Raw genomic sequence first — 53992 nt, forward strand, 5'->3', positions numbered from 1 at the left:
ATCCGTTTTGCGAGTTCCTTCCGGAAGTCGTCGTCCAACAGTTTCATCTCATCTTCCGGATTGGAAATGAATGCCGTCTCGACAAGTGTCGACGGTAATTCAGTCGGCCCGAGCAACGCAAAGTTGAAATTTCCGACGCTGCCGATTGTATCAAGGCCGGTCTTGAGCAACTCCGTCAAGATGAACTCTGACAGAAATCTGTGTGATGCATGTTTGTAGAACGTGCCTGCCCCTTTAGTATCTGCCGGATTGCCCGTAAGACCGATGGAATTTGCGTGAATACTCACGAGCATATCCGCCCCTCCGCGATATGCCCTTAGAAACCGTTCCGTCATTCCCGGGTTCGAATCATCCGATCGGGTGAAGATGACGGTGGCTCCCTTGTCCTCCAGCACCCGCCGGACGTGAGAGGCAATGGCAAGCGTGACATCTTTCTCAAAAGCTCCTGTTGAGCCTAACGCGCCTTTATTGTCTCCACCGTGTCCGGCATCTATTGCAAAGGATAACGACTTCAGTTTCAGACTTTCGGGTTGACGGCGGACTTTTATTTTGAGTGATGTGCCTTCATATCCGATTTCATAGCCCCACATCTGCTTGCTTTTCAGTTCAATTGTTATCCGGGCTACGCCCTTCTCAGCCTGATTGACGTAAACGTTTGCAATTTCCTTCGCCGTCATCTGATGCGTGATAGCGTTTGTATTCAATGCGGCGCCGTACACATTCACGACAATACGGTTTGGATTCGATAGTTGGGATGTCGAGTAAGGAAGTCTGTCGCTCAGGAACATTGATACAACATCCTGTTTTCCTTCGGCCCCGACGGTAATGTTCCCTGTGAGAGATGAGGGGAAGAATGTGCCTGCGGGCTGCAACTCAACGTATGCGTCTTCAATCCACGCTTCCTGGTTCTCAGTCAAGCCCACGCGAAACATGTTGCCGACTTTTCCCGTGATCCGAAGCCTGATATCCTGATTGATGATCGAGAATTTGTATGCGCCGAGCCGATCATCTCCCAATCCTGCATTCAGATACGGTCGTTCCCCTTTTGTTACACCGACTACAGGAAGCGCATTTGATTTGAATGAAACCCGGGCATACGTGGAACGCGTGACTGCGTTTCCTAAACTATCCTCAAGACGAAACGTAATGCGCTGACTCGCTAACGTATCAGAAGCCTTTACTTTGTACGTCCCGCGATAAATGCCCGCAAGACCGCGTGTTTGTGAAACGGGCCTTTCCCTCATCGGTATGCCGTTGAGGAACGTAACTTTTCCTCCGGGCGTTCCCTTCACCTGAACCTGAAGAATATCGCCTTCCGCAAGCCACAAATCCTGCGTCGGCATCATCATCGCGTCTTCAAGCATCAACGTGTCGCGCCGCGTCGTTTCCATCGGTTTCGGACGAAGAATGACGAACGTCTTTGACATTGATGTGCCCGCGGGAGTGGAAGCAGTAATTGTAAAAACATTCTCGCCAACGGCAACATCAAGCTTTCCACAAAATGCGCCCGACGGGTACACGTTGTACTGCTTGCCGTTGACAGTGACGGCATTACCCGGATTTGTACTTGCTGATAACCTGTACGTTGTTGTCGTTGTGGTGACAGTATCGGATTCGGGAACGACGAGCAGGATGAAAAGACGTGACTTGTCGACTGCCGGCTGGGCTGTAAGAATGCCGATGACACACATCTGAAGAAGAACTGTCCGGCGTAAGCGATGCATCGTGAATTACCCCTGATACAATTGGATACGTTCTGTTTTCGGAAAATAATGGGAAAGAATGCTGTCGCTTGTGTAGCCTGCATCACCCATCACAGCAGCACCGATCTGGCACATTCCCACACCGTGCCCCCATCCGGCGCCGTGAAGAATGAAACGCGATGGCACACCCGCCTTTACATTCAACCGCTGAATCGACAATGCTGAACTGTAGAGATGGGAATTCGACAGCGTGCGCCGTATTTCCAGTTCCTTACCGATCGTCAGTGTCCGCTTCGAGCCTACGATTTTCAGCTTGGTCAGCCGTCCCGACTTGCCCCGTTCGACCGGAACGAGATCACGTATCAATCCAAAATCAATGCCGCTCCGGCGCGCAACAATGGCGGCCAATTCGTCCTGCTCATACTCTACTGTCCACCGGAAGAAGTCGCTTGTCTCCTGATCATATTTCATCAGGATTTGGGTGATAATTCGCTTGTCGGATGTATTGCAGAACACATCCGGTCTGGAGCAAATCCATCGTTCGGCATCCGGTTCGGCTGACACGTCTGCTTGCTCGTGGGACAAATGTGTGTCACGCCGTGAAGTCAAATACGGTTTCTGTTCCGGCTGCCATACGTTTTCGAACAATTCGGTGATTCCGCCGCAACATTTCGAAAACCGGGCATCGCACACCGTGCCGTTGTGCATCAGAACCATTCCGAATGTCGCCTGTACTGCATCGCTGACGGTTGATGTATGGGCCTTGGTGATTCCCTGATATCGCTGGCAGTGATCGTCGGCGCACACGTCGAACAAATCGTGTGCCTCCCGATCGTACCAGCGGATGCGCTCGGCTTCTGTTTCGACAACTGTTGCGTATGTGTTATGCTCTGACTTGAGCTCACGTGATCTCCCCAGTTGCGCGAGCAGCCAGCTGCGTGATGCGATGGCATGCGCTTGCAGAAGATTCGCCGAGGCGTCGGCGCTCATCTCCGAAGAAATCACGCTCGCAAGATAGTCTTCGATACTGACGCGGTTGATTGCGAGAATGCCTTCATCGGTTAGCTGAAGTTTCAAGGTTCCCCTGAACTGTTGATCTTCTTTTCGTTGCCAATGAAAGCCGATGCCGATGGTGACATCTTTGATCGTGAACGTGCATTCATCCTGTTCAGGTGAGAACGTGATTCGGGGGGTTGTTCGGAACATCCCTTCACGTTCAATTTCAATCAGGTTGCCGGAACGTCGCGCAATATACTCGCCGTTGAACATTCCTGCATCGCCGGAAGCAATGAAATCCCCGTGCAGCGCAAAACGGAGTTCAGGCTGCGTACTGATGCCCACCGCGATAACGGGGATATTCGTGCTTGAATTCAAAACGGGAAATGGTTGTTTACCGTGTGGAAGACGTCCGCCCTTTGGCACAACATAAAGAAGTTCATCTACAAAAGAAATGAAAAACCCGTGCAGATGCGGCTACACGGGTTTCTCGTCACCTGACTATCGTTGTCAGTTGGTTCCGGCTTCAGGCTCGAACTTCAACACCTCTTCCACGATCACATCAACGATTTCCGATTCCTTCACTTTCCTGATGACTTCACCTTTCCGGTAGAGGATTCCGACACCCTTCCCCGCGGCAATCCCGATGTCGGCTTCACTCGCTTCGCCGGGTCCGTTTACAACACAGCCGAGCACGGCAACCTTTACGGGCTTCTTCACGCCTTCGAGCCGCTCTTCCAATTGTGCCATGATGCCAAAGAGATCGACTTCGAGTCTGCCGCATGTCGGGCACGCGATCAATTCGACATTGCGGGATGCCAGCCCGAGTGAGCGGAGAATTTCCTTGCCGACCTCAACTTCCTTTACCGGCTCGTCCGTCAACGATACGCGGATCGTATCCCCGATTCCTTCGGCCAGCAGCGTTCCGATACCGACGGCTGATTTGATGGTTCCGATTCTCGTTGTTCCGGCCTCGGTGACACCCAGATGCAGCGGAATATCGGTTCGCTCGGCAACAAGCCTGTAGGCTTCAATCATCAAACGAACGTCGGTGGATTTGACGGAGATAATCACATCACGAAATCCAAATTCGTCGCATATCCCGACATGTCGCATTGCGCTCTCGTACAACGCCTCGGCAGTCGGGTAACCGTGCTTTTCCAGAATATCCTCCTCCAACGAACCCGAATTGACGCCGATGCGAATCGGAATCCCCTTGTCCTTTGCCGCAGTCAACACCTCATAGATGCGATCCTTGCTGCCAATGTTGCCGGGATTGATTCTGACTTTCGCAACATTGGCCTGGATTGCCTTCAGGGCAAAGATATGATTGAAATGAATATCCGCAACAACAGGAATGGGTGACTGACGGACAATCTCAGCCATTGCATCCGCGGCTTCCTTGTCATTCACCGTCACTCGAACGATGTCGCACCCGGCGTCGGCCGCATCGACAATTTGCTTGACAGTGCCTTCAATGTCGCTCGTCTTCGTCTTCGTCATTGTCTGCACGCTGATGGGCGCACCGCCGCCGACTTTGATGCCGCGGATCGTGACCGACCGTGTGTGTCTTCGTACCCCGACTTTGTATGTCGGATGCGGCACAGCCGGGGGTTGATCAGTCATATTCAGAACAGGAATTTCCATACACTCCTTAGTTGATTTTCTTGCTCGCTTCGTTCAAGATGCGTTTCTCTTCATCCGTAAGACTTTGATATCCGCTTGTATTGATTTTGTCGAGGATGGCGTCAACGACCTCCTGATTCAATTCGTTCTCCCCCTCCATCGGACGTCCCGTGTGAATGTCGAAAAATTTGGCGTCCTGGATTTCATCCCGGACGGTTTTCCGGGTTCGTGGTGGTTGATGCGGCATCTTCGGGCTTCCGATAATAACCCTCCACACATCTTCAAGAGAAAATCCTTGCGCTTCGAATTTCATGTACAAAAATCCGACTGCGGCCCCGCCGAGATGCGCAAAGTGTGCAATGCCCGACGACGTTCCCGTAACTCCGAAGAACAACTCGAGAACAATAAAGCCTGTGACGAAATACTTTGCCCTGATGGGAAGGAGGAAATAAAGATAGATGGGACGATCAGGAAACAGCATTCCGAACGCAACCAAAATGCCGAACACGGCACCCGACGCACCGACAGTTGGAACGGTAAGTCCGATCAGCGGAGCAACGAGAAGATTTGCAATTCCCGCACCGAGACCGCACGTCACGTAGTAGATGATGAACCGCTTGGAACCCCAGAGATTCTCCAACTCCATTCCAAACATCCAGAGCGCCAGCATGTTAAAGAACAGATGCCCCAGCCCTCCGTGGAGAAACATATACGTGAACAGCTGCCACGGCCAGAAGTTCGTTCCCAGGGGCCACAACGCAAGCCATTGCGTAATGAGCCCGAAATCACCTCCGATGGAACTGCCACCGATCTTGAACGGCGCAAGAAAGAACGCCGTCAACAACCAGATTGCGGCATTGCTGATGAGCAGCATTTTTATGACAGGCGGAAAGAACGAAAATCCGCCGAAGAAACTCGGACGGTAGTAGTTCCCGCCTGTACCTGTTGAGCGATAGAAGGACATTAGTTCAGAAAAATCTTCCTTGAAATGGCGCTACACGATAGAACATCTGTGTACGGCAATTGGTTCATACGTATTTCGTGTCGAGCGCGGCCAATCCGGGCAATTGTTTGCCTTCGAGAAACTCAAGCGACGCTCCGCCGCCGGTTGATACGTGAGAAATGGACGACTCAAAACCCATTTGTACAACCGCTGCCGCTGAATCACCTCCACCCACGATTGTGGTTGCCCCGCTTGTTGTCGCCTCCGCAAGCAATTTGGCAATTTCCAGCGTGCCGTTGGCGAAGTTCGGCATCTCGAAGACACCCATCGGGCCGTTCCAGATTATGGTCTTTGCGCCCTTCATTTGAAGTCTGATGAGTTTGATTGTCTCGGGTCCAATATCAAGCCCCCGCCAACCGGACGGGATTTTGGTGATCGGGACGGTTTTGCGTTGTGCATTGTTATCGAACTTGTCGGCAATAATGCAGTCAATCGGAAGTATCACCCTCCGGTTCTTTTCTTTGATGTGTTCAAGAATTTCCTTGGCAAGTTGGACCTTCTCCTGTTCTACCAAAGAATCGCCCACCTCCAATTCCTGAGCACGGAAGAACGTGAACGCCATTCCGCCGCCAATCACCAGCACATCGACCTTGGGAAGCAGATTCTGAATGACGTCGATCTTGCCTGAGATTTTTGCACCACCGAGAATCGCCACGTACGGTCGTTTCGGATTTGCCACGGCTTGCGTAAGATACTCAATCTCCTTTTTCATCAGGTATCCGGCAACACACGGTTTCAGGAACTTTGTCACGCCCTCAGTTGAAGCATGCGCCCGATGTGCCGTACCGAATGCATCGTTCACGTACACATCACCCCAACCGGCCAGCTCCTTTGCAAAATCCGGATTGTTTTTTTCTTCCTCGGGATGAAAGCGGAGGTTTTCGAGCAGCAGTATATCTCCCGGCTTCAATCCATCAACAATCTTTTTTGTTTCCTTTCCGATACAGTCTGCTACGAACTGCACGTTGGTACTGAGCAATGTTGCGAGATGATTGGCAACGGGTTTCAATGAAAACTCGGGATTGGGGCCGCCCTTCGGCCTGCCGAGATGGCTCATGAGAATAGGAATGCCGCCTGAGTCAAGAATCTTTCTGATTGTGGGAAGCGATTCTACAATTCTCTTATCATCAGAGATTTTCAAGTCGTCCGTCATCGGAACGTTGAAGTCGACCCGTACGAGTACGCGTTTGCCTTTCAGATCTACATCATCAATTGTCTTCGTCATCATTTGTCATTTCTCCATTCGGGATCTGTAGAGACACAAAAGCCTGCCTCACAACACCGTGGGGCAGGCCTGCCCGCCATGAGGCAGGCGGGAAAATCATCACAAAAACACTATCAGGCTATTTTCTTCAGCAAATCCACCACCCGGCACGAGAAGCCCCATTCATTGTCATACCAGCCAAACACTTTAACGGTGTTGCCGTACGCCATAGTCAATTTCGAATCAACAATGCATGAGTGTTCGTTGCCGATGATATCGGCGGAGACAATTTCGTCTTCTGTGTACTGCAAAATGCCCTTCATGCTTGTTTCTGCAGCCTTCTTCAGAGCGGCGTTCACTTCATCCTTCGAGGCAGGTTTCTTCAGCACTGCGACAAAATCCGTGATGGATGCATCAGGCGTCGGAACACGAAGCGAGAAGCCATCCAGTTTTCCCTTCAGTTCGGGGATGACTTTGCCGACCGTTCTGGCGGCCCCGGTAGTTGTCGGGATAATGGAGAGAGCTGCAGCACGGGCCCGGCGCAAATCCTTGTGCGGCAAATCGAGCAATCGCTGATCGTTGGTGTACGAATGAATAGTCGTCATGAACCCGCTTTCCATTCCGAACGTTTCGTGCAAGACTTTCACCATTGGTGCAAGGCAGTTGGTCGTGCATGATGCATTCGAGACGAACTGTTCTTTTCCCGTCAACACACTATCGTTCACGCCGAGAACAACTGTCGCGTCGATTTCATCTTTCGCCGGGGCGGTAAGCAGAACTTTCTTTGCGCCCGCTTGAATGTGCAGATTCAGCTTCTCGCGGCTCGTGAAAATGCCGGTCCCTTCAATCACGAGCTCGACACCCAATTCTTTCCACGGAAGCTTCGCGGGATCCTTCTCCGCAGTGATTTTGAATTTCTTTCCGTCAACTACTAGAGTATCGCCATCAGCCCGAACATCGCCGCCGTACTTGCCGTGAACGGAATCGTACTTCAACAAGTACGCAAGTGTTTGTGCATCGGTAATGTCGTTGATAGCAACAACATCGAAGCCGCCAGTTTTCATCAACCTGCGAAACACGAGCCTGCCGATTCGGCCAAACCCGTTGATGCCAATTTTTACCGCCATGAACTACCTCCGAATGTCAGACAATAAGGGGAACCAAAAATCTTGAAAATCGTGCAAAAAGAAGGCGTTTTGCAAAGAAACACACGTCAATCTACCAAGAAAAGCCCTGAATGTCAAACAAGGTTTCCGAGGCGGTCTTCAGACTTTGGGCAAGAAGTAACCGGTTGATCAAACTGTATCTTTCAACGTTCCGTGATCAGCGAGCGCCACTGATGTTGCGAACACCGACTTGGCCCCATGCTCCTTGAGTACCCGGGCACACTCCTGAATCGTCGCGCCTGTAGTGATGACATCATCGACAAGAAGGAAGGAAGAACCTGCAATCATTGCAGCATAGCGGGAGTTCACTCCGAATGCAGAACGGACATTGTTCCGGCGTTCTTCAATGTTCAGCGTCGTCTGGGTTCTCGTGTTTCTTTTTCTTTGCAACAGATTCCGGTACACAACCGACTCCGCAACGGAGCGAATTCCCATTGCAACATACACGCTCTGGTTATAGCCCCGTTCCCTTCTCTTTGAAGGATGAAGAGGAACAGGGACGAGGCCCGCTGATGAGATATCCCCGCAAGAAGCAGTGACCCTCTCGCCGATCTTCTTCCCAAGCTCGAAGCCTGCTCGAGTCATCTCTTCATACTTCAGTTGATGGATTAATGACTGAAGCATGCCATCCTTCTCAAAGTGAAACGCAGAAATCAGGCCGTCAACATATCCGCCGGAAACAAGTCGTTCACGCATTTCCGTGAAAAGCGGGTCATCCTGCGTGATCGGCTTGATGCTTTGAAAGCAGGCCGCGCAAATTCGATCAACAGTTTCGCCCAAATATTCTTCGCATCCAAGACACGCAGGGGGATAGATGAATTCGTAGAATGCGCGGAGTGTTGTGGAAAGTGGCGACGAACGGACCTCAAGCATGTCGATCCCGTGAGACGTTGAGGGATTAATTTCGTTTCGATTTTTTTTCCGGCTGCCTCATCGCTTCGAGCTTGGCAATCTCATCGCGGAGCTGGGCTGCACGCTCGAACTCCAAGTCCTTCGAGGCACTCAGCATTTCGGCGCGCAATTCTTCAATCAGATCTTTGCGTTGATCGGCGGTGAGGTAACGGATAACGCTTTCTGCAACAACGGGCATTTTTTGCCGCTCGCGTCGTGCATCCCTCTCGGCCTTGACGTCTGCGACGGCAGTGGCAGCAAGAACTTCATTCACGGTTTTGTACACAGTTTTCGCCGTAATGCCGTGATCCTGGTTATACTGCAATTGCTTTTCGCGACGACGTCGCGTTTCGTCCAGCATTCTCTGCATCGAGCCTGTGACAGTATCAGCGTACAAAATGACTCTGCCGTTCAGATTGCGGGCTGTCCTCCCGGCGGTTTGAATGAGAGATTTTTCGGAACGCAAGAAGCCTTCTTTATCGGCATCGAGAATGGCAACGAGTGATACTTCCGGCAAATCCAATCCTTCACGCAAAAGGTTGACGCCGACAAGTACATCAAAATCGCCGAGGCGCAAATCACGTAGGATCTCGACACGTTCCAGTGCATCAACCTCGGAGTGAATGTACCGGACTTTTACCTTGATCTCTGTGAGATAGTCTGTTAGATCTTCAGCCATCCGCTTCGTCAACGTCGTAACCAGAACCCGCTCTTGCCGTGCAGACCGTGTTCGAATTTCCGCGATCAGATCATCGATCTGATTTTTCACCGGGCGGATTTCGACCTCGGGATCGACCAGTCCTGTTGGGCGTATAACTTGTTCTACGACAACACCTTGCGACTTCTGCAGTTCATAATCGCCCGGCGTGGCGCTGACGAAAATCACCTGTTTCACCATCTGCTCCCATTCGTCGAAGGTAAGCGGACGATTATCGAGGGCAGAAGGAAGACGGAAACCGTATTCAACAAGTGTCAGCTTTCGTGAACGGTCGCCGTGATACATTCCGCCGATTTGCGGAACGGTAACATGCGATTCATCGATCACGAGAAGAAAATCATCGGGGAAGTAGTCGAACAAACACGCCGGGCGGGAACCCGGCGGGCGGCCTGCTATGTGCCGCGAGTAATTCTCGATGCCGGAACAATAGCCTACTTCGCGCATCATCTCCAAATCGAATCGAGTGCGTTGCTCGAGGCGTTGTGCTTCCACCAACTTCCCCAGTCTGCGCAGTTCTTCAAGCCGTTCTTCAAGTTCCTGCTCGATTCCCTTGTATGCTTTTTCGAGAGATTCTTTCGAGGTGACGAACTGTTTGGCCGGATAGATAACTTCATAGTCGGTTTCGGCGAGAACTTTGCCGTCTGTCTTGTTGATGTAGGAAATCCGCTCAATCACATCGCCGAAAAATTCGACGCGAATCGCCTCTTCGCTTTCGTAAGCGGGAATTACTTCAACAACATCTCCCCGTACCCGCATCGTGCCCCGTACAAACTCGAAATCATTTCGCATATAGAAGATATTCAGAAGTTTGCGGAGAAAATCATTCCGCTCCATCCGTTCGCCTTTGCGGATCACGACAATCTGGCTCGCCCATTCCTCAGGGGCGCCAATGCCGTAGATGCAACTGACGGACGCAACCACGATAACATTCCTGTCGCCGCTGAGCAATGCGCTTGTTGCCCGCAGACGCAGCCGGTCAATTTCATCATTGATCGAGGCATCCTTGGCAATGTACGTGTCGGAGGTCGGGACGTAGGCTTCGGGCTGGTAGTAGTCGTAATAGCTGATGAAGAACTCCACCCTGTCCTTCGGAAAGAAGCTTTTAAACTCGCCGTAGAGTTGTGCCGCCAGCGTTTTGTTGTGCGACATGACCAGCACCGGCTTGTTGACCGACGCAATGACGTTGGAGATCGTGAAGGTTTTTCCGCTGCCTGTTACGCCGAGCAGGGTCTGATACTTGTCGTTTCGTAACACGCCTTCTGTAAGCTGGCGGATGGCTTCGGGTTGATCGCCGCTGGGTTGGTAGTCTGAAACAAGAGTGAAGGGACTCACTCATACCTCAACGCATCAATCGGGCTCAGTTGAGCGGCTTTACGAGCCGGATAGTAGCCGAAGAAGATCCCGACAAATGCCGAGAAGAGAAATGCGAGGCCGACTGCATCAGGCGAGACAAAGATCGGCCAGCCGGCAAATTTCGAAATCAGATTCGAGCTTGCAAGACCGAGCCCGATACCGACAAGCCCGCCGGCAATACTCAACATCATTGCTTCGGTAAGAAATTGCTGGAGAATATCGCGTCGCCGGGCTCCGATGGACATGCGAATGCCGATTTCCCGCGTCCGTTCTGTTACGGAGACAAGCATGATATTCATGATGCCGATTCCGCCGACAATAAGAGATACCGACGCAATACTTCCCAACAACATCGTCATAATGCTCGAGGTGGCGGTTGCCGCATTTGCAATTTCGGATTGATTGCGTATAGTGAAGTCGTCCTCGTCCCACGGTTGGATTTTGTGACGGGCCCGCAGAAGGGTCGTAACCTCCTGTTGCGCCGTTGGAATCATTTCTTTTGACACAGCCGAGACGAGGATGCTGCTCACATGATCGATTCCCTGAATCTTCTTCTGCACGGTGGAGAATGGGGCAATCACAATATCATCCTGATCCTGCCCCCACGTGTTCTGGCCCTTCGGCATCAGCGTACCGGTGACAATGAAAGGCATGTTGCCTATCCGGATAATCTGCCCGACCGCATCCTGGCCGGGGAACAGGTTCTGCACAACGGTTTGCCCCAACACACAGACCTTCGTTGCCCCGCGTTCGTCCTGCTCGGTAAAAAACTCACCGCTGGCAAGCTGCCAGTCACGAATTTGAAAGAATGCGGGCGAGCCTCCCTGAATGGATGAGCCCCAGTTCAGGTTGCCGGCAACCAACTGCCTGCCTGTTCTCGTATTCGGGCTGACAAGTGCGACTGACGGACATTGTTCGCGAATCGCCTCAACATCTCCCAGCGTAAGAGACGAACGCGTACCGGCACCGCCGCGAACTCCACCTTGCATTGAAGAGCCCGGAAAGATGATCAGCACGTTCGTTCCGAGACTGGCAATCTGCGACTCAACAGCCGATTGTGCTCCTTGCCCTACCGCAACCATGGAAATCACCGCGCCCACGCCAATGATGATCCCTAACATTGTCAGCAATGCGCGTGTTTTTTGCCGCAACAATGAATCGAGCGCGATGCGCAGTGTTTCAAGAAAATTCATATCACATCCCTCTCCTGCGGCCACCGCCGGGCATGCTCGGCGCAAAGGGATTCTGTACGGATTGCGAAACTTCAGCAGAGGGATTGAACATTCCGATAATAATCTCATCCCCTTCGTTCAGTTCTGTGCGTGCAAGCTCGACGAAACGTCCGTCTTGAAGCCCGGCACCGATCATGCGAGGTTGGGGGCTCCCTCCTTCCAACACCCAGACGACTGACCTTCCTGCCCCTCTGCTGCCGGGACCGCGCCTTCCCTCACGGCCGCCACTGCCTTCCTGCTGCCATCGTCCGGGCCGGGCCGTATCAGATTGGGCGTTCATTTGCGCCATTCGTCGTGCCCTCATGCTATCCAACAGTTCTTCAGCGTTCGGGGGAGAAAACCGTGTTGCCTGAATCGGAGCACGCAACACGCTCTCCCGTGTCGCGACGACAATAGTCAGCGTTGCCGTCATGCCGGGCATAAGCTTGAGATCGGGGTTCTCGACATCTATAATCACGTTATAGGTGACAACATTCTGAGAGATGACAGGGGCGAGCCTGATTTCCCTGACCGTGCCGTGAAATTCATCCCTCGGATATGCATCTACACGAAACGTGACATCCAGTCCTTTCTTCACGTTGCCGATATCCGCTTCGTCTATGCTTGCCCGGACTTGCATTTTGCGGAGATCGTTTGCAATCTCAAACAATGTCGGTGCAGAAAGACTTGCTGCGACTGTTTGACCGACATCGACATTGCGGGAAATAACAATGCCGCTGATCGGAGACCGGATTGTGGCGTACTTCAGATTGACGTCGGCGCCCTCGAGACCTGCATTGGCCTGTTCAAGGTTGGCGCGGGCCGATTCGAGATTCGTGATTGCGGCATCCATATCCGCTTGCGAGACGAGATTCTTGCCGAAGAGATCCTGAATACGATGATGGTCCCGCTCCGCCTGATTCAATGAGGCACGGGCTCGCGTGACGCCGGCCTTTGCCTGATTCATCGCTGCTTGAAGAAATGTGGGATCCAGTTGCGCCAGCAAATCGCCCCTCTTTACCTCTGAATTGAAATCTGCATACAGTCTCGCGATCCGGCCGGAAACCTGCGAGCCAACCTGAACCGTCGTGTCGGCGTTGACTGTTCCCGTTGCGCTGATGGTCACAGTAACATCGCCCCTGTCGATTTTTGCGGTTCGATAGGTAATCTTATCTTTATCTCCGTTGGTCAACCACAGGAAACCGCCGCCGAGAAGAATGACGGCACCAATAACAATCCACAACCACTTCTTCATGTGCATACACCTCTTCTGATCATAATTATGAGTGGAATACCGTGCTAACGCTACGAATTGGACACCCTGCCGGACATCGCGGTTTAAGCGGGGCTGTTATAGTTCATCAATACTTTTTCTTCCCGCAAACCCCTCAGGTATGGAATGCCAGAAGTGAATATCATCCTCGCCTACTTTCCAACACAAGTAGACTTCCTCACCGTTCCCCCGGATATGCGGAAAATCGACGAGTCCGTCGTCGAGACCCTTCACAATAATTCCCCGTTCCTCCAGCCCCCGTACGATTTTGACAAGCGTCTCCAACTCAGGTGGAAAGTTTCCGTCACCGTTCGGCCCCATTCCGCCGAAGTACCGGTGACGATGTACATCCCATCCCTTTGCGTCAAGATTCTTTTTGAGCTCGACGATTTTCGATGCAAGAGCGTGAACGCTTGTCAACTCACGCCGGGCCTCATCGATTGTGAAATGCTTCTTATGCAGCCTTTGCTCCATGGCGTCCGGTACAATACAACGAATAGTCGGGTCTGTTTGTACAAAAAGGTAAGAATTTGAAGGTAGGATGTAAAGGGATCAGACGGCTACGGAATTCGTACCTCGTCGACAACAAGCCCGGCATCACGACCTCTCATCACAATCAGCACAGTTCTCTGACGCGGCTTCTCGTTGTCTTCATCAACCACCGGCATTTGGTAGTAGCCCCAGATCCGTTCGCCGGAGGCTGCTGAAGAGTCGATCACACGCGGCGGGCCAAGCAACGCCAGCACGTCACGTTCTGTCTTTCCCTTCAGGCTTTGAAGATCATCGAAGCGATGCACAGGCTTCCGCTCTATACAGGCCATACACGATAGAGCAACGAATACCATCAAGAACACTGAAAACGCCCCTGCTCTCAAAGTCATCGCTACAATTTTTCCAGAATGAAGTTGGTCATTTTTGTGAAGAGATGGCGCTGCGCCGCCGGATCCGAAATTCCGTGCGCTTGTCCGGGATAGAAGAACGTCTCGAACTGCTTGCCTTCCCGAATCAGGATTTCGTTGAACACAATAATGTGCTGCCAATGCACGTTATCGTCCGCTGTGCCGTGGACAATCAAAAGGTTACCTCTGAGTTGCGAAGCATATGTAATGGGCGCTGTTGCTCTGTAGCCTTCCGGATTTGCCTGTGGCGTGCCCATATAGCGTTCAGTCCAGATTGTATCGTAGAACTTGAAATCCGTTACCGCTGCCACCGCAATTCCCGCCTTGAAAACGCCCGCGCCGTATGTCATAGCCATCAATGTGTGATACCCTCCGCCGCTCCAACCCCAAATGCCGAGGCGTGACGCATCAATGTAGGAAAGCGAGCCGAGATATTTTGCGGCCTCAAGAATATCACGCGTATTCGGCAGGCCGAGTTGCCGGTTCGTGCTTTGCCTGAAGGCCTTGCCGCGGGCATCTGTACCACGCGGATCAATGCTCACGATGATGTAGCCGTGCTGCGCAAGCAGTTGATACCAGAGAAAATTTCTTCCACCCCATCGATGTGTTACGGTTTGCGGACCGGCCCCGTACACAAACATCAGTACGGGGTACTTTTTCGATGCATCAAAATCTGCTGGCTTCAGCATATATCCATTCAAATCCAGACCGTCGTTCGTCTTGAATACGAAGAATGAATGCCGTGTCGTCGGAAGATGCTTCCACGGAGAAAATGAGTTTGCGACGAGAGTCGCGATGCGACTTCCGTCGGCTTTCTTTACCCATACCTGTGAGGGCAGGGCTGTGTTGGAATACGTGTTTATGAAGACTTGCGCATCAGGCGAAAACAACACCGAGTGCCAGCCCGGTTCTTGCGTCAGACGTTTCAAGCCCGTCCCGTCAAGATGAATGCTGTAGAGATGCCGCTCGAGCGGTGATTCCTTTCCTGCAACAAAGTATATCACATTCCGATTCTCATCCACGCCGGAAAGTTCCGTGACATCCCACTGCCCTTGTGTAATCTGACGTTCAAGCGTTCCATTCAGGTTGTATAAATACAGATGGGTGTAACCATCCCTGCTCGACTTCCAGATAAAGCGTTTCGATTTTTTGAGAAAGCGGAGATCGTCGTGTTCAGTTTCAATCCATGCAGTATCTGCTTCGGTCAGAATTGTTTTGAGCGAGCCGTCGTTTGCATTCGCAAGCATCAGCTCCAACGTATCCTGCGCCCGGTTCAGACGCTGAACGGCGAGAAGGTTCGCGTCGGTTGTCCACTTGATACGGGGAATGTAGATATTGGGATTGGAACCCAGATCAAGCCATCGGGTGGTGTTACCATCAAGAGTGATGATACCGATTTGCACAAGCGAATTCGGGTCGCCTGCCTTCGGATACTTCATTAAATCGAGCCTGGCGTGCGGACTTTCGGCAGTATATTCTACAAGCGGGAACGTCGGCACAGCCGTCTGATCGAGGCGCCAGAACGCAATACGCCTGCTGTCGGGCGACCATTGCCATCCTTCAATGATGGAGAATTCCTCTTCGTACACCCAGTCGAATTTGCCGTTCAGTACATTGTCTGAACCGTCGAACGTCAGTTGGGTCTCCTTTCCCGACGACACATCCAGAGCAAACAAATTGTTCGAGCGGACAAACCCGATCTTTTTCCCATCGGGAGAGAGCTTGATGATGGCTTTGTCGCCGGATGCATGCGAAAGAAGACGGAAAGATTTTGTTCTGAGATTGAAGATGCCGAAGTCGCCCCCAGTCTTGATTCTGCGGGCAGGAAGTGTGCTTGTTACCAGCACATGTTCGCCATCGGCAGCCCACTCATACGAGCCGATTGTCATCGGTTTCCGGTCTCCGCCGGAAACAAGCCAAGCCTCATCCAGCACAAGCTCCCGCGCATTGTCCGAGAGATTGTAGGCAAACACTTGTTGGCGGTTCGTTGCGCTGTCTTTTCGAATGTAGGTGAATCGCTTTCCTCCCTCTATCCATTGGATCTTTCCCGGCGACGTGCTTGTCCCCTTCATCGCGGCGAACACTTCGTCTATTGACCAGCGATCCGGCGCTTCTTGAGAAAAGACTTCAAATGAGAAAATGACAAGCACAAAGAAGATGGGTACTCGTCTCATTCCTTCAGTCTCCTGCCGATTTTATTTGGACGACATCGTAATCGTTTCAAGCCCATGGGCATGGGGTCCGCGTTCTTGACGCCAGAGGAGGAATGAAAACACCAACCCGAACGCGGAAAGAGTTGTAAACACCCACATGCCGCCCGAGTATCCGCCGGGATTGTCAGGACCGGCGGCAAGGCGGTCGTTCAATTCACCGATCAACCACGGAATAGCCGCCATGCCTATTTGCTGGCAGAGCGTCATCATGGAATATGCAGAACCGAGGCGCCGCTCGTCCACGATGTACGCCACCGAGGGCCACATGATTGCCGGAATCATCGAAAACGCTACGCCGAGTAGCGTCATCACAATCAGAAGTGTTAGGGGGATGGCTATGTTGCCGAACACGGGGAGAGCAAACTCGAGCATCGGGCCGGCCGGAGCATACGTGACAACAAGAAACAGCGGCAACAACACAAGCGAGCCCGCAAACATGAACAGCGAACGCTTCCCGACACGATCAACCAACAACCCGAACAGCGGTGTCGCAACCATCGCCGCAAGCGGCAAAAAACTGTTGAGAAAACCGCCGATCTCGCGCGAGGTACCGTGGGCTTCAATAAAATATTTGATGGCGAACGCCCGGAATGGAAAGATGGTTGAATAGAACACTACGCACAATCCTACAATGTACCAGTATGACGGACTGAACCTATAGAGACTTCTGAATTCCAACTTTTCCGTCTCACCTTGTTCGCCGAGCGCATACAGCCTTTCGGCCCGTTTCTCAAGAATGTAATAGAGAATCCCGCCAACAACACAGGCACTCGTTATGATGGTTGAGAGCCAGAGCGGATCCTGCCAATTTGTGTACCACGGCCGCGCCCAAGCGGTTGACCAATCGGCGCTGACCGAGCCGAGGCGGGCAATCATCAGGTTTATTCCGAATGCAAAGCTGAGTTCCTTCCCTTTGAACCATTTCGCCAGCGCCGTTGTGACAGCAACAATCAGAGGCTCTGCCCCTATGCCTAACATGAATCGCCCGGTCAACATCAGCCACAACTCAGGTGATGCCGCCGTTACCGCCGCTGCGGCAAGACAAATAACTCCGAAGACAAGAACGGAGATCTTCGTGCCAAACCTGTCAATGATGTATCCGCCGACCAGCAACACAATCACCGCCGCGATACTGTACACCGTGTACAGCAACCCTAAATCACTATCCGAGTAGCCAAGCTGCTCTTTCAGCAGATCGAAAATGGGGCCTATCGAATCGTAGGCGTAATAGTTTCCAAACATCGAAAGGCTGATGAACACCAGTACCAGCCAGCGAAAACCTTTGCTTGGTTGGGGTTTGATAAAAGCGGCATCCGACATAGTGTGGTTGGAATTGTGTTAGAGAAATGAAAAGGGCGTCAGACGCTTGCTTGACGCCCTTGCATACATAGGAGAATTGATATCCCTTAATTTACATTTTTGAGAATCGCAAGCAAGAAGTTCCAGTACTTCTCAACCGTATCAATATAGATCTTCTCGTCCGGCGAATGAACTCCCTCAAGAGTCGGGCCGAACGAAATCATATCCATCTCGCCCATCTTCTCGCCGATAATGCCGCATTCGAGGCCGGCATGAATCGCCTTTACTTCGGCATCTTTGCCGTAGAGCGACTTGTACGTCGAGCGGGCGGTTTTGAGAATCTCGGAATCAAGATTCGGCTTCCATCCGGGGTATCCGTCGCCGTGAGACACTTTGGCGCCGCCGAGTTCGAAGATACTGGAAACCGAATGAACAATCTCCACAATCTCTGATGCCACGGAACTGCGCTGGCTCGTCACCATCTTGATAGCCTTCTTCTCCGTCTTGATGACTGCAACATTCGTCGAGGTTTCGACAAGGCCCGGAATATCAGCGCTCATTTTCATGACACCATGCGGAAGGGCGGACACCGTCATGAGGATTTTCCTTTTCTTTTAGTACTTCTTGATCACCTTCCCCTTCTCTTCACTTTCGTTTCTTCCATCGTAACAAATTCAAGTCAGGATCGACGGTGGACAGTTCATTCTTTGCGGCCATATTGAATCGCATCACCGCCTCCATCGCGGGCTTCCAGTTCTTCTTCGGAACAAACACCAGGGCCTCCGCTTCCCGCGGAATTGCGTTGTGCTTGTTGCCGCCGTCAACGGAAGATATACGAACTCCGAACGGCTCAAGCGCAACCAACACCCGGTTGAGGATCTTGACGGCATTGCCGCGACCCTTGTCAATTTCGAGTCCCGAATGCCCCCCTTTCAATCCGCCGACACGAACATGGGCAGCGATTGTTTGCGCAGGGGCTTTATCAAAATCGGCTTTCCAGGTTGCGTTCGAATCCTTGCCGCCTGAGCAACCGACGTAAATTGAACCCTCTTCTTCCGAATCGAGGTTCATCAGCGTTTTGCTTTCGAGAAAGCCGGGCTGCAGATTGCTTGCGCCTGTGAGGCCGGTTTCTTCATCAACGGTGAAGAGAAACTCGAGCGGGCCGTGTTCAAGCGACTTGTCTTCCATGATAGCGAGATTTGTCGCAACGGCAATGCCGTTATCCGCGCCGAGCGTTGTTCCGTTGGCCATCAACACATTCCCTTTGCGAACCAATTCAATCGGGTCCTTATAGAAATCATGTACCTTGTCCTTATTCGCCTCCGCGACCATGTCGAGATGTCCCTGCAGGCAAATCATCCGGACGTTTTCACGGCCGGGCGATGCAGGTTTCTTCACTACGACATTACCGAACTTGTCCGTTTTGGCTTGTAGTCCGAGTTTTTTCGCTGTTTCAACCACGTACTTTGTCATCGCCTCTTCGTGTTTTGAAGGGCGAGGGATTGCAGAGATAGCTGCAAAATACTTCCACACTAATTCAGGTTTCAGTCCTTCAATTGCTGTTGACACTGTTGCCTCCCTTATGTTGTTTCATGATTCTAGTAGCAGATACTTATTCCGTTCCAACTTTGCGACGAAGGTGCCAACCCGCTCATACATCGGTTCAAGCGGCTGCCCGAACTTCGCAGACATTTCCTTCCCGATGGATTCGACGGACGTCTGGCCATCACATTTGTTCCACACAAAACTCCCCAGCTCGTCTAACTTCAGCTTGATATTCGGTTTTGCGAGCATCGGAACAAACCACTTCACCAGCAACGGATGCTTGAATTTCGGGATAAGCAGTACAACGGTATTGTCTTCTTTCGTCTCCCATTCGAGATTCCTCTTCGGCTTGATAGAAAGAAGATCACGTGATGTCTCGTTCGGTTTGTTCATGCAATACTACGCTGTTGAAACACGGGGGACACGGCGAGCCGTGCCCCTCCGATTACTGTGTTCAGAATACTGCGCTCGGTGGCGCCGGCTCATCGGGCCTGCCTGCATTCTTGACAGGAATCTGAATAAGAATCCACGCAATGATGCCGAATATGACCAGGCTAGTGATAAACGAAGGCTCTTCGAATATTGCGAACAGCTTCACTTCCCAGAATGCAAACGCAGCAAAGAGAAGCCCGATCAATGCCTCTCCGGCAATCAGGCCGGCAGCGAGCAGAACGCCGTTGTTTTCCACGCGGGCCTTCTGTGCCGCATTATGTTCGCGTTGTGCACTGATTTTCTCAACCATGCCTTTGAACAATCCGCCGAGGAAGATTGCGAACGTTGTTTCGAGGGGAAGATACATGCCGACGCAAACCAGCATCGGGCTTTTTACCTGCATCAGAATGAAACCGAAGCCCATCAACATACCGACGATGATGAGGGGCCATGCCATTTGTCCGCCGACAATGCCTTGCGAAAGCAACGCCATCAGACTTGCCTGCGGCGCAGGGAGTGCGCGTGAACCGAATCCGCCTTCGTACTGCGGTGTTGCCATCTTGCCCGCAGCAACGTCGCCTTCATGCAGAACGATGAGGGGAAGGAACATGACAGCAGCAGCCAATGCTATACCTACCAAATTGCCGACTTGCATTTTCCACGGCGTCCCGCCCAGAATGTGGCCGACTTTCAGATCCTGCAACATCTCGCCCGCAACTGCCGCCGCAACACACACAACTGCCGCCACGCCCAACACTGCAGCAACCCCGGCTTGTCCTTTCATACCGAGAGCAACCATGAGCAAAGCGGCAACGAGCAGCGTCGAAAGCGTGAGGCCGCTAATCGGGTTGTTGCTTGAGCCGATGATACCGACAAGATATCCGGACACCGCGGCAAAGAAAAATCCCGCGATGATCATCACGACTGTTGCCACCAACGCGGCCGCAACATCGCCCGCAAAGTAGTTGTAGATGAAGAACGTCGCCAATGCCGCTGCACCGATTCCGACCATCACCCACTTGAAGCTGAGATCGTTTTCGGTTCTGACCGTGACATGCCCGCCCGTTGCGGCCTTCTTCACATCACCGATCGAGCGTTTGATGCCGGTCAACAGGCTGTTCCTCATTCTGAACAACGTAAACCCGGCACTCACCAACATGCCGCCGATGGCTATTGGTCGAACGATGTAACGCCAGACGTTTGCCGCCATTGCAACCCAGGTACCTTCTTCCGCAGGGGCACCTTCCGGAATCAGTGTAGGCCCGATGAAGTAGGTAAGAATCGGAACGAACAATCCCCAGGCAATCAGCCCGCCGCTGAAATTCAGTGACGCGAGCTTCGGCCCGATGATGTAACCGACGCCGATGTATGCCGGACTGACGCCGGGCGAGCTGAGCAGAATACCGCTCTGTGCGCCGACTTCGCCTGTTGCGCGAAGCCCGATGACGGATTTCGAGAACCCGACCCACTTCTCCCACGCTGTAGCAAAGAACTTGAACTGCCCCAATGCCTGAATCAGCGCACCAGCGCCCATTGCGCCAAACAGGAACTTGGCACCTGTTCCGCCCGAACGCCCTGCCTTGTGAATTTCCGAAGCCGCAACCGATTCGGGGAACGGCAATTCAACATCCTCCACCATCACACGCCGCAGCAACACGACGAACATGATGCCGAGAACACCCCCCGCCGTCATGATTGCTGCGGATTCAAGATAGTGCTGGGTGGTTGCAAACTCAGGCCAAATGCCCGCAATGAAGAATGCAGGCAATGTGAAAATGGCACCGGCCGCGACGGACTCACCGATGGAGCCGACGGTTCGCGAGAAGTTTTCTTCGAGAATGGAACCCTTCAAGATCCGCAGCAACGCCATACCGATAACTGCCGCGGGGTACGTTGCAGCAATCGTCATTCCGGCTTTCAAACCGAGATAGGCATTTGCCGCGCCGAGAACCACGCACATGATAAGCCCGATGACCAGAGCACGAAGAGTAAATTCCTTCATGTCAGTTTCAGCCGGAACATACGGCTTGTATCGTATACCGCCGCCGGCGGCGGAAGCACTGTCAGCCATAACAACTCCTTGGAAAATTGAGAAGATTGATGTTTCCGAATCGAATACTTTGCCGCCTTAAACAGCGCAACTCAAAGTGGCAAGAGTATTGCGAAATCGGCATTTGTCCAGGTTGGAGTCGGGTTGTACAAAGCGGGCGGTAGTTCGAATTCATTAATGAAAGAACAGGGATGCGAGTGGCTCGCACAGTAAGCCTCGACTCCCGATGGGAGCCTTTACATCGCATATTCAGTGAGCAGGCAGATACGGGGATCCGTTATCGAACCCCCCGTATCATTGAGAAATTGTTGTTGAAAATATAGACAGAGCCTTTCTGAGAATCAAGGCAAAAAGAAGCAGCCGAAATCGCCCTTTCCCGCCAGAAACAGGCCCAAATCACAACCCTAAGAGCTTCGCTCAGGGCACGTACTGAAGCGGAGCATCCGGACCTACCGGTATCCCGAGCAGCATCCATCCGATGAGCATGGCAATTCTCACGATTGCAAAAGCGACAGCAAACGGCAGCATCGCTGAAATGATCGAGCCGATTCCGATATCCTTCACATACTTCTGTGCAAACGTCACCACCAGCGGGAAATATGGCAGCAGCGGTGTAAGAATGTTGGAATACGAGTCGCCGACTCGATATGATGCCTGCGTTAATTCAGGCGAGTATCCCATCAACATCAGCATCGGCACAAAAATCGGCGCCATGATTGCCCATTTCGCCGACGCGCTTCCAATGAAGATATTGATGAACGATGCAACAAGCACGAACGAGACAATCAGCGGAATGCCGGTAAACCCGATAGACTTCAGAACGTCCGCCCCCGTGATGGCAAAGATGACGCCAAGGTTCGACCAGCCGAAGTAGGCGACGAACTGCGCCGCGGCAAAAGCAAGAACAATATATCCGCCCATCGTCCCCATTGCTTCTGTCGTCATCGACGAGATTTGCTTGTCTGATTTGATCGTGCCGACAATAAAGCCGTACACCATTCCCGGAATCAGAAACATGAACAACATGATAGGAACAATGCTGACGAAGAACGGCGTGAACCCGCCCTGCGCATCGCGCAGAATTCCGTTCTCCGGAATAATCGTCATGAAGGCAAGTACAGTCAGCACAATCGCACTGATACTCGCCCACAGAAGTCCCTTTTTCTCTTTTGCAGTGAGCGGCTGATTCTCCGATTCCGCGCCCTCTTCATATTTGCCGAGTCTGGGTTCGAGAATGCGCTCGGTGACGTACGTTCCCGTAATGGTAATGAGAGGAACGGAAGCCGCCATGAAATACCAGTTGGAGGTCGGCGCAACGTTGTACGCCGGATTGATAAGCTTTGCAGCCGAGTCGGTGAAACCGGCAAGCAAAGGGTCGAGAGATGTAAGGAAGAGGTTCGCCCCGAATCCGCCCGAAACTCCTGCAAATGCGGCGGCGAGTCCCGCGATAGGATGTCGCCCCATTCCCAGAAAAATCACCGCCCCGATCGGAAGCAATACAACATAGCCCGCATCAACCGCAAGACTCGAAAGCTGCCCCGCGGTAACAATTGACGCGGTGATGAGCCCCTTCGGAACGCTTGAAACAAACGCCTTGAGCCCCGTTGCAATGAGCCCGCTCCGTTCGGCAACGCCAATGCCGAGCATCACCACCAGCACAAGTCCCAGCGGCGGAAAGGCCGTGAAGGTTCTGACCATCTCTGTCATAATGCGAGTGATTCCTTCACCGTTCAGCAAATTTACCGCAGTAATCGTGGCGCCGGTTCCCGGGTGTACAGCCGATACACCGAGAGAGGAAGCAATCCACGACGAAATCAGGACGATCACAATCAGAATGAGGAACAACGTCACCGGTTGAGGCAACCGGTTTCCCTGCTTCTCAATTGTATCGAGACTTCGAAGAACGAACCGTTCGAGCCATCCGGGCTTTTTTTCCGCCATGAGTACTCCTTTCTATTTGTTGGGGGTGAATAGCGCTTTGAATACGTAGCCTGCGATTTCCGGGTTCTCTTTGAAGCGGCGGGTCGAGTAGCCGTACCAATGCTCGCCGAACGGTACGTAGAGTCTCAGCTTGTGCCCGTCACGTACCAGTTTCTTGCGGAGTTCGGGCCTGACGCCGAGAAGCATCTGAAATTCGTAGTCGGTTTTCTGCAATCCCAGTTCATTGATCATCGCAATAGCGCCGTCAACCAACACGCTGTCATGTGTGGCAATGCCGACGTAGGCCTTCTGTTCGAACATCATTCTGAGAAGTGTGAGAAAGTTCTGCTGCACTTCTTCACGACCCTGAAACGCTATGTCGGGGGATTCCTTGTAGATTCCCTTGCATAAGCGGAAGTTCGGCTTCTCTTTTAGAAGTAGACGTGTGTCTTCTTCGGTTCGGAAAAGATATGCCTGCAGAACAATTCCGGTATTCGGGAAATCCTTGTGCAAAGCCCGAAAGACGTCGATGGTATCCGTTGTGCAGGTTGAATTTTCCATGTCAAAACGGACGAAGATGTTCTGCGCTGCGGCAACTTTCAAAATCTCCCTCACATTCTCCGTACAGAAATCCTTCTCGAGTTTCAATCCGAGCGATGTCAGTTTGATGGAGAGATTGGAATCGAGCTTTTCTTTTGTGATAGTCTGGAGAACTTCAATTGATTGGTTGCGCGACTCAACAGCTTCTTCTTTTGTAAAAATATCCTCGCCAAGAACATCGAGGGTGGCGCAAGCACCCTCAGTGTTGATTTGACGGACACAGGTGATGGCATCGGCGAGTGTTTCGCCTGCAATGTAGCGACCCGCAAATTTACGAACGATTGGCCGGGGAACAAGCGGTATGCTGCTGACAACTAACTTGTTAAAGAAGGACATGACAGTACTCTAAGTTGTTGATACGCAATGTGTTAAAGCGAGCTGAACAAATGTAGAAAAACGGAAGGTAACGGAATGCATTCGTTTCATGCAACCCTGAAAAAGATAGTCACGGCTTGATACAAAAGCAAGGGAAATGCCCTACCCCCAGATCAGATTCACCAGCCAAACTGATGCGAGAATGCCGACAACATCGGCAACAATTCCGGCGGGCACGGCGTGCCGAGTTTTCGTAACGGAAACAGAACCGAAATACACTGCAAGAACGTAGAACGTCGTCTCGCCGCTTCCCATCATCACACTCACCATTCTCCCGATGAGTGAATCGGGACCGTGAGCCGCAATCGTCTCGGACATCACTCCAAGCGCCCCGCTGCCTGAAAGCGGTCGCATAACCGCCATCGGGATTGTCTCTGCCGGCATACCGATGAGTGAAGTCAGCGGAGAAAGCACGGCAGTCAGAATCTCCATCGCGCCACCGGCACGGAAAATCCCGATTGCCACCAACATCGCAACAAGAAACGGAATAATCCGAACCGCCACATTGAAGCCTTCTTTCGCCCCTTCAACAAACGCTTCGTAGATTTTCACCTTCTTGAACGCGCCGTACAAAACAATTGAAAGAATCAAAAACGGGATTGCAAAAGTCGAGATGGTTTTTGTGATGTCAACAAATGCTTGCATCATCCCTCCAGTTGCTTTTTGTAAAAGGGAAGTTTTGCCAGCAATTTTACCGTTGTCACTCCGACAATTGTCGAGATGGTCGTTGCGACGATTGCAGCGCCTAAGAACTCCGTCGGGTTGGCCGAACCCGCCGCCACCCGGATGGCAATCACGGGAGCAGCAACGAGTTGAACATTACTGGTGTTGATGACGAGGAACGTACACATTGCATCGGTTGCGGTGCCGAGTTTCTTGTTGAGCTTGTTCAACTCTTCCATTGCCTTGAGGCCGAGCGGAGTTGCAGCATTGGCAAGCCCGAGCATGTTGGCCGAGATATTCATGATCATCGCCCCCATTGCAGGATGCTCGGCAGGGACATCAGGAAAGAGGCGGGATGTAAGGGGCTTCAACAACTTGGCAAGTAGCGTGATAAGCCCGGCCTGTTCGGCAATTTTCATAATCCCCAGCCACAATGCCATAATCCCGATGAGTCCGAGGGCAAGCGTTACAGCGGTTTTGGCGGAGCCGATGATGCCTTCATTCGTGACCTTCATAATGGCAGGAAATTGTTGTTCGGCAGCAGGGTCGGGGGGCTGTGTAATATCCTTCCCTACCGCGACGGCAATCCCAATGATGATGAGGGCAAGCCAGATGTAGTTGAGCATGGGAGTCTTAGAGTTATGAGTTTGTAGAGTTCCTGGGGTTCCAGGTTCTAAAAGCCGATCCTAAGTCTTAGCCTTGCGCTGTGACTGTACTGATGGTCGAATTCCGGCATAAGCCGGATCGACAGATCATCTCCAACATTGAAATCATACAAGCTGGCATCGACGTATGCGTCAACAAGATTTACAAGGTAGTAGATGAAGATGTACCAGGAAAATGTGTCGCGGATATCCTTGTAGTCTTCGCGTAAACGGGAATACGTCGGGTTGCCCGCGCTGTTTTCAGGTGTGATGCTTTCGCCGTAGAGTCTGCGGTAATGCTTGATGCTGTCATTCGCATCAATCCATTGCGAAGCGAAATAGTAACCGAAGCCGAGCAGGATGGGGACTTTCCAGTAGGATTCGTTGTAGAACTGACCGGCACCTGGAAGCACGGCGGAAAGCGCAAGCGCCAAACCGGGAGATTTGCCCGTTTGCTCCGCCTTCGCAACACTGTCGATTTGCTTCACGCTCATCTCCATCAGGAGGTTGACTGCACGGGCCGAGTCTTGAGGAGAAATGCGTGTAACGGAATAAGGGCGAGTTTCCTCTTGCGACGCTGCGGGCGAGCAGACGAGCGTCGCTGCCAACAGGCACCACCACCCGGCCCGTATCATGTTACGATTTTTCGATGACGGCAATCGCTTCAATTTCCACACGTACATCTTTCGGCAGCCGCGCCACCTCAACGGTAGAACGTGCCGGCGGATTCTCCTTGAAGTATTCGCCGTATACTTCATTCATTGCGGCGAACTCGTTCATATCCTTGATGAAAACAGTTGTCTTCACGACGTTGTCAATTGATGTACCTGCGGCTTCGAGAATTGCCTTGAGGTTCTGCAGCACGCGGTGGGTTTGCGCCTTCACATCTCCCTCAATCACAAGCCCCGTTTCAGCATTGATGGCGATTTGTCCGGCCGTGAACAACAGCGTATTATGCACAACTCCCTGGCTGTACGGCCCGATGGCGCCGGGAGCTTTTGTGGTTTTGATGATTTGCTTTTTCATGTTCGTGTACGTCTTATGGAATGCGAGAAATGACTTATGACTCAATCGTTGCAAAAAGATCGAGAAGGCGGTCAAGGTCATCAAGCGAATAGTACTCGATGAGAATATGGCCTTTGCCGTCTGCCATGTCTTTTACTTCAACTTTTGTTCCCAGTTTCTGGCGGAGCTTCTCTTCGATGCTCGCCAGCGCGTTGCTTGGAGTTGAACCGGCGGAGCGGCGAGCTGATTTGCCACGTGCTTTGCTGCGCCCGCTTTCGCGGACGGCCTTTTCCACTTCACGGACAGACCAGCCTTTCGACATAATCTTATGAAAGATATGCAGTTGCAGGGACGGGTCGTCTATCGTAATCAGGGCACGGGCATGTCCGGCACTCAAATCGCCTTTCCGAACGGCTGTTTGAATATTCTCCGGCAGCTTCAACAATCTCAAAAAATTCGTGATCGTGGAACGATCCTTGCCGGTCTTCTGCGCAACCTGTTCGATCGTGTGGTTCAGTTCTTCCGTGAGACGTTTGTAGGAGATGGCGATTTCGATTGGATTGAGATTGGAACGCTGCAAGTTCTCGATCAATGCAAGCTCAAGCAATTCCTCGCGGGAGTGTATCTTGATAATGTACGCGGGAATTTGTGAAAGACCCGCCTCACGCGAAGCGCGCAACCGCCGCTCACCCGATATCAACTGATACTCGCCATCAACGCGACAAACGGTTATCGGCTGGATGATGCCCTTCTCCTGTATCGAGCGTTTCAACTCATCCAATTCCACCGGATCGAAATCCGCCCGCGGCTGAAAGGGGTTCGGCCTGATTTTCCCGACGTCAATGTTGGCAATTGTGTCGCTCGTTACCCCGTCATCCTGTCTGCCGACGAGCGGGACAGTTGGCCTCGGAATAAGCGACGCGAGACCACGCCCGAGCACAGGCTTTGTTCTCATTGTTCATTCTCCCGGGGATGTGTCTGCACGATACGCACAGCATGATTGTTATTCGCGAGAACTTCCTGGGCAAGATCCATATAGTTGCGCGTTCCCGCAGAAACAGCATCGTACAGAATAATCGGCTTGCCGAAACTCGGCGCTTCACTCAGCCGGACGTTGCGAGTGATGATCGCCCGGAAGACTTTCTCTCCGAAGTACTTTTTCACTTCTTCGATAATCTGGTTGGAAAGGCGGAGCCGGCTATCATACATCGTCATTAATACACCCTCAATATCCAATTGTTCATTCAACTGCTTCTTGACCATATTAATGGTGTTGAGAAGTTGCCCCAATCCTTCGAGCGCGTAGTATTCGCATTGCACGGGTATCAACACGGAATCGGCGGCCGTCAAGGCATTCAGCGTAATCAAGCCGAGTGAAGGCGGGCAGTCGACAAAAATGAAATCGTAGTCGCTGCGGATTGCGTCGAGTGCTGCTTTCAAGCGCTTTTCGCGATCTTCCAAGTCGACCATTTCCACTTCAGCGCCGACGAGATTGATGTGAGAAGGGATAAGCGAAAGGTACGGCATCTGCGTTTTTACGATTGCAGTCGAAGGGGCGAGATTGCCGACTATCAACTCATAGCTGCTGCATCCTTCAGACGAGCCTTCGAACCCGACGCCGCTTGTTGCATTCGATTGCGGGTCGACATCCACAAGCAGCGTACGTTTCTCCGCCGCGGCCACACACGCCGCAAGGTTGACCGCCGTCGTCGTCTTTCCGACGCCCCCCTTCTGATTCGCAATAGTGATGATCTTGCCCAACAGATTCCTTCCTTTTATGAACTCATACCTGACGCCACCAACAACGCGATAATGGCCAACGCCACGTTGATCTTACCGAACATCAGCATCTGTTTGTAAAACCGGATAGCCTGCTCATCCGGTTCTCCCGCCGCCAGTGCCGATTCAAGGCGGCTCCACATTCTCGCGTATCCGAATCCAAAAAAAACCATGAGTACAAAGATAAGCTGTTTCGCGGCAAGCAATACCGACCACAAGCTTTCGAAATTCAGAAACAGAAAGCGGGGGTCGAACAGCATCAATACCGCTCCCGTAACCAGTATTGTCCACACACACATCCACACAAACGGCTGAAACCTGCCCAACAAATGACGCACGAATGGATCAAATTGCCTCTGCTCGACGCGGGCAACCGGTGATGTCACAACCGCCTGATACAGCATTCCGCCGAACCAAACTACCACGGAGAATACGTGCAGACTTCGTGCACTCCACAAAAGAAAATCCATTCAAGTCGGGCGAGTGTGAAACGGCGTGAAACCTCTAAACGCCAAAAAAGATACGCCTTTTGACACTGGTTTGCAATGAAATTGCTCTGTCGGTTATGTGAGTTTTTCACCCGATGTGAGATGGTATCCGCGAAGAAACTCCTCAGTTCCCATTCTCTTGCGCCCCTCCAGCTGTAATTCACTTATACCAATGAAGTTGTCGGCGGTGCAAACATGCAGCATCTTCCCCTCAACCCGTACGTTTCCGGGTTCTGCATCTGATTTTCTGTCGGTAAGCAGCGTCCGGAAAAGTTTGATCACCTTCCCGTTGTGCATAGTGAACGCAGCCGGCAGCGGAGAGAGTCCGCGAATATGATTATGAATTTTCTCTGCCGGCTGGTTCCAGTGTATCCTGCAATGCTGTTTGAAGAGCTTCGGAGCGGGAGAAGCTAACGTATCATCTTGTTTGCGCGGAACCGCCTTTCCCTGTTCAATCAGTCTCACAGTGTGCAACACAATCTCGGCGCCGACTTCGGCAAGCGTATCGTGCAGCGAGCCGGCATCATCGTCCGGCTTGATCGGAACGCGGGCCTGCAGCAGCATGGTGCCGGTGTCTACTTTTTCTTCAAGAAAGAATGTCGTCACGCCGGTTTCTTTTTCACCGTTGATGATTGCCCAGTTAATCGGCGCTGCGCCGCGGTATTTCGGGAGTAGCGATGCATGAAGATTAAATGAGCCGAGAGATGGAATGGAGAAAATCCCTTTTGGGAGAATTCTGAATGCAACAACAACGATGAGAGCCGGATGCAATGCCCGGATGGCTGATGTAAATTCGGGGTCGCGGAGAAATTCGGGCTGTAGAACAGGCAGCCCGTGTCTGAGGGCAACGGATTTGATTGGAGTTGGAGAGAGAATTTGTCCCCTGCCGCGGGGCTTGTCGGGCGCTGTAACGACTGCGGAAATCGGGTAGCCGTTGGCGAGGAGGATCTCGAGACTCGGGACGGCAAATTCGGACGTCCCCATAAACACAATGTTTGTTGCGACGGGGAAATCTCCTGCAGTTTATTGTTCCTGATCCACGATATCGTGCGCACTGACTGTCGGGTAATGCACCTCGAAGAAACCCTTTTCGAGTTTGTTCAGCCTTCCGCGAAGCAACTTCCGTTTGACAACGCCGAGCTTGTCGATGAAGAGAATTCCGTTAAGGTGATCGATCTCGTGAAGAATCACACGAGCGAGCAATCCGCTTGCTTCAATTTCCTGCAACTTCATATCCACATTTTTGTATCTGACGCGGATGACTTCGGCCCGATCCACCTCGTCACGGATTTCCGGAATGCTGAGGCAACCTTCCTCCATTTTCGCCGAGCCGGTAGCCGAGACGACTTCAGGATTGATGAGGGCGAATTTCTTCGGTTGTCCCGGGTTGATGCTTCGGGGCATCGAGTCGGCGGCTTCTCCCACTCCTTCATGTTTCTTTTCATCAACATCGGAAACATCCACGACGATCACACGATCGAGGGAGCCCACCTGATTGGCGGCAAGCCCTACACCGTTGGCGTGATGCATTGTTTCAAACATGCAGTCAACGAAGGTCTTCATGTTCTCGTCAACCGCCCTTACGGGTTTTGCCCGTTTGCGCAATACCGGTTGACCGTATATGTAGATGGGTAAGATTGCCAATGTACAATCCCGAATCGTTGTCTATTTCCACATCAATATAGTGTGCAGCCTGAACTTATTCAATTACCCGGCGTGCACCGACAAATCGCCGTTTGTAATATGTGCTTTCAAGAGTTGAAAGTGTAACCCCTTCAATCACACTGGCGTGCGCAAACACGCCATCTTCAATATAAATGCCTACATGAGATGGCGAACGTCCTGTAGTGTTGAAGAACACGAGGTCGCCAAACCGGAGATTTCGTTTCTGAACTTCGCTGCCCACGCGGAATTGCTCCGCTGTTGATCGCGGGAGCAACTTGCCGGCGGCATTTTTGTACACCTGGCACGTATAACCCGAACAATCAATCCCGTTTCGTGAATTGCCCCCATAGGAATACTCCGCACCAAGATACCGCACAACTTCGAGAAGGAAGTTATCGCGATTCAGGCCTTCGGGAATACTTGCGTCATATTCTTCCGACGAGCCGAGTTGGCTGAGAACTTCAGGCGATACCTTCCTGTCATCTTCACGGGCGCTTTCTCTTCGGATCTTTGTGATGAACTTGAACTCATCCTCTTCCTGAATGACCCCGAGTCTCTTCTCACCTTCATATTCTCCCCGTGTCGGGATGGAACCGGCGCATCCTCCCAGTACGAGCATGACAAGAACGCCGGCCGAGACCGGCAGGGCTGCATTGAACCACGAATTCAAAATTACGGTTTGGAACATCTCTCCCTGAATGCGTTGTGCCTTTCCTGTGCAAAAGGCAAAGCCTCCCGCGGGAGGCTTTGATTCAGCCCAAGTACGCTCGCAATTGCTTGCTGCGCGAAGCGTGACGCAGCCGCCGGATGGCCTTTTCTTTTATCTGGCGGACTCGCTCACGCGTCAGCTTGAATTTCTCGCCAATCTCTTCGAGCGTGAGCGAGTGTTCACGCCCGAGCCCGAAGTAGAGCCGGATAACCTCGGCCTCCCGGTCGCTCAAAGTCGAGAGCGCCCGCTCCACTTCCTTGCTCAGCGATTCTTTCATCAACTCGGAATCGGGAGAGGGCTGACGCTCATCTTGAATAACATCAAGAAGACGGTTATCCTCACCCTGAGCGAAAGGGGCATCCATCGAAAGATGGCGTCCTGAGATCTTCAATGTATCGGAGACCTCGAACAATGACATATCCAACTCTTCGGCGAGTTCGCTTGCACTCGGTTCGCGTTCGAATTCCTGTTCAAGCGTGCTGAATGCCTTGCCGATTTTGTTCAACGCGCCTACACGATTCAGAGGCAAGCGGACAATGCGGGATTGTTCGGCCAGCGCTTGAAGAATCGACTGCCGAATCCACCACACGGCGTAGGAGATGAATTTGAATCCGCGTGTCTCGTCAAATCGTTTCGCCGCTTTAATGAGGCCGAGGTTTCCTTCGTTAATCAAATCTCCGAGCGAGAGTCCCTGGTTTTGGTACTGCTTCGCGACGCTCACGACAAAGCGAAGATTCGCTTTTGTCAGCTTTTCGAGCGCCCGCTGGTCTCCCTTCTTTATGCGTTGTGCGAGATCAATCTCTTCGTCAGACTTCAGCAAATCGACCTTACCAATCTCCTGAAGATATTTGTCAAGAGACTGGCTTTCGCGATTGGTATATTGTTTTGCTGCTTTACCCATTCTTCTCCTTGATGTTCAAAAACTCGAAATCAGAGATCTGCTTCTCTGTCAATTCTGTCTATAATTCCCACAATGCTTGCATCAACCGGCGCCATCTCGACCGGAAGCGGGATGACGGCCTCCCTGGCAGTGATATACATTACCGTTTCGCCAGGCCCTGCGCCTACTGTATCTACTGCTACGATAGGGTCGCCGGTTTTTTCACGTTTGCCGTTCAGCGGCTGGATGAATTGCAGCTTGAAACTTTGCAGGTTCTCATCCTTGCGTGTTGCCCAAACAGTCCCTATGACTTCTGCTAAAAACATTTCTACCCCGTGACGTCAATCTTGTCAACAACGGCCATGATGACGGCATCCACGGGTTTGTTCTTTGTCAGTATTGTTTGCCGCGCCGAGCTGCCGCTGCACATCAACACGACATCACCGACACCTGCCTGTACGGTATCCACCGCAACCACGAATGTGTCTTTCAGCCTGTAATCGAGATCGAGATGCTTGACGATTTGAAACTTCATGCCGACAAGCTCCTCATCTTTGCGGGTTGCCCATACGGTACCAACAACTTTGCCCAGTATCATAGTTCACTCATATTGATGCGTGCAACATCAGCGCTGCACTGTTCTGAGAATCTCCTGACCCGATTTCCCCTCTGCAATGAGTTTTGTCGGAACAACAACGAGGCCTCTTATGCCCTTGAAATCCTTTCTCCTGTCTGTCAAAAGGGGGAGCCTGCTTTCGATACAGAGTCCTGCAATCAGAATATTCCAGCGATCTGCCTTCTTGTTTGATGCCATTAGTTCGCCGTATTTACGGGCGTTTTTGGGATTCAAGCCCAACACCTTCATCGCCGCCATCGAGTCTTCAACGATGTTCTTCTCTTCTTCCGACTTTGCCATCGCAAACAATTCGATTGCCTGATACGCCGTTGTGTAGCAGAAGAACCTGCCCATTGCGAGACGAAGCACGGAATGAGAATTCTTCGTTGTCAAGTGTTCGAGCAGGACGTCTGTATGAACCACAATCTTCGGGACACTCAAAGGGCCGCCTCTTTTCGGCGTCGCCCGTTCGATGCTCGTTTCGCCAGCGTTCCTTGACTCAGCAAGAACTTGATTACCTGTTCCCGCGTTTCAAGTTGCAGAGCTGAAATCCGTTCTATCTCCCCTTCGGTTACGTTGTTTTTCTTGAGACGGTCGCTGATCTCCTTCCTCTCCAAAAGAACATGGAGCTTCGAGCCGGAGAATCTCTCGGCTATTTCCCGCGGAACGGCGATCGTACCGTCCTGTTCCAAAAAGCAATCAAACTCTTGCACGGATTTCTTCTCCACTTACATCACCTCGCCCAGAAAGCTTGTCCCCGCAAGATTGTTCCTTACATCAAAAAAATCCGCCACGGTTTGCCCGATATCCGCAAATGTTGATCGCGTTCCGATGTTGCTGCCCGGCTGCTTCGACTTTGCAAAGCACAACACCGGAACATATTCGCGTGAATGATCCGTGCTCGGCGTAACAGGATCGTTGCCGTGATCCGCCGTGAGAACCAACAGATCGTCGTTGCCGAGCGTTCCGAGAATGCGGGGAAGTTCCTTGTCGAACGCCTCCAACGCCTTGGCCATCCCCAGCGGGTCGTTGCGATGACCGTACAATGTATCGAAATCCACCAGATTTGTGAAAATGAACCCCTGTTGTATTCTGGAAGACTCCGAGATTATCGCCGCGATGCCTTCGTCATTGCTTTTCGTGTGAATCTTCTTCGCCAAACCTCTTCCAGCAAACAGATCATCGACTTTCCCGATGCTGACGGTTTCGATACCCTCATGGGTCAGGAGGTCCAAAATCGTGATCCCGGCCGGCGGCAGCGAAAAATCACGCCGGTTGGTTGTACGAGTGAAATGGCCTTCTGTTCCAACAAACGGCCGGGCAATCACACGCCCGACTGAAAAATCGCCGACACAGACTTCATTACGTGTCCGTTCACACATTTCATATAACTGTGGAAGCGGAATCACTTCCTCATGAGCCGCAATCTGAAACACGGAATCCGCCGAGGTATACACAATCGGAAAACCTGTTCGTACATGCTCGTTGCCGAGCTCTTCGATGATTGCGGTACCGGATGCTGTTTTGTTTCCTAAATACCCCTTACTGCCTGTACGCTTGCAGAACTGTTTCAGCAGGGAATCGGGAAACCCGTTCGGGAATGTCGGAAACTCCCTCTCAAGAATAAGTCCCGCCAACTCCCAATGTCCCGTCGTGCTATCTTTTCCTTTCGACACTTCAGCCATTTTTCCAAAACTCGCCAGCGGCCTTGCCGAAGGTTTGACGCCTTTGATTGACGCAATGTTTCCCAAGCCGAGTGACTGAAGATTAGGAAGATGCAGCCCTCCGACAGCTTCTGCGGTATTGGATAACGTATTGCTTCCTTCGTCGGCATAGCGGTGTGCATCCGGAAGCTCCCCGATTCCGACTCCGTCGAGAATAATCAATACGAGTTTGCGTTGTGCTGAAATTGTTTATCTCCGGTTCCAAGCGCCCCCTTCGTTGAAGGGGTTAACATTTCCTGAAATGCAGATGGTACCTCTTCACACACTTCTGATGTGAAGAGTTCAGAGAATCAGTTGTAGACCATCTTCTCGTTGCATTTACAGACGTTTACGCGACGTTCATTGAACTTCACGCTGCTCGTCGTTTTTGATTGCTCGGATGAGACAAAGAGTAAAGGTTGGAAAATTGTGCCGCAAACAGGGCATTTTGAGCCCTTTTGTGCAGCGGCTTTTGCCGCTTTGTCGGCGAAGGATTGTTGTTTTGCCATGGCTGTTCCTGATTATTTCGAAAATACAATTTCTTGTTGATAGATCAAGTCTAAAATATGCGAACAAGGTTTCCGCCGCTTTCGATTGCCTTGTGCAACACTTGCGATGTTCCTGCAACCAGTTCATCTTTCTTCATCCCGCTGTTCAGTCCGCAAACGCCAACACTGACCGTTACCGAACAACTCAATCCGCCCAATACGATGATATTGCTGGCGATATGCTTGCGCACTTTCTCGGCCCACAAATAGGCATCGTTGGCCGTTGTATTCATGAGAATAACATTCAGCGTGTTTGCGTCCATACGTCCAATCACGTCGTACGGCTCGATGTTGGCCCGGACAAGTCCGGCAACCTGATTCAGAATTCCGTCAAATCCGTCTTTACCGTAGCGGTTCAGATGTTCCTGCATACCGTCGACGGCAATGGAAACCATCGAGAGTTCCGTTCCGAAATCCTCAGCCCGCTGTACTTCCTCTTCAAGTTTCTTGTTGAAGTGTTTTCTCGTCAACGAGCCCGTCGTCTGATCGACGGAGATGAACTCCTTCACGAGATCGTTCATATACAGCACTTCGAGCAACTCGGCGGCAGTTTCGACCAGACGGTAGATGGTTTCCGCTTCGTTTGGGGAAAATTGAAACTTGTTGCCGCTTTCGAGTGTCAACGCGCCGTAGCAACGATTCAACGAACTGATCGGCACACAGAGAAACGAGCCCCGAAGCGAAATCGTCTCGTCCGACGAAAACCGAATCTGTGGCACCGACTCCAGATCGGTGATATGCGTCAGCGAGTTTGAACGTATTGACTTCCCGACAATGCTGTCGCTGAAATCAACAGCATCGTTCGGCTCGGGATACGACATGCCGTTCCTGTTCACAACATTCTGCACCGCCCAACTGTTCAGTTCCTCGGAGTACATCGTGATTGCGAGAACATCCCAATTCAGCAACTTGCCTGCTTCTTCCGCGAGGGAGTCCAGAATCGTCTGCTCGCTGCGATCCGACTTGACCCGATCCTGAAGCCGCCGAATCGACGTCAGAACTTCGGAATCAAGCAGCAGGTCGTACTTGTTTGTGTAACTTTTGATAAGGGCGGAAACAACCTTCGTAAACTGACCCATCATCGAGAGAGTTTCGGCACCGAATGCGTCTTCCGCTTTGCTGTCGGCGACGATAACCCCCTCAGGCAACTGCTCGCCGTTGTTTTGGCCTGTAAGATAAAACACCGGAACAACTATCAGCGATTTGATGCCTTCTCCGACAATGTAGTGTCGGACCAGCTCCTTTTCTGCAAGAGGGGAAATTCTTCCCAACACTTGAGGCTTGCCGGTTCGCGCAACCTGACTCACGACATCCTCGTCAATCGAGTAGCGCTTCACGAGCATGAAGTTTGTGCTGTTTGTGATTCTCGCTTCCAGCACCATTTGCTGCTTCTCGCGGTTTGCCCAGAAAAACGCCACCGAATTGGCAAACAACACATCCTTCATCGCCGCCAGAAGCTTATTCAGCAGAAAATTGAACTCGCTTCGCGGCTCCGTTTCGTTCCGGAATATATCGGACTCCAGGTCAAAGAAGTCCGAAATATCAAATTCTTTCGGTTTCTCTTCCTTCGCCAACACAACAGGTTGAACTGTTCTTGTCGAAGGAACAACTGCCTCCTCCTGTGTAATCTCCTTCACAACATATCCGGCAGCGGATGTCGGTTGGAAATCATCGAAGAGCAGCGTTTTCATGTCCCCTTCAGATTGTGAATACAATTCCTCTTGTGTAGTTTCACCTTGCCGTTTTGCACGTTGCGGCCTGTTTCCCGGATCAAACACACCATCACGCTTCAGCACGTAAAGCAAATACGCCGCAAGAACAAGTGCCCCGATGCCGCTGACAATTCGCCCCACCGGCGAACCAAGAAAAAGACCAATGATGAGCGTACTGAAAATAGCCAGCGCAATAATGCCTTGGACGGTGCGAATCTTCTTCCAAATCAATTCAGCCATTGCGGGCAACGCCACCATCGGTCGTTCTTGTTTTCTCTGTGCGGCCTGAACAGGTACACTCAGGCAAGCTAAAACCGTTGAAAAGTAAGGAATTAGCAAAGGAAAGTCAACAAAATGACGAGATTTGAGGAGTTAATATTGCTTCATTGCACTCGTTTTCGGGCATCAGATAACGGGGGATGTACAAAAATCAGTGTGATTTCGAAGCGTTTATAACAGCGTTCCTCTAAGAAGAAATGCGGCAACGCTGAAATAGATGATGACACCGGTTACGTCCACCAGTGTGGCAACAAACGGAGCAGACGAAGTTGCAGGGTCTGCGCCAAGCCGCTTCATAACAAAGGGCATCATGGAACCGGTCAGTGATCCCCACATCACTATGAAAATAAGGCTGGAACCCACGGTCAGAGCAATCAGGATCGCGTGCTCCCCGTAAACATCTGAAAACAACGACCATCCTGCAATTCTCATGAAACCGATGATCCCCAGAATTGTTCCCAACGATAAGCCGGTGAGAAACTCCCGGCGCATCACGCGCCACCATGTTGCAAGCGTTACTTCCCCTAACGCCATTGCGCGGATAATCAGCGTTGCCGCCTGCGAACCGGAGTTTCCCCCGCTGGAGATGATAAGTGGTACGAACAGAGCAAGAATAACAGCCCTCGCTATTTCATCCTCAAATACCCCCATAGCCGTTGCCGTAAACATCTCTCCCAGGAATAAGACAACAAGCCATACCGCCCTCTTGCGCACCATTTGCGGGATGGAGATTTCGAGATAGGGTTGATCGAGCGCCTCGGTACCACCTATTTTCTGGATATCTTCGGTTGTTTCTTCTTCCTGAACCTGTAGAACGTCGTCAACCGTGACAATTCCAAGCAGATAGTTGCCGGAATCGACAACGGGGAGGGCTGTGAGATCATATTTTTTGAACGATTCGATTGCCATTTCTCTATCAGCCTGAACGGGAAGTGAAACGAAGTTTCCGTCAAGCATTTCGCTGACTTTTTTGTCAGGAGTAGCAAGAAGAAACTCCCTGATAGGAAGGTCATCCACCAACTTCCCCTTATCATCGACAATATAGATGACATCAAACGTTTCCTTATCGTGCCCGTTGGCGCGGATGTAGTTCAAAACATCCTGAACAGTCCAATCCTGACGCACAGCAATGTAGTCGGGCGTCATCAACCGACCGATGCTCTCTTCGGGATAGTTCAGGAGTGATTGGGCAATAGCCCGCTCCTGCGGACTCAGAAGGGCAATCAGTTGCTGAACAGCGGCGCTCGGCAACTCTTCGAACAAAGCCGTCCGGTCGTCGGGGGCCATATCGTTCAGGATATTCGCCACCTGCTCCCGCCCCATTGCTTTCAGGAGATTTGCCTGTTTCTCAAAGGCGAGATACTCATAGGTGTCGGCGGCAAGCGCACGGGGCAACAACCTGAAGATTATCGCCTGATCCTCGTAGGGAAGGTCGTCAATCAAATCAGCAAGATCGGCAGGATTCCAATCAACAAACAACTCCTTGAGCGTTGCGAAATCACGCGCCTCAATCAGCGCCCGGATTTCCGGCTGGATGGTTTTTCCAATCATAGCTTGCACCCTGCTGAAGGATTTTTTGGGATGAGGTTAAGATGAAAGATAGCGAGGTAGCGATTGAAAATCACCAACTTGAGGGAAGAAAAGGAGATTTTCTTTTGGAGGAAGAAGTCAGAAGCTGAACCCGAAACCTCCGTTGACGAAGACTCCCTCAACAGATGAGCCTACAGAAACGGAAAAAGTCAACTCTTTGGAAAGCGGGGCAAGCGAAATGCCTCCCCCTGCATCCGCGTGCCAGCCTTTGGGAGATCTGCCCTGCCAATATACGCGGCCCGCATCTCCAAAAAAGAATATGCCGACCTGAGTCGGGAGCAGAACCTTGGTCCTGAACAAATCAAGGCGCAGTTCGGCACTTCCTGTGAGTGAGGCATCCCCTGCAAAGCGGTTGAGATTGTATCCTCTCAGGTTTGCTGCACCTCCGAGAAAAGCCGCTTCATAAAACGGAAACTCGCCATCCACTTTTTCTGCCGCCACTCGCAACGCGAGGGTTGCCGGGCCAGAGCTAACGTACCTGCGGATATCTCCCGAGTATCGCTGAAAAGGCTGTGCGCCGTTAAACAGGCCGGGAAAATTCCACATAGAGATCGTCAACAAGTATCCTTCACGAGTAGCAACAGATGCGTCCACCATCGCAACAATAAACTCAAGGCCGGCTCCCAGTACAGATCTCTCGTCACCGAGTCCGGGGATCGTTGCCCCTGAAAGAAACCGGTTTTCCTGCCGCCGAACCTCGAAATGCTTGAACGAAGCACCGAACCTGACGGATGCTATCTTCCCCAACTTGACCTGAAGCTCGGGACGAAGGAAGTACTGCCGTGACGCAACACGATAGAAGTTGTTCTTCTCGAGATCGGAATTTCTCGGCGTATCATTGCCGTATCCGTAGAAGTTTCTCACCTCCAACTCCGAAGCATAGGCGAGAATGTCGAGCGAGATATGCTTGCCCAAATCCGGAAAAGCGGCAGTGTACACAACCTTGAAGCGACCTGTTTTGAACGTCAGTCCGCCGACAAGTTGCATCCGATACAAGTACGGAAACGTGCGAAATGCAAACTTGTACACAATGGCCCCGGTTCCGGCAAGAATTCCGTCTTCCGCTGTAATCCCAAACAATGAGCCCCAACGCCAGTCGGTTCCGTAATCCCGATAGGGTTGGTAGTTCGCCCGTTCTTCTTCATCCTCAACTTGTTGGGCTGCAACAAGTTGCGGGAATACCATTACTGCTAAAAGGAGCCCTATGAGGGCGATTGCTCTGTGAAAGCGGGGGCGATACGACATTAGTTTTGCGGTTGTCAAGGAAGCAATCGGCCCTCTTTATCAATCCAGAATTCCCTCTTCCCTCCCCCCATATCAATCATCTGGCCGTTCTGCCCGTCAAAGAACACGATGCGGAGCCTGTCGTTTTCGAAGCGCAACTGTGCAAACCCGCCACGTGATTCGCCTTTCTTGTCGCGTTGCGACGCTGTGAATTCCCGAGGCGGCAACGGAGATTTCACCTGCTTCATTTCCGAACCGGCGCCTGATACGACGTGAACCTTCGGACAGCTTGAACAACTGCCGTCGTCGGGATATGAAAGAAGCTGCAACGTATGGTCGTGTCCGGTTAACGTCAGATGGATTTTCACGCCTCCGGCGAGAATAACGGAGCGCAGGGCGTTGAGCATTGCCTGATATTTCTCGGCACAAACATCTTCGGGATCGATGGTGTTCATGAACCATCGGACGGCGTTTGAATCCTTGTCGCAGTTGGAGAGATACGTGATTGCGTTCTCTTCATCATCCCACACCGAATAACCGCCATGATCGCCAACCGAATACCAGGGATGATGTTGTATGAGAATCCGCCACACGATGCCGGGACGGGTCGCAGAGGTTGCCAGCATTCTTCTTAGACTGTCGAGAGCGGGCTTCCACGTCGAAATGTCTGTTCGCAGCGGCAGCGCGGAATCGAAGATGATGAACTGTACACTGTCCTGCCCGCCGCGACGTGACGGATACACAACCTCCGCAGGCATGTTGCGGTGGTACGTCCACCATTCAATTTCTGATGCACGCTGGTTCCCCCGATCCGACAAGCCAACCGGTCCCGCCGATATGTCAATCAATCCGAAGAGAAGCGATTTTTCGATAGCGTTCCTGGCGTAGTAGTCATGATTTCCCGCCACGGCGTGTACATTCTCCTTCCCCAAAAACTCGAAAGTCTCGCGAAACGGGCCGAGGGTTTTCTTGATCTTCTTGTCAACTTCGTCAGCCGGAACATTCAATCCCGTCGGATAGAAATTATCGCCGAGGAAGAACATGGCGTCGGGCAGGCCGGCACTGTGTCTTCCCGAGTACATGTTGTCAACGAGTTTCGCATTATCGCGCAGCACACTTCCCGGCTCGCCTGCATCGCCAATGGCAATCACGGTTAGAGGCCTGCCTTCTGCCGATTCATGTATGTCGCGTTGATGCGAACAACTGAGGGCTGTTGCGCCTATAAGGAAGAGAGAGAGTGGTTTCATCGTTTTCTAATATTGAACTAACCCCGGAGGCGGAGGTTCGTATGTTCTTGTGTCAACAACTGTGCGCGGGCCGGCGGCAATGCTATTCTCGCCTTTGTCGTCATAGAAGTAAATGCCGCGGCCTTGGGTTTTATCTGTGAGTTCATCATTTCCTCCTCCGCCTATGACGCGAACGACGATACCCGCACGGCCGCTTCCTGTGACTGTGCATTTGTCATCGCCGCCGTGGAGGTAGAGACGGACTTCGTCAGTCTCATTCTTGCGGAACGTCCTGCGAAACAGTTCAATCCCGCTATCGCCGGATTTCTTGAGATCGAATGCAACGATTTCCGTGCTGCCGTCGTCCAAGCGATGTACATCCACCAATTCCGCTTTGTCGCTGAAATGAACATCGACATAATCAGCAAGAAGTCGATAATATTCATCGGCAGCTTCCTTAAGCACATTGCGACGGGATTTCAGCGTTGCGGCCAGCCATTTTCCGCGCAAGGCGTAATGTTCAGGAGGAAGCTGCCGAACTGCGTGTTCAATCAGCTCATCGGTCAACGTACCGGCAACGTCATCCACCACCTTGTCCCATCGTGTCTTATCCAACGACACCAGCAGCCGGCGGTCAACAAATCTTCCGGAAAACGTCAGGCTGTTCATATCGCCGAACTCTTCATGAAAGTGATGGAACTGCGTGATTGCCCTCGCACCAATCAGCGGGAAGAGTCCGTCGAACAACGCAAACGCTTGATCGCGGTCGCGGGGAACGGGATACCAGATGTTCCGTCCGTTTTCTTTGAATCGTGCCCAGCGCCATTGATCGATATGTCTATCCCAATCTCCCACAAACACATCGAGCAAACGCGCTGTCAGCATCGCCCCGGCGTTCACCTGATTGTCATTATCCTTTTCAAGGGCTTCATAGAACTTGATGGTGCTGACGATTTTGTCAGAGCCTGCAAAGCCGGGGGTTCCGTCGGGGCCGTCGGCTGGATATTCTTCGATGATCCCGAGTATTCCGGCAAAGGTCGGGCGAAACCCTCCGAGCCGCTGATCATCAGGCATCATCACAATCGTCGGTTTGGGATGGAGAACGCCGAGCGCGTCGGCAAACACATCAACAACAAGCGCGGCTGAAGGATTGGATGAACTGATTTGATCCTGCACGATATCGGCTGCGAAGGTTTCACGGAGTTCAATCGGGAGAACGGCTTTCGGGTCTTTGTTCATTGAGCGGAATGCGTACTGCCGGCCATCTCTCCCCTGAAGGCGAAGCGACTTTGTTTGGAATCCGCCCCCCTGCTTGATGGGCGTCAGTCCGCCTGCGAATGTTGCAAGGTCAAGCACTTTCACCTTCGCAGGTGAAGTCCAGATATCCCGGTAATGCCTTCCGAACAACACCTCATGCAACCATCCGGCTTTGTATTCGAGCCCGGGAATAACGGTAAGAGAATCTGCAACAGAGGCAGACGGCGGATCAACAACGAACGCCTTACCGATTCCACCGTTGTCTGCCGTTGTGCCGCAACCGGCGAGAATTGAAATGATGAGAGGAAAAAGCTTGATTCTGTTCATTTTGAGAGAACGAATACCAAGAGGGTACGACTTCAGCTAAAAGTAGAGAATTGAGTTGAGAAGGGCAAACGGTAAGAGATTCAGTGGGATGAAACCGGCGCGGGCCGTACTGACCCGCGCAGGCAGAATATGACCGGCTGGAGCCGGCCTCAATCCCGGAAGAGTGACCTGTTCTATTTCTCAGAGCCGCCGATAAACTTGTACACCGCCGCGCCAATATATGCCCCAATAATCGGCGCTACCCAGAACAGCCACAACTGGGAAATCGCCCAATCTCCGGCGAACAACGCAACGCCTGTGCTGCGCGCAGGGTTGACCGACGTGTTCGTTACCGGAATGCTGATAAGGTGAATCAAGGTGAGCCCCAAGCCGATGGCGATGGGCGCAAACCCTTGCGGGGCGCGCTTATCCGTCGAGCCGAGAATGATGAGGAGAAACATCATCGTCATCACGATTTCTGTAACAAGCGCGGCAACAAGCGAGTACCCCCCGGGCGAGTGAGCTTCATATCCGTTCGAGGCAAACCCGCCGACACTTGTGAAGTCCGCTTTGCCCGATGCGATGAGGTACAGGACTCCGCCAGCGGTAATCGCGCCCAGAACTTGCGCCGCAATGTACGGGACTAGTTCCTTGGAGGAAAAGCGTCCGCCTGCCCAAAGACCAATGGAAACTGCGGGGTTTAGGTGGCACCCGGAAATATGTCCGATTGCGAACGCCATGGTCAGCACCGTCAAGCCAAAGGCTAACGACACGCCGAGCAGGCCGATGCCCAACCCCGGAAATGCCGCTGCAAGCACAGCGCTGCCGCATCCGCCGAGAACGAGCCAAAACGTTCCGAAGAACTCTGCGGTGTATTTCTTCATAATTGCACCTGATGATGTAGTGAGTGGATGGGTTAAGTGGTGGTTGGCGGTGCAAAGTAAGCAGGTATTGCTGTCAATGTCAATAGATAAGTTGCCTCATCAAAAGACGTGACGAAGAAGGGAAGTTGTCACAAAAAAATCGGGGCATCTACTCCAGGGTTTGGCGGAAACGCGTCACACTCAGGCCGAGGATGGCAATCCCAAAGCCGAGTAACGCCGCCGCCTGAGGCCAGAGATGCGCCGCATCTGTTCCCTTGAGGAATATTCCTCTCACAATCTCCAGGTAATACCTCAGCGGAATGAGGTAGGTAAGATATTGAACCCACTCCGGCATGTTGGCAATCGGAAACGTGAACCCGGAAAGAAACAGAAACGGCATAAACACAAAGAACTGAGCTATCATCATTGCCTGTCCCTGTGACTTCGAAATGGTCGAGACGAACAGACCAAGACCGAGCGTGGAAAGCAGAAACAATCCGCTGAGTCCGAACAGCAGCCAGACGCTTCCCGCAAGCGGCACTTCGAACCAGAAGCGTGCAAGAGCCAAAACAAGAATCGCATCAACAAAACCGATAATCACAAACGGAATGAGTTTGCCGAGTATGAACTGATATGACTTGATTGGCGTGACGAGAATCTGTTCCAACGTCCCGATTTCCTTCTCCTTTACAATTCCTACCGAGGTGAGAGTCATGGTAATAATCATCAGCACCATTGCAACAACGCCCGGCACCATGTAGTTTTGGCTCTTCAGGTCGGGATTGAACCAGACCCGCGGTTCGGGCAACACCTGTGGTAGGCTCATTCCCCGTCCTGCAGCACTGTACTCGGCAAGTATCTTGCGTGAGTATGCATGGACAATTTGTGTTGCATAGCCCAGCAAAATGTTCGTCGTGTTCGCGTCGGTGCCGTCGAGAATCACTTGTACTTGCGATGTTTCCCGGGCAAGCAGATTGCGGCCGAATCCTTTGGGAATAACCAGCGCAATGTTCGCCTTCGCTTCCTCGATGAACGGCGCAACTTCATCAGGCTTTTCAACAGCAAACCGGGCAATGAAATATCCCGACGTCGTGAAACTCTCGATCAACTCCCTGCTTTCCACCGTCCGGTCCATGTCGCAGACAACCATTGTACTGTTGGTGATGTCGGTTGTTGCCGCGTAGCCGAGTAGAAACACCTGAAGGATAGGCGCCATGATGGAAACGCCCAACATGCGCTTGTCCTGACGGATTTGGTAGAATTCTTTCTTTATGATCTCTACAATTACAGAGATTGAATCGCGCATACGCTTGTACTGTCAGAGTGTTCTTTTTCTAAACTTCCGTGCACTGATTCCCACGGTCACGGCAGCAAAGAGCATCATGTACAGAAATTGATCCCACACAGCAAAGAACCCGACGCCTTTCAGCATCACTCCTCGCACAACGACAAGGAAGAATTTGTTCACAGCGAGGTTCGACAATACCTGCAACGGAACAGGCATACTCGCAATCGGAAACACAAATCCCGACAGCAAAAACGTCGGCAGCAGCGAACTCAGCATTGCCACCATGAATGCCGTTTGTTGCGTGTCGGTAATACTGGAGACGACAAGCCCCTGACCGAGTCCCCCCAGAATCATTGTAAAGATTGCAGCATACAGCAACAGCACGCTTCCCTTGATTTGGATGTCGAACAACAGGTAGCCCACCAGCAGAACCGACGATGCAACGACAAGACTGATCACCGAATACGGAATGACCTTGCCAACAATCACCTGCAGCGGGTGAAGCGGAGAGACCATGAGTTGTTCCATCGTGCCCCGTTCTTTTTCCCGGACCACAGTCAATGCGGTTGACACAACGGCGGCCAGCGCAATGAGAAACCCGAAAAGCCCGGGAATGAGAAACTTGGCCGACAATAAATCCGGATTGTACCAGATGCGGGGCTGGAAGTCGATCGGTACAAACTGGCCTCTCCCCTTTCGCTGGAGGAATTCTGTCACGAGGCGGGAGGAGTATTCCATACTCATCCGCGTTGCATAGCCAATTGCTTGACCGGCGCTATTCGCATCAGCACCATCGACAAGAATCTGAACTTTCGCGCTCCGGTTTGCCAGAAGCTCACGTCCGAAATCCGTCGGGATGACAATTGCCGCCTTCGCCCAGCCGTGCAGAAACAACTCGTCAATTTCGTCATAGCTGCCGACATAAAATGAAGGGGTGAAGTATTCGGTATTCTCAAACTGACGGAGAAACGTCCTGCTTTCCCCTGTTTTGCTTTGGTCATAGATTGCCAAGGGGATATGCTTCACGTCAAAATTCAGCGCGTAGCCCACCAACGCAATCAACACAGTCGGCAATACGAGCAAAATGCCGAGCGTCGTGGGGTCACGACGTATCTGCCGGAACTCTTTGATAACGATAGGTCGAAGGGCTCTGAACATACTCATGAACCGGAAGAACTTCTATCCAACAGGTACAAGAACACATCCTCCAACGATGGGGTAATTCTGTGGACATTGAACGATGCGATTTGCTTTTCGGCGAGAGATTGTTGAATCAACTTCGTTCCTTCTTTCTCTTCCTCCACCATCACGTGAAGAGCCGTGCCGAACACCGAGGTCTCCAACGCCCAACGTTGCTCACGGATTGTCTCAAGCGCGTCGACAACATTGTGCTCCAATCCCGACACTTCAAGAATCGGGTTCTTGATGTGGTCGGTTTTGAGTTCAACCGGGCTACCGCTTGCTATCAATTTTCCTGCGTTGATCAGAATGATATCGTTGCAATACTCCGCCTCGTCGAGAAAATGCGTTGTGACAAGAACCGTGATTCCTTCAGAAGAAAGCTGATTGATCAGTTCCCAGAAATTTCTTCGGGAGATGGGATCCACTCCGCCGGTAGGCTCGTCCAGGAAAACGATTTTCGGTTCGTGGAGAATAGCACAGCCGAGCGCAAGACGCTGCTTCCATCCGCCCGAGAGGGTTTTTGTGAGACTATCCTCCCGTCCCTTCAGGTCCGCCATCTTCAGCACCCACTCCATGCGATGGTTGAGGCGTAAGTTCTTCAGGCCGTACACACCGCCGTAGAACCGGATATTCTGTTCCACGGTCAAATCATCATACAACGAGAAGCGTTGCGACATGTACCCGATATTGAGCTTCACCAGATCCGTTTGTGTAATGATATCGTACCCGCCCACTTTCGCCGTTCCGTCAGTCGGGCGCAACAACCCGATCAGCATGCGAATTGTCGTTGACTTGCCGGCGCCATTGGCGCCAAGAAAGCCGAAAATCTCTCCCTGCTTTACCGAAAAGTTCACGCTATCGACAGCAGCAAACTTTCCGAACCGCTTTGTGAGATTGCTGACTTCTATTGCATTCGTTGACATACGACTCTACAAAACTCTATAAACTCTACAAACTCAATCACAAACTCCCTATAACTCTATCCAACCGCGTTCTCGCAATCTCGTGTTCAATCAACGAACCAGAGTAATTCGTCTTTGCCTGCAACAGCGTGACGTTTGCGTCGAGCAGATCGGTTGATGTTGCAAGGCCCCGCTTGAACTTGTCGTTCAACGTGCGCTGGTTTTCCTCGGCTTGTTCGATGGCCAGCATGGCAACCTGTACTTTCTCCTTTGCCCGCACTACGGCGAGCAACTGGCGGCGGACATCGAGCGCGACATTCTCTTTGAGCTGATCAAACATCAATTCCTGTTGATGGAGCACGGCATGGGCCTGCCCGGTTTGGTGGGACGTTGTCTCCCAGGTCCAGAGATCGAGTTGCATCTGAACTCCGACATCCCACGTTCCCTTGAATTCATCGCGTGTAGGTTGATATCGTTGATTCGGACGATTGTAATAGAAATTTCCGGTCAGGAAAATTTGCGGCCACCAGTTCGACTGAGCTGCGCTTACCGTCGCCTTTGCCGCCTCAAGGCGGGATTGCATTGCTTGAACATCCGTCCGGTTCGTAAGCGCCAAAGCGACAAGGTTCGGGGTTTGTAGCGCATCATCCCCCTCGCGGTGGGGTTTCGTGTCAGGCTCTGCAGGAAAACGCGGCATATCATCCGGCTCGGCCGGAGGCCAGGGTTTCGATGCAAGCTGTATCTGTGTTTCAAGCGGCTGACCTATAATGTTGTTCAGATTCATCATTGCCAGCTCGACATCGTTGCGTGCATCAATTTGCGCAAGACGTGCGTTGTTGAGTTGCAGCTGGACTTTGAGCAAGTCGTTGCGGGTCACCAGCCCCGCGTTCAGCAAGTTCTTCGTATCCTGTTCGTTCGTCTCAAGCCGCACAACATTCTCGTCAACAAGCCTCTTCACTTCCATCGTCTGGTGCAGCGTCCAATACGCCACCGTGATGGCGAATTTCTGATCGGAGGTTTCATTCTTGTTGTCGAATTCTGCTGCACGTGCCGCATACGCAGCCGCCTGCGCATTGCTCTCAAGTTTGAATCCGGTAAAAAGAGGCTGCTGGAGAGAAATCCGGGTTGCGTAGTTGTTCAGAACCGTCGGTGCAATGACTATCGGTTGCGGCAAGAACGGAACGGAAACCTGAAACGGATCAACATCACTCAGTCGCTGATAGCTTGCGGTCAACTTAAGCGACGGGAGTCGTTGTGCCGATACCTCGCTTTCCTTCGCTTGTGCCGCATCGACTTTCAGGGTTGAGATTTTCAACGCCCTGCTGTTCTCCAGCCCGATGCGGATGGCGTCCGGCAACGAGAGAACGACGCTGTTTTGTGCCGAGACGTGACTGGAGAAAATGAACAAAAGCCAAATTGCCGACCCTGCAGCCGATTTTATTCCTCGGTTCATACTTCAACCTCATGCTTTTCGATTTGCGTAAGTAATGAGATGAATACATTTTCAAGTGACGGAGAGATTACACGCCACGATGTTACAGGGATCTTCTCCTTTCCCAGAATTTCCTCCATCTCTTTCTGGGCAGTAGATGCTTCCGATACGACGATATTGAGCCTATCGCCGAACGTCTGGACTTCCCTTGCCGCGGAATGAGCCTTCAATGCATGGGAAGCGTCACGGACTCGTCCACAAACAATTTCCACTACTTCCCCGCGCATCAGTGCCTTCAGGTTCGACGGCGTGTCAACACGTATGATCTCTCCCTTGTTCATGAATGCAACACGCAAGCATCGTTCCGCCTCATCGAGATACGGCGTGCTCATGAAAATCGTGATTCCGCTCTTGAGCAGACTCTGCAAAATCCGCCAGAAGTCACGCCGTGAAACCGGGTCAACACCCGTCGTCGGTTCGTCAAGGAAGATGATTTTCGGCGTATGAACCAGCGTACAAGCAAGCGCGAGCTTTTGCTTCATCCCGCCCGAGAGTTTCTCGGCAAGCCTGTCTCTGAATGGCGTCAGTCTCGTGAATTCCAACAGTTCCTCGCGCCTCTGCTTAAAGTCATACACCTTATTGATTTCTGCAAAGAACTCGATATTCTCATCAATCGTGAGATCTCCGTACAATGAGAAACGCTGCGAGAGATAGCCGATTTCCTTTTTGACTTCGTCGGGATGTTTGACAATATCGTGTCCAAGAATCATTGCGGTACCGGCGCTCGGACTGAGAATGCCACACAGCATGCGAATCAACGTTGTCTTTCCCGCGCCATCGGGACCGACGATGCCGAACATTTCACCGGACTTTACATCGAGACTGATGCCGTTTACGGCTCTAATAGCTTCAAACGATTTTGATAGATTGCGTATTTCTATCGCTGGGGTAGTCATTAGTCATTCGTCATTGACCCGGGTTGCTTCTGCCGATTGATTTGATGTACGAGTTCAATTTGAGATGAAGGGTTTTCAACTTCTCAATCAGATCGTCATAGCGTTTTTCCGAGATGAAGTTTCTACCCTTCGCCTCCATGAGCCACGTTTTCGTTTCCATCAACGATCCCCGAGCGTAGTAGCAGAACTGCCGATTCTCTTTGTAGTGATAGCGGCCAAATCCTTCCGAGATATTTGCGGCGATCGAATCTGCCGATTCAACAAGCTGACCGCCGATAGTTCGCTTCGCGAAGTACTCCCACGTATCAACGAACTTCCACACGTCTTCACCAATATCCATCGCCATTTGATACACCTCCAGCTCTTCGAGTCTCAGCATATTTCCTCCAATCGCAAATGACCAACGACTACTGACTACTGACCAATGACCAACCTCGCATCTGCCGGCAATCCCGGTTTCAACGCGCCGTCTTTGTTTTCCACTTCGATTTTGACACCAAAGACGAGCTTGGTTCGTTCTTCCTTCGTTTGCACATTTTTCGGAGTGAATTCGGCGCTCGGAGAAATGAATGTCACCTTCCCTTCAAACGTTCTGTCCGGCATGCCATCAATCTTTACCTCTGCTTTTTGTCCGAGGCGGATATGAGGCAGATATTGTTCATTCACGTAGATAACGATCTTCACGATATCGAGATAGGTCAACCGTATGACATTTGCGCCCGGAGTAACAAGTTCTCCTACTTCAACGGATTTTAGCGTCACAGTTCCTTCAGCAGGCGCAACAATAGAACAATCACGAACTTTCTTTCTGAGCTGGTCGGCCTGTGCTTCGGCCTGTTCGCGGCGGGCGCGGGCGATTTCAATCTCCGGTTTTCGGAGGCCGCGAACGAGTTTTTGATATGTTTGCTCGGCCGAGACGAAGCGCGCATACACATCATCGTATTGTTTTTGGGTGATGGTTTGTGCGGCGAGGAGTTCTTTCATCCTTTCATAATCTGTCCGGGATGTCTTGTATGCGGCTTCGGCTTGGAGAATATCTTCTTTGCGTGAGCCTTCAAGGGCAAGCCTGTACTGCGCATCTGCGGCAGCAGCATTTGCCAACGCCTGACGGAGTTGGATCTGATAATCCGTATCGTCAATCACGACAAGCGTATCGCCTGCCGAAACCCGCGTTCCCTCCATGACCCAGACTTCTTTCACTTTGCCGGCGACTTCGGAGCCGATATTGATGTTTGTCCCCTCGATCGTTCCGGATGCCTCAATGGCGTTGCGATCGTTTCCCGAGCATCCGCCTGGAACCGTTAAACCCGCTGCAAGAAGTAGTACGAAGACACGCTGCATAATTTCCTCAGAGAAATTGTTGTTGATTCAAAATGAATTGATCGGGGTGAGTCGCAATTGTTCGAACTGCTGTCTCCCCTGCGCCGTAACTGCACCGATGAAGAAAATGCTTATGATCTCACTCACCGCTTCACCAATGGAAAAGGACTCTTGAGTAAGAACTTCCGGCTGGACAATCCGCTCGATTGCCCCTATCACGCTCATCAAGAATACGCGTTTGTTCATCTCCGGACGCATTGTGCCTTCGCTGATGCCCTGATTGATAAGCCGCTCAAATGCATCGGACAATCGTTTCCTCCTGAACTCCTCAATATGCTTCCAAAACTCCGGGAGCCGCCTCTTGATATCCTGGCCGTAGATTGGTGATACGCGGTTGATGTTGCTTGCAAGCATGGTGATAATTTCGGAGAGTTTCTCGACGGCACTTTTGTCACTGAGGAGAATCCTTTCGACGTTGCCGCGGACTGTTCCCATGAATCTTTCCATAATCTGCTGTACAACATCTTCTTTGCTTGAGAAGTATTTGTAGAAGGTCTTCTTGCTAATCGCCAGATCGGCGGCAAGTTCATCAACGGTGATTCTGACAAAACCCTCCTTGAAGAATCTCTCCTGGCAGTGCGAGAGTATTTTCTCTTTTATGAGTTCGTCTTCAGGCATTTGGTGTTTCACTACAGAAACTGGTCGAGTATTATTCGTTTCCACATTGTACTAGCAAGAAAGCTTTCAGAAAAGCAATCTGTTATTAGGAAACGATAATCGTGTTATTCGTTTCCAATATACATGAGAATATGTGGAATGTCAAGCTGATCAGGAAATTAATCTTTGAACTGAAAACAAAAAGCCCTCAATTCTTTCGAATTGAGGGCTTCCAAACCGGAACGATCTTTCGAGTCGTTCGACAGGCTTAGTACATGTCGCCCATGCCGCCCGGAGGCATTGCAGGCATCGGCTTCTTCTCTTCCGGCTTCTCAACAATGGTCGCCTCAGTCGTCAGCAACAGAGCTGCAACCGACGCGGCATTCTCGAGCGCTGTACGGCTCACCTTCGTCGGATCGATAACGCCGGACTTGATGAGGTTCTCATACTGCTCGTTGTATGCGTTGAAACCGAAGTCGTCTTTGCCTTCCTTCACCTTGTTGACAACAACGGAAGCCTCGAGGCCGGCATTCGCCACAATCTGGCGGATCGGCTCTTCGAGCGCCCGGCGAACGATCTCGATGCCGGTCTCCTGATCTTCATTCTGCGTCTTGATTCCGGCGAGCTTTGAAGCAGCACGGAGATACGCAACACCACCACCGGGAACGATGCCCTCTTCAACTGCAGCACGAGTTGCATGCAACGCATCTTCGACGCGGGCCTTCTTCTCCTTCATCTCCACTTCAGTCGCTGCACCAATCTTCAGAACGGCAACACCGCCTGAGAGTTTTGCAAGGCGTTCCTGCAGCTTCTCACGATCGTAGTCGGATGTCGTCTTCTCGATCTGTGCCTTGATTTCGTTTATGCGCTTCTTGATGTCATCCTTCTTGCCGGCACCTTCGACAATCGTCGTGTTATCCTTGTCGATAGAGACCTTTTTTGCACGGCCAAGGTAGCTGACGGTTGCGTTCTCAAGCTTGTATCCCTGCTCCTCGGAAATAACTGTACCGGCGGTGAGGATTGCGATATCTTCCAGCATTGCCTTGCGACGGTCGCCGAAGCCGGGAGCCTTCACTGCTGCAACGCGGAGTGTGCCGCGCAGTTTGTTCACGACGAGTGTTGCAAGGGCTTCACCCTCAACATCTTCCGAAATCACGAGAATCGGGCTGCCGGTCTGGGCAACTTTCTCGAGAATGGGGAGAAGATCCTTCATCGAGCTGATCTTCTTGTCGTGAATAAGAATCATCGGATTCTCAAGAACTGTTTCCATCGTCTCGGCATCCGTCACGAAGTAAGGGGAGAGATAGCCGCGATCAAACTGCATACCTTCGACAACGTCAATCTGTGTATCGGTACCCTTTGCTTCTTCCACAGTGATCACGCCGTCGGTTCCGACCTTCATCATTGCGTCGGCAATCAGATCGCCGATCACATTATCATTGTTTGCGGAGATGGAACCAACCTGGGCGATTTCTTTCTTGCTGGTCTTGTCGACCGGCTTGCTGAGTTCTTTCAACCCTTCAACAACTTTGGTTACCGCAACTTCGATACCGCGCTTCAAATCCATCGGATTGGCGCCAGCGGCAACATTTTTCAAACCCTCACGAACGATTGCTTGTGCAAGCACAGTGGCTGTTGTTGTTCCGTCACCGGCAACATCGGAAGTCTTTGAAGCAACCTCACGTACCATCTGAGCGCCCATGTTCTCGAGGGCGTTTTCGAGTTCAATTTCTTTTGCAACCGTGACGCCGTCTTTCGTGACGGTCGGTGCGCCGAATTTCTTGTCGATCACAACGTTGCGGCCTTTCGGGCCCAACGTTACTTTCACTGCATCTGCAAGCTGGTCAACGCCGCGCTTGAGCGAAGTCCGAGCATCAGAGCTGTACTGAATGTTCTTTGCTGCCATGCTTACATCTCCTTGGTTGATTGTTTCTGAAAATTTCGATTACACAATTGCGAAGATGTCTGCTTCGCGCATGATGAGAAGTTCTTCGCCTTCCACGGTCACTTCGGTTCCGGAGTATTTTCCGTACAACACTTTGTCGCCGACTTTGACTTCGGGGGCAACTTTCTTTCCGTCGTCGGTGACTTTGCCCGGACCAACGGCAACTACTTCACCGATCACCGGCTTTTCTTTTGCGGTATCGGGAAGGATGATACCACCCTTGGTTTTCTCTTCTGCTGCAGCGGGCTTAATAATAACCCTGTCAGCCAATGGCTTCATTTTCATGGAACCTCCTTGTTGGTGTTGTTTGATTTTTTGTAACTGGTTTGAATACAATATCTTAGAGAGATTAGCACTCTCCATATAAGAGTGCTAATAATATATATAAAATCTGCAATATGTCAAGAGGTGTGGAATTAAGAAGTGTTAAGGAATGACCGGAATCAATCCGAAAACGGCAAGTTTCGGAAAATAGGAAATGAGACGGGTGAAGAATGGCTATCGGGCAGCTTTGACTTCAAAAAAATGCAACCCGTAGCCTGGCAGGTCGAAGTACATTCCTTTGTGCTGAAGTCCGGTACGGTCACGGGAAAATACCGCCGGGCTCATCAAATCCCGAAACTCGAACACCGTTCCTTTCAGGTTATCGAGCCCGATGTCGATGTAGCATTGCGAG

Annotated in this window: 51 protein-coding genes and 1 pseudogene; all 52 read right to left on the bottom strand. The window is 51.7% G+C overall.

Annotation, left to right across the window (positions count from 1 at the left end):
• Positions 1-1724, bottom strand: a 1724-nt coding sequence (locus tag KF749_13890) for an N-acetylmuramoyl-L-alanine amidase (protein ID MBX2992240.1), incomplete at its 3' end; no start/stop codon positions are given.
• 6 nt (positions 1725-1730) lie between these two features.
• Positions 1731-2972, bottom strand: coding sequence for a SpoIID/LytB domain-containing protein (locus tag KF749_13895; protein ID MBX2992241.1), 1242 nt, complete (start codon positions 2970-2972; stop codon positions 1731-1733).
• Between the two features lie 237 nt (positions 2973-3209).
• The gene (ispG, locus tag KF749_13900; GenBank protein MBX2992242.1) at positions 3210-4325 is read right to left on the bottom strand and encodes a flavodoxin-dependent (E)-4-hydroxy-3-methylbut-2-enyl-diphosphate synthase; all 1116 of its coding nucleotides are present in this window, start codon (positions 4323-4325) and stop codon (positions 3210-3212) included.
• A 28-nt stretch (positions 4326-4353) separates the two neighbouring features.
• Complete coding sequence (locus KF749_13905) at positions 4354-5289, bottom strand: rhomboid family intramembrane serine protease (protein ID MBX2992243.1); 936 nt, start codon at positions 5287-5289, stop codon at positions 4354-4356.
• Between the two features lie 64 nt (positions 5290-5353).
• Complete coding sequence (locus tag KF749_13910; GenBank protein ID MBX2992244.1) at positions 5354-6556, bottom strand: phosphoglycerate kinase; 1203 nt, start codon at positions 6554-6556, stop codon at positions 5354-5356.
• A 110-nt stretch (positions 6557-6666) separates the two neighbouring features.
• Positions 6667-7659 (bottom strand): type I glyceraldehyde-3-phosphate dehydrogenase, encoded by a 993-nt coding sequence (gene gap / locus KF749_13915; GenBank protein ID MBX2992245.1) that lies wholly within the window; start codon positions 7657-7659, stop codon positions 6667-6669.
• 168 nt (positions 7660-7827) lie between these two features.
• Complete coding sequence (locus KF749_13920; GenBank protein ID MBX2992246.1) at positions 7828-8571, bottom strand: ComF family protein; 744 nt, start codon at positions 8569-8571, stop codon at positions 7828-7830.
• Positions 8572-8596: 25 nt separating this feature from the next.
• Entirely contained in the window at positions 8597-10639 is a 2043-nt protein-coding gene (uvrB, locus tag KF749_13925; protein MBX2992247.1) for an excinuclease ABC subunit UvrB, read from the bottom strand.
• Complete coding sequence (locus KF749_13930) at positions 10636-11853, bottom strand: ABC transporter permease (protein ID MBX2992248.1); 1218 nt, start codon at positions 11851-11853, stop codon at positions 10636-10638. Before KF749_13930 ends, uvrB begins: the two co-directional genes overlap by 4 nt.
• Before the next feature lies 1 nt (position 11854).
• Positions 11855-13126, bottom strand: a complete 1272-nt coding sequence (locus tag KF749_13935; GenBank protein ID MBX2992249.1) for an efflux RND transporter periplasmic adaptor subunit — start codon at positions 13124-13126, stop codon at positions 11855-11857.
• A gap of 96 nt (positions 13127-13222) precedes the next feature.
• Positions 13223-13618 carry a DUF2203 domain-containing protein gene (locus tag KF749_13940; protein ID MBX2992250.1) on the bottom strand — a complete coding sequence of 132 codons (396 nt, stop codon included), beginning with the start codon at positions 13616-13618 and terminating at the stop codon, positions 13223-13225.
• 86 nt (positions 13619-13704) lie between these two features.
• Positions 13705-14025: a hypothetical protein gene (locus KF749_13945; protein MBX2992251.1), complete on the bottom strand. Its 321-nt coding sequence runs from the start codon at positions 14023-14025 to the stop codon at positions 13705-13707.
• Positions 14026-14027: 2 nt separating this feature from the next.
• Entirely contained in the window at positions 14028-16217 is a 2190-nt protein-coding gene (locus KF749_13950; protein MBX2992252.1) for a S9 family peptidase, read from the bottom strand.
• A 21-nt stretch (positions 16218-16238) separates the two neighbouring features.
• A complete protein-coding gene (locus KF749_13955; GenBank protein MBX2992253.1) occupies positions 16239-17576 on the bottom strand; it encodes an MFS transporter in 1338 nt (445 codons plus the stop codon).
• A gap of 86 nt (positions 17577-17662) precedes the next feature.
• Positions 17663-19028: pseudogene (locus tag KF749_13960) on the bottom strand (aminoacyl-histidine dipeptidase).
• 117 nt (positions 19029-19145) lie between these two features.
• Positions 19146-19493 carry a PqqD family protein gene (locus KF749_13965; protein ID MBX2992254.1) on the bottom strand — a complete coding sequence of 116 codons (348 nt, stop codon included), beginning with the start codon at positions 19491-19493 and terminating at the stop codon, positions 19146-19148.
• 61 nt (positions 19494-19554) lie between these two features.
• Positions 19555-21534, bottom strand: coding sequence for an oligopeptide transporter, OPT family (locus KF749_13970; GenBank protein ID MBX2992255.1), 1980 nt, complete (start codon positions 21532-21534; stop codon positions 19555-19557).
• A 465-nt stretch (positions 21535-21999) separates the two neighbouring features.
• A complete protein-coding gene (locus KF749_13975) occupies positions 22000-23523 on the bottom strand; it encodes an AbgT family transporter (GenBank protein MBX2992256.1) in 1524 nt (507 codons plus the stop codon).
• Between the two features lie 12 nt (positions 23524-23535).
• Positions 23536-24438, bottom strand: coding sequence for a proline dehydrogenase family protein (locus tag KF749_13980; GenBank protein MBX2992257.1), 903 nt, complete (start codon positions 24436-24438; stop codon positions 23536-23538).
• Positions 24439-24579: 141 nt separating this feature from the next.
• Positions 24580-25122 (bottom strand): spore maturation protein, encoded by a 543-nt coding sequence (locus tag KF749_13985; GenBank protein MBX2992258.1) that lies wholly within the window; start codon positions 25120-25122, stop codon positions 24580-24582.
• The gene (locus tag KF749_13990) at positions 25122-25766 is read right to left on the bottom strand and encodes a nucleoside recognition protein (protein ID MBX2992259.1); all 645 of its coding nucleotides are present in this window, start codon (positions 25764-25766) and stop codon (positions 25122-25124) included. The genes KF749_13985 and KF749_13990 overlap by 1 nt, the downstream gene beginning before the upstream one ends.
• 47 nt (positions 25767-25813) lie before the next feature.
• Complete coding sequence (locus tag KF749_13995) at positions 25814-26419, bottom strand: hypothetical protein (protein ID MBX2992260.1); 606 nt, start codon at positions 26417-26419, stop codon at positions 25814-25816.
• Position 26420: 1 nt separating this feature from the next.
• Complete coding sequence (locus KF749_14000; GenBank protein MBX2992261.1) at positions 26421-26810, bottom strand: RidA family protein; 390 nt, start codon at positions 26808-26810, stop codon at positions 26421-26423.
• A gap of 34 nt (positions 26811-26844) precedes the next feature.
• Complete coding sequence (locus KF749_14005) at positions 26845-27744, bottom strand: ParB/RepB/Spo0J family partition protein (protein MBX2992262.1); 900 nt, start codon at positions 27742-27744, stop codon at positions 26845-26847.
• Positions 27741-28550: a ParA family protein gene (locus KF749_14010; protein MBX2992263.1), complete on the bottom strand. Its 810-nt coding sequence runs from the start codon at positions 28548-28550 to the stop codon at positions 27741-27743. The genes KF749_14005 and KF749_14010 overlap by 4 nt, the downstream gene beginning before the upstream one ends.
• A gap of 14 nt (positions 28551-28564) precedes the next feature.
• Positions 28565-28993, bottom strand: a complete 429-nt coding sequence (locus KF749_14015; GenBank protein ID MBX2992264.1) for a hypothetical protein — start codon at positions 28991-28993, stop codon at positions 28565-28567.
• A gap of 138 nt (positions 28994-29131) precedes the next feature.
• Entirely contained in the window at positions 29132-30040 is a 909-nt protein-coding gene (gene fmt / locus KF749_14020; GenBank protein MBX2992265.1) for a methionyl-tRNA formyltransferase, read from the bottom strand.
• A gap of 39 nt (positions 30041-30079) precedes the next feature.
• Positions 30080-30700: a peptide deformylase gene (locus KF749_14025; GenBank protein ID MBX2992266.1), complete on the bottom strand. Its 621-nt coding sequence runs from the start codon at positions 30698-30700 to the stop codon at positions 30080-30082.
• A 55-nt stretch (positions 30701-30755) separates the two neighbouring features.
• Positions 30756-31409 (bottom strand): C40 family peptidase, encoded by a 654-nt coding sequence (locus tag KF749_14030; protein ID MBX2992267.1) that lies wholly within the window; start codon positions 31407-31409, stop codon positions 30756-30758.
• 64 nt (positions 31410-31473) lie between these two features.
• On the bottom strand, positions 31474-32331 hold the full coding sequence (locus tag KF749_14035) for a sigma-70 family RNA polymerase sigma factor (GenBank protein ID MBX2992268.1): 858 nt from the start codon (positions 32329-32331) through the stop codon (positions 31474-31476).
• Between the two features lie 29 nt (positions 32332-32360).
• On the bottom strand, positions 32361-32636 hold the full coding sequence (locus KF749_14040) for a EutN/CcmL family microcompartment protein (GenBank protein MBX2992269.1): 276 nt from the start codon (positions 32634-32636) through the stop codon (positions 32361-32363).
• A 2-nt stretch (positions 32637-32638) separates the two neighbouring features.
• Positions 32639-32908: a EutN/CcmL family microcompartment protein gene (locus tag KF749_14045; protein MBX2992270.1), complete on the bottom strand. Its 270-nt coding sequence runs from the start codon at positions 32906-32908 to the stop codon at positions 32639-32641.
• A gap of 27 nt (positions 32909-32935) precedes the next feature.
• Positions 32936-33367 (bottom strand): hypothetical protein, encoded by a 432-nt coding sequence (locus KF749_14050; GenBank protein MBX2992271.1) that lies wholly within the window; start codon positions 33365-33367, stop codon positions 32936-32938.
• Positions 33364-33654 (bottom strand): hypothetical protein, encoded by a 291-nt coding sequence (locus KF749_14055; GenBank protein ID MBX2992272.1) that lies wholly within the window; start codon positions 33652-33654, stop codon positions 33364-33366. Before KF749_14055 ends, KF749_14050 begins: the two co-directional genes overlap by 4 nt.
• The gene (locus KF749_14060; protein ID MBX2992273.1) at positions 33655-34836 is read right to left on the bottom strand and encodes a phosphopentomutase; all 1182 of its coding nucleotides are present in this window, start codon (positions 34834-34836) and stop codon (positions 33655-33657) included.
• Positions 34837-34940: 104 nt separating this feature from the next.
• Complete coding sequence (locus KF749_14065) at positions 34941-35138, bottom strand: hypothetical protein (protein MBX2992274.1); 198 nt, start codon at positions 35136-35138, stop codon at positions 34941-34943.
• A 50-nt stretch (positions 35139-35188) separates the two neighbouring features.
• Positions 35189-37129 carry a diguanylate cyclase gene (locus KF749_14070; protein MBX2992275.1) on the bottom strand — a complete coding sequence of 647 codons (1941 nt, stop codon included), beginning with the start codon at positions 37127-37129 and terminating at the stop codon, positions 35189-35191.
• Between the two features lie 210 nt (positions 37130-37339).
• A complete protein-coding gene (gene mgtE, locus KF749_14075; GenBank protein MBX2992276.1) occupies positions 37340-38719 on the bottom strand; it encodes a magnesium transporter in 1380 nt (459 codons plus the stop codon).
• Positions 38720-38836: 117 nt separating this feature from the next.
• Positions 38837-39943, bottom strand: coding sequence for a BamA/TamA family outer membrane protein (locus tag KF749_14080; GenBank protein ID MBX2992277.1), 1107 nt, complete (start codon positions 39941-39943; stop codon positions 38837-38839).
• A gap of 74 nt (positions 39944-40017) precedes the next feature.
• Positions 40018-41229 carry a metallophosphoesterase gene (locus tag KF749_14085; GenBank protein MBX2992278.1) on the bottom strand — a complete coding sequence of 404 codons (1212 nt, stop codon included), beginning with the start codon at positions 41227-41229 and terminating at the stop codon, positions 40018-40020.
• Between the two features lie 6 nt (positions 41230-41235).
• Complete coding sequence (locus KF749_14090; protein MBX2992279.1) at positions 41236-42792, bottom strand: hypothetical protein; 1557 nt, start codon at positions 42790-42792, stop codon at positions 41236-41238.
• A gap of 173 nt (positions 42793-42965) precedes the next feature.
• Positions 42966-43655: an aquaporin Z gene (gene aqpZ, locus KF749_14095; protein MBX2992280.1), complete on the bottom strand. Its 690-nt coding sequence runs from the start codon at positions 43653-43655 to the stop codon at positions 42966-42968.
• Between the two features lie 148 nt (positions 43656-43803).
• Entirely contained in the window at positions 43804-44940 is a 1137-nt protein-coding gene (locus tag KF749_14100) for an ABC transporter permease (protein ID MBX2992281.1), read from the bottom strand.
• Positions 44941-44952: 12 nt separating this feature from the next.
• Positions 44953-46086 (bottom strand): ABC transporter permease, encoded by a 1134-nt coding sequence (locus KF749_14105; protein MBX2992282.1) that lies wholly within the window; start codon positions 46084-46086, stop codon positions 44953-44955.
• Positions 46083-47027, bottom strand: a complete 945-nt coding sequence (locus KF749_14110) for an ABC transporter ATP-binding protein (GenBank protein ID MBX2992283.1) — start codon at positions 47025-47027, stop codon at positions 46083-46085. The genes KF749_14105 and KF749_14110 overlap by 4 nt, the downstream gene beginning before the upstream one ends.
• A gap of 37 nt (positions 47028-47064) precedes the next feature.
• Positions 47065-48459 (bottom strand): TolC family protein, encoded by a 1395-nt coding sequence (locus tag KF749_14115; protein MBX2992284.1) that lies wholly within the window; start codon positions 48457-48459, stop codon positions 47065-47067.
• Positions 48456-49394 carry an ABC transporter ATP-binding protein gene (locus KF749_14120; protein MBX2992285.1) on the bottom strand — a complete coding sequence of 313 codons (939 nt, stop codon included), beginning with the start codon at positions 49392-49394 and terminating at the stop codon, positions 48456-48458. The genes KF749_14115 and KF749_14120 overlap by 4 nt, the downstream gene beginning before the upstream one ends.
• A gap of 10 nt (positions 49395-49404) precedes the next feature.
• Positions 49405-49773: a four helix bundle protein gene (locus tag KF749_14125; protein ID MBX2992286.1), complete on the bottom strand. Its 369-nt coding sequence runs from the start codon at positions 49771-49773 to the stop codon at positions 49405-49407.
• Positions 49774-49808: 35 nt separating this feature from the next.
• Positions 49809-50735: an efflux RND transporter periplasmic adaptor subunit gene (locus tag KF749_14130; protein ID MBX2992287.1), complete on the bottom strand. Its 927-nt coding sequence runs from the start codon at positions 50733-50735 to the stop codon at positions 49809-49811.
• A 27-nt stretch (positions 50736-50762) separates the two neighbouring features.
• Positions 50763-51392, bottom strand: coding sequence for a TetR/AcrR family transcriptional regulator (locus KF749_14135; protein MBX2992288.1), 630 nt, complete (start codon positions 51390-51392; stop codon positions 50763-50765).
• A 247-nt stretch (positions 51393-51639) separates the two neighbouring features.
• Positions 51640-53277: a chaperonin GroEL gene (gene groL / locus KF749_14140; protein MBX2992289.1), complete on the bottom strand. Its 1638-nt coding sequence runs from the start codon at positions 53275-53277 to the stop codon at positions 51640-51642.
• A 39-nt stretch (positions 53278-53316) separates the two neighbouring features.
• On the bottom strand, positions 53317-53601 hold the full coding sequence (gene groES, locus KF749_14145) for a co-chaperone GroES (protein MBX2992290.1): 285 nt from the start codon (positions 53599-53601) through the stop codon (positions 53317-53319).
• Positions 53602-53992: the final 391 nt, after the last annotated feature.

The sequence above is a fragment of the Bacteroidota bacterium genome (genome assembly GCA_019637975.1).
GTDB lineage: Bacteria > Bacteroidota > Ignavibacteria > UBA10030 > UBA6906 > CAADGV01.

Excerpts from the sequence above, each read along its gene's own strand:
- KF749_13955 (MBX2992253.1), bottom strand. The coding sequence starts at position 17,576 with ATGTCGGATGCCGCTTTTATCAAACCCCAACCAAGCAAAGGTTTTCGC.
- KF749_14070 (MBX2992275.1), bottom strand. The coding sequence starts at position 37,129 with ATGGCTGAATTGATTTGGAAGAAGATTCGCACCGTCCAAGGCATTATT.
- mgtE (MBX2992276.1), bottom strand. The coding sequence starts at position 38,719 with ATGATTGGAAAAACCATCCAGCCGGAAATCCGGGCGCTGATTGAGGCG.
- KF749_13910 (MBX2992244.1), bottom strand. The coding sequence starts at position 6,556 with ATGATGACGAAGACAATTGATGATGTAGATCTGAAAGGCAAACGCGTA.
- KF749_14080 (MBX2992277.1), bottom strand. The coding sequence starts at position 39,943 with ATGGTATTCCCGCAACTTGTTGCAGCCCAACAAGTTGAGGATGAAGAA.
- fmt (MBX2992265.1), bottom strand. The coding sequence starts at position 30,040 with ATGGGGACGTCCGAATTTGCCGTCCCGAGTCTCGAGATCCTCCTCGCC.
- KF749_13970 (MBX2992255.1), bottom strand. The coding sequence starts at position 21,534 with ATGAAGGAATTTACTCTTCGTGCTCTGGTCATCGGGCTTATCATGTGC.
- KF749_13945 (MBX2992251.1), bottom strand. The coding sequence starts at position 14,025 with ATGACTTTGAGAGCAGGGGCGTTTTCAGTGTTCTTGATGGTATTCGTT.
- groL (MBX2992289.1), bottom strand. The coding sequence starts at position 53,277 with ATGGCAGCAAAGAACATTCAGTACAGCTCTGATGCTCGGACTTCGCTC.
- KF749_14130 (MBX2992287.1), bottom strand. The coding sequence starts at position 50,735 with ATGCAGCGTGTCTTCGTACTACTTCTTGCAGCGGGTTTAACGGTTCCA.
- KF749_13950 (MBX2992252.1), bottom strand. The coding sequence starts at position 16,217 with ATGAGACGAGTACCCATCTTCTTTGTGCTTGTCATTTTCTCATTTGAA.
- KF749_13980 (MBX2992257.1), bottom strand. The coding sequence starts at position 24,438 with ATGTCCTTCTTTAACAAGTTAGTTGTCAGCAGCATACCGCTTGTTCCC.
- KF749_14090 (MBX2992279.1), bottom strand. The coding sequence starts at position 42,792 with ATGAACAGAATCAAGCTTTTTCCTCTCATCATTTCAATTCTCGCCGGT.
- gap (MBX2992245.1), bottom strand. The coding sequence starts at position 7,659 with ATGGCGGTAAAAATTGGCATCAACGGGTTTGGCCGAATCGGCAGGCTC.
- KF749_13905 (MBX2992243.1), bottom strand. The coding sequence starts at position 5,289 with ATGTCCTTCTATCGCTCAACAGGTACAGGCGGGAACTACTACCGTCCG.
- KF749_14110 (MBX2992283.1), bottom strand. The coding sequence starts at position 47,027 with ATGTCAACGAATGCAATAGAAGTCAGCAATCTCACAAAGCGGTTCGGA.
- ispG (MBX2992242.1), bottom strand. The coding sequence starts at position 4,325 with ATGACTGATCAACCCCCGGCTGTGCCGCATCCGACATACAAAGTCGGG.
- KF749_14125 (MBX2992286.1), bottom strand. The coding sequence starts at position 49,773 with ATGCTGAGACTCGAAGAGCTGGAGGTGTATCAAATGGCGATGGATATT.
- KF749_14135 (MBX2992288.1), bottom strand. The coding sequence starts at position 51,392 with ATGCCTGAAGACGAACTCATAAAAGAGAAAATACTCTCGCACTGCCAG.
- KF749_14085 (MBX2992278.1), bottom strand. The coding sequence starts at position 41,229 with ATGAAACCACTCTCTCTCTTCCTTATAGGCGCAACAGCCCTCAGTTGT.
- KF749_14120 (MBX2992285.1), bottom strand. The coding sequence starts at position 49,394 with ATGACTACCCCAGCGATAGAAATACGCAATCTATCAAAATCGTTTGAA.
- KF749_13940 (MBX2992250.1), bottom strand. The coding sequence starts at position 13,618 with ATGGAGCAAAGGCTGCATAAGAAGCATTTCACAATCGATGAGGCCCGG.
- KF749_13965 (MBX2992254.1), bottom strand. The coding sequence starts at position 19,493 with ATGAACAAACCGAACGAGACATCACGTGATCTTCTTTCTATCAAGCCG.
- KF749_14035 (MBX2992268.1), bottom strand. The coding sequence starts at position 32,331 with ATGGGTAAAGCAGCAAAACAATATACCAATCGCGAAAGCCAGTCTCTT.
- KF749_14115 (MBX2992284.1), bottom strand. The coding sequence starts at position 48,459 with ATGAACCGAGGAATAAAATCGGCTGCAGGGTCGGCAATTTGGCTTTTG.
- KF749_13935 (MBX2992249.1), bottom strand. The coding sequence starts at position 13,126 with ATGAAGAAGTGGTTGTGGATTGTTATTGGTGCCGTCATTCTTCTCGGC.
- KF749_14030 (MBX2992267.1), bottom strand. The coding sequence starts at position 31,409 with ATGTTCCAAACCGTAATTTTGAATTCGTGGTTCAATGCAGCCCTGCCG.
- groES (MBX2992290.1), bottom strand. The coding sequence starts at position 53,601 with ATGAAAATGAAGCCATTGGCTGACAGGGTTATTATTAAGCCCGCTGCA.
- KF749_14100 (MBX2992281.1), bottom strand. The coding sequence starts at position 44,940 with ATGCGCGATTCAATCTCTGTAATTGTAGAGATCATAAAGAAAGAATTC.
- KF749_14005 (MBX2992262.1), bottom strand. The coding sequence starts at position 27,744 with ATGAGAACAAAGCCTGTGCTCGGGCGTGGTCTCGCGTCGCTTATTCCG.
- KF749_14045 (MBX2992270.1), bottom strand. The coding sequence starts at position 32,908 with ATGATACTGGGCAAAGTTGTTGGTACCGTATGGGCAACCCGCAAAGAT.
- KF749_13920 (MBX2992246.1), bottom strand. The coding sequence starts at position 8,571 with ATGCTTGAGGTCCGTTCGTCGCCACTTTCCACAACACTCCGCGCATTC.
- KF749_13990 (MBX2992259.1), bottom strand. The coding sequence starts at position 25,766 with ATGCTCAACTACATCTGGCTTGCCCTCATCATCATTGGGATTGCCGTC.
- KF749_13995 (MBX2992260.1), bottom strand. The coding sequence starts at position 26,419 with ATGATACGGGCCGGGTGGTGGTGCCTGTTGGCAGCGACGCTCGTCTGC.
- KF749_13930 (MBX2992248.1), bottom strand. The coding sequence starts at position 11,853 with ATGAATTTTCTTGAAACACTGCGCATCGCGCTCGATTCATTGTTGCGG.
- KF749_14040 (MBX2992269.1), bottom strand. The coding sequence starts at position 32,636 with ATGTTTTTAGCAGAAGTCATAGGGACTGTTTGGGCAACACGCAAGGAT.
- KF749_14000 (MBX2992261.1), bottom strand. The coding sequence starts at position 26,810 with ATGAAAAAGCAAATCATCAAAACCACAAAAGCTCCCGGCGCCATCGGG.
- KF749_14105 (MBX2992282.1), bottom strand. The coding sequence starts at position 46,086 with ATGAGTATGTTCAGAGCCCTTCGACCTATCGTTATCAAAGAGTTCCGG.
- KF749_13895 (MBX2992241.1), bottom strand. The coding sequence starts at position 2,972 with ATGTTCAACGGCGAGTATATTGCGCGACGTTCCGGCAACCTGATTGAA.
- KF749_13975 (MBX2992256.1), bottom strand. The coding sequence starts at position 23,523 with ATGGCGGAAAAAAAGCCCGGATGGCTCGAACGGTTCGTTCTTCGAAGT.
- KF749_13985 (MBX2992258.1), bottom strand. The coding sequence starts at position 25,122 with ATGCAAGCATTTGTTGACATCACAAAAACCATCTCGACTTTTGCAATC.
- KF749_14065 (MBX2992274.1), bottom strand. The coding sequence starts at position 35,138 with ATGGCAAAACAACAATCCTTCGCCGACAAAGCGGCAAAAGCCGCTGCA.
- aqpZ (MBX2992280.1), bottom strand. The coding sequence starts at position 43,655 with ATGAAGAAATACACCGCAGAGTTCTTCGGAACGTTTTGGCTCGTTCTC.